Below are 57,671 nucleotides of genomic sequence, written 5' to 3'. Positions count from 1 at the left end.
AGGTGTTTCACCGATAAATACGTTTCTGGCTTCCAGTCTAAGCCGCGAGCCAGAGCAGGTTGAACAATGTTGTTGACTCAAATATTTAGAAAGCTCATCACGTACCGCGTTGGATTCTGTTTCTTTGTAGCGTCGTTCCATATTCGGGATAATCCCTTCAAATGGATGTTTGCGTTCCATAATGTCGCCACGGTCATTAATGTATTTAAACTTTAACGATGTGCCTTTACTGCCGTTTAACACAATGTCTTGGGCTTTTTCATCGAGCTCTGCAAAGGGCACCGTCAAATCAAACTTGTAGTGATCAGCCACAGCTTGCAACATCTGATAATAATAATAGCTGCGTTTGTCCCAGCCTCTGATCGCCCCACCCGATAAACTAATTTCGTCATTGGCGATAATACGATGCGGGTCAAAAAACTGCCTTGTTCCTAAACCATCACAGCTTTGACAGGCTCCAGCAGGATTATTAAAGGAAAACAAACGCGGCTCTAACTCAGCCATACTATATCCACAGTGTGGACAAGCAAAGTTAGAAGAAAAAACTACCTCTAACCTTTCAGGTTCGTCCATAAAAGCAACTTTTGCAGTGCCGCCAGACAAGTTTAAGGCAGTTTCGAAAGACTCTGCTAGACGAAGTGTTAAATCTTCGCGCACTTTAAAACGGTCAACGACCACTTCAATGGTATGTTTTTTGTGTAAGTCGAGTTCGGGAGGATCCGACAAATCACACACTTCACCGTCTATTCTTGCGCGAATAAACCCTTGAGCAGCGAGGTTTTCAAGGGTTTTAAGGTGCTCACCTTTACGGGCTTGAACCACAGGAGCCAGTAACATCAACTTTAAATCAGCGGGCATGTCCAACACACGGTCGACCATCTGACTGACTGTTTGTGCATCTAATGGCACATGATGCTCAGGACAACGAGGTTCTCCTACCCGTGCATACAACAAACGTAAGTAGTCATAAATTTCTGTAATGGTTCCCACAGTAGAACGAGGATTATGCGAAGTAGATTTTTGCTCAATGGAAATAGCTGGTGATAAACCCTCGATATGATCCACATCAGGTTTTTCCATCATCGATAAAAATTGTCTGGCATATGCTGACAAGGACTCGACGTATCGCCTTTGACCTTCTGCGTAGAGCGTATCAAAAGCCAAAGAAGACTTACCCGATCCAGACAACCCTGTAATCACGGTTAGTTTGTCTCTGGGTATATCCAGATCGATGTTTTTGAGATTGTGGGTGCGAGCACCGCGTACTTCAATTCTATCCATTTTTGACTTTTATCGGATCCAAAAGAAGAAGTATTACACACTCTTTAAACTAGCTCTATGGTCACACAGATTATCTTTTTGTAAGTACAACGTAATCAATCAAAAATATTGTTTAAATTGTTTGTCAAAAAATAATCTATGCTAGAATAAGTCTTTATTTTTGTTTTATATTTTCATTATTCATTATTAGATTAAACCTTGAATTCTACTGAACTTCGCAGCACCTTTTCTCTTGCCTTTGTGTATGTGCTTCGCATGCTTGGCTTGTTTATGGTGATGCCAGTCATAGCCATTAGCGCCAATAACTATCCAGATTATTCAGCCTTTCTTGTTGGGCTAGCAATAGGCGGTTACGGTTTGACTCAAGCATTACTGCAAATACCCATGGGGGTTCTATCAGATAAAATTGGCCGAAAGCCAGTTATTGCAGGGGGCTTAGTGATATTTGCTATTGGCAGTATTGTGGCAGCCACTGCTGATACTCTGGTTTGGGTTGTAGTGGGTCGCTTTCTTCAAGGTGCCGGCGCAATAGCTGGAGCCATCATGGCATTGGCTGGAGATTTAAGCCGTGAAAGCCAACGGTCAAAAGTGATGGCTATTATAGGTATTTCTATTGGTTTCTCTTTTTACTTAGCCTTGCTGTTGGGCCCTATTATTGCAAGTAAGTTTGGTCTTAGTGGTATTTTTCTGCTAACGGGTGTCTTGGCTTCATTGTGCATTTTTCTGGTAATATTTGTGGTGCCCAATGCAAAAAACATTGCGCCTAAAGGCGATACTCTTCCAATTGTTAACGATATAAAAAACCTATTTTTACACCCTCAATTAATACGTCTCAATATCAGCGTATTGCTATTACATATATTGATTACCCTACTTTTTGTGCAAATACCGGTATTTCTAGTCGAGCTAAATTGGCCACTTGTCATACATTGGCAAGCATACTCAATAATTTTAGTCAGTTCTGTTGTCGGTCTTATTGGCCTGATGGCTCTAGCAGCAAAACGGCAACAAGCGGTCATGCAATTCAGTGTTGCTGGATTGGCAATAGTTTTTGCACTACTCATATTTGGGCAAAATTCGATTATTTATTTGATGTTATTGGTAAGTTTGTTTTTTACCTGCTTTAACTATCTCGAGGCAAATTTCCCCGCGATGGTTTCAAATATCGCACCAGCCGGCAAAAAAGGCTCAGCCATGGGGGTGTATGCCAGTTTCCAGTTTTTTGGCGCTTTTATAGGTGGCGTGTTATCCGGCAGTATCGGCGAACTGTTGGGCATTCAGTGGGTATTTGGTTTAGCCTGTGTTTTATGTTGCATTTGGTTGTTGTTGATTAGAGGTTTAAAGGCGACGAATCGACTGAAACGTTATACACTTAAAACAAATAAACAAACAACAAGTCTGGCTTTACAGCAGCTTTTTGAATTAGAAGGCGTAATGGATATAACAGTTGTTCCAAATGAACAAGTTATGTACCTAAAGGCAGAGCAACATTTTGATATTCAACAAGCCCGACTTGTGCTGAATTTAAAAGAGTAATTAGGAGGAAAAATGGCGAGCAAAGGCGTAAACAAAGTAATCTTAGTGGGTAATTTAGGTAAAGATCCCGAAGTAAGATATACCCCAAATGGCAAAGCTGTTGCCAATTTAACTTTAGCTACATCAGAAAGTTGGAAGGATCAAAGTGGCCAAATTCAGGAGAAGACTGAATGGCACCGCGTATCCATATTTGGCAAGTTAGCTGAAATTGCTGGCGAATATTTGCGTAAAGGTAGTCAGGTGTATATTGAAGGTAAACTTCAAACCCGAAAATGGCAGAACAAAGAAGGTCAAGATCAATACACCACAGAAATTGTATTAGACCCATTTAATGGTGTAATGCAAATGTTAGGCAGTAAAGGTGGTGGTCAAACTGAAGGTGGCTTCCAAGGACAGCAACGTCCTGCAGGTGCTCAACAGCAACCCAATCAAGGTTATCAACAGGCACCTCAGCAAGGGCAACAATATCAAAAACCGCCAGCTCAAGGTGCGGCCCAACAACCCAATCAAAGCTTCAACCAAGCACCCGCACAAGGGCAACCTGCGCCTATGGCTGAACCAGATTTTGACTTTGATGACGATATTCCGTTCTAATGGTTACATAAATAGTTTTTGTAGATAAAAAACGACAAAGCCCTGTTTTAACAGGGCTTTTTAAATTTTCTTGAAAACATCAGGATGCAAAACTGTATTGCTAATTTTGGAGTGCAAACGACTTTTATTCAGCATCTAATGCAACGGTTCTTAGATTACTTTAAATAGATGGTTTTTTTATTCGTCATCACACCAATAACCTTATCAATGTTCTGCTCTGCGAAATGCTTAAAAAGGTGGCAGGCTTGTCTGGCAACATTATAACTGCAAAACATATACAGCCAGGATCGGTGGCTAAAAGTTTGACTATAATAATTCTCGACTTCGCCCAATAGCTAATTCAATGACTAAGCCTAATATTGATATTGAACCGTGGCATAAACTGTCCTAGGCTCACCTACGAAGTATCGGTAGCTGCCAAACCCAAAATCATCTCTTTCGGCATAATCCTCATCCGTCAGGTTGCTGACTCTGATACCTATATCTAGTCTTTCACTTAATCTTATGCCAGTGCGAAGATTAAGTAAGTTATGACCACTATACTCCGAGCTATTTTCTGGGTTAATATAACAGTTACCTTGATGCACCCACTCCAGCTCCACAAACTCACCTAGATCAGAGCGCAAACCTAGTTGTACACTGCCTATATGTTCTGGTGCTGTATCTATTTCATTGTCTTGGATATTGATCCGACTTAACGTCAAGTTTGTGTCATAACGATGTTTAGCGAAGGTGCCGTTGGCAGCCACATAAAAATACTGCCACTGATAGTTTATCGCCAGCTCTATTCCCCGATGTGACGTTTCACCATTGCTAATATTTTGCCTATTAGTGTCTTGAAAAATAAAATTATCTTTGTGCATAGAGAATAAGGTCACATCATAAAATAACGACTCAACCTGTCCTCTTAAACCTAGTTCAATTGAATTGATATTTTCAGCATCAAGTTCTGCGATTGTTTGGCCGGCTTGGAGTCTAAATAACTCTGTGGTTTGAGGTGCACGATACCCTGTAGAAAATTGCGCATAGAGTCGATTATTTTTAATTAAGGCATAGTTTGCCTTTATTTGATAAGACCATTCATCATAATCGACTATTTGGTCTGCAGGGCGAGTAAGCCGGCATTTTCAATACCTTGTTCGCATGCACTACCTGTACTTAAACGATTATCATAATCATATTGGGTATGTTCATAACGCACTCCAGCACTCAGCATCAATTGCTGTGTGGCTGCCCATTGAAGTTGAGCAAAAGGCGATTATACACTTGCATTCACCTTGTAAACATAATGAATACCCGCGGGTAAAGTAGGCGAAAATGTATCAGCTTGCATCTCTCTCAATTGCCCTTGAGTAAAGTCGACGTCAAAGCCGCTTAACCAAGTTAGGTCGCCATAATCTTTTTGGAATTGTGCTTGCACACCAACACTGTTATGGCTGTTTTCATCAAGGGGTTGCCATGGAAGAAAATGCTGTAAAAATTGCATGTCGGTCGACCTGATATAAGGTGTAATGCTAAAGCTTGTGGTGTCGTTTTCAACATAACTGATTTGACTATAAACGCGCATCGACTGACTATCACGAAATGCTTCAGGGTTAGGATTTTGCCTCTTTAATGCCGCGTCTTTATACACTTCGAACCCACTAATAAAACCAGCAGTTTCTTGATTCAGATTAGTGACCACCAGTACATTCTTAATCTGCCATTTTCCACCTTGGTATTGATGTATCACATTAAATTTTTGCTGATCAAAACCACTGTCTTGCAAATACCCGCCATCCTTTGTGACGTTACCGTAGAATAAAAAACCATATTGTTCGGTTTTTGTAGACACGCTAAACATGCCGCGGGAGTAATCATGAGGCCCGATACTCATGGAAAAATTTGATTGCTGGGTATCAAAAGGATTAGGGGTTAGCACATTAATCACTCCATGCACTGCATTAGAGCCATACATAGTGCTAGTAAGACCACGTAACAACTCAAGGGACGATACCTGTTCGGTATTCGCGTCAAACAATTGATTAACATTACAAAATCCTGGTGCACGTAACGACAGTCCATCTTGAGCGATAAAAAATGCACCGCATCCACCCGCACCGGTCAGAACCGGTGAACGAATGGCAGTAAGGTGTTCTTGGCCATTACCTCGACTTATCCAACCACGCGGTATGCGAACCAAAGCTTGATTTATATGCTGTTGCTCAATTAATCTTAAACTTTTATCGTCTATCCAACTAATATTGCCAGCTACATCTAAAATATTTTGACCAGTGCGTATGGCTATCACAGTGATCCGCTCTATTTTTGTTTTTCATTTTGGCCCAAAGCCGGTGTACTCAATAGGATTAATGCGAGATAAGTCATAGTTAGGTTCAAAGAAACCCCTAAGGTAACAATTTAAGATAAAATTTCATTGGATTTTAGATCATGGTTCACTGCATTCCAATACACTAAATGTAATATTTTTAGTTAAGACGCATCATATTATTCATTTAAGTCTATGATAAATATAGTAAATTCACATTCAAACAAGTTGATTGTCAATTGTGTTTTGCTGCATATTTTCTCTTAATTGGGACGGTAAAATTCCAAACATTAAACGAAACTGACGACTAAAATAGCTGTGTTCAGAAAAACCGCATCGATAGGCTACATCGGCAATGGGTAAACGCGTTTCAATTAACATTCTACGAGCATTTTCTAAACGAATTTCGTTGATAAACTGTTTGGGGGTCTTAGACAAATACTTTTTAAAACGCCTTTCCAATGCACTCACTGATATAAAGGCAAGTTTTGCTAATTCTTCAATTTTCAAGTCTCGATGAAAATTTTCACGCACATATTCTACGGGTGCCTTTATGGCATCGATGCTTGATAACACCTGTGATGCCTTAGATAACAAACGTGTAAAACCATAAGAACCGATGATGTTATTTTGACGATCCAATAAAGGCCTCTTCGAGGTTGAAAACCAAGCAAATTCGCCAAACTTAAGGATGTTCAATTCTAAACGGTCAGTGATCACATTGCCGCTCATGACACTTTTATCATCAGTAATAAATTGTTTAGCTATATGAGGCGGAAAAAATGCGTAATCTGACTTACCCAAGACTTGATTAAGTGAATGCATACCAATGTGCTCAACAAACCTCTTATTGGCGAAGACTACTTGACTTTCGGTGTCTTTAATCCAAAAAATCACATCCGTTAGCAGATCAAACATGCTAAGGATTTGCTCAATACCAATCACATCTTGAAGAAATGGGTATTGTTGATGACTTGTATTTTCCAACATATGACTGCAACCATAAAAAGAACGACGCCGAAATTATTGCATACATAGGAGGATTTGTTCTATTCAAGTTCACCGCACAAATGGCATATTGATGTTAATTTATTGTTGGTAAATGGCTCATTAGCCGTAAATCACGACTCAGCAACACAAAGGTTAGGTATAAGATATGGTTACAATGATTAGAAAAACTTCACTATTAAGCAGCTTACGAGCAGCTTTGGTTGTGCCTATTGCATTGAGTTTGTCTACTGTAACGTTTGCCCATGAATTAGGTTTACAGTTGTATAGCGTAAGAAAGCAAATGGAGCAAAATTTACCCGAGGCCTTTAGCCAAATTAATCAGTGGGGGATAAAGGTAGTTGAAGGTGGAGGGGCATTATATGGACATCCCGTTGAAGAGTATAAAAACCAATTATTAAAAAATGATCTTCAAATTGTCAGCGTAGATGCTTCATTTGAAGAACTGCGCGACAACCCCATGGCAGTCGTTTACAAAGCTAGATACTTTGACAGTCGCTTTGCAACATTTTATTGGATACCACACGATGCTAAAAAAGGTTTTGGTATCATGGATGCCAAAGGAGCTATTGAGGTCATGAATAAAGCTGGCAAGTTGTTAAAAGAAAATGGTATCACCCTGCAATATCATGCACATGGATACGAATTTATGCCACATGGAAAAGGAACCTTGTTAGATTATATACTTGAAAATGTTGAACACGCAGCGTTTCAGATGGATGTCTTTTGGATGAAACAAGGTGGAATGGATCCCACTAAAATTTTACAAAAGTACCCAGGTCGTTTTTTGTCTCTACATTTAAAAGATCGTAAAAAAGGAACACAAAATACATCCAATGGTAAAGCAGATGTTGAATCAAATGTTATATTAGGTACAGGAGATGTGGGTATAGCGTCTGTGATTGCAGAAGCCAAAAAACAAGGGATCCGCTATTTCTTTATTGAGGATGAATCATCTAGGGTAATGTATCAAGTTCCTGAAAGTATGAATTATTTCAATAGTATATATAAATGATGCCACAATTGGTGTGCACTAACAGATATCAAGCTCAGTCTATTTGAGCTTGATTGTTTCACATTTAATACACTATTTTATTGAATACTTGAAACATAAAAACTTAACTAATTTGACTTGATTTTTATACTATACACCCTTAATTTAAGGAAAAGAATCGTGTTAAAAATCATATATTATTAATATTTTAGGCGTTTCTTTATTGCAATATAAAAGTAAAATTCTTGTGGCATGTAAATTTGTTTGCGCGCATCTGTTAAAGGACTCTTGATATAGCGTGCAACCTATGGGAGCAGAACACCAGCAATAAAGCAGTCCGCAAGTAGTAATTAAATAAACTAGTAACAGTAAAGAACCTTATTCTTGGTTTCATTTGCTAGCAGCTGCTTAAACTAATTTTATAGATATCTCTATCGCTTCTTGACCTTTATATTTATACTCATCTTTACACACTTTCTCACCCACATAAAAACACTTTAAACAACCACTTATTAGACCAACAGCTAAATTTTCAAATGTCGAGAAGACAGATAATACATCGTTAATTCATTGTCGGATTTTTACTCATGGTAAAAGAGCGGTAGCTGAGCGTCGGGATAAAGTTTCCTTGCCTCACCATGAATATAGCAATCAATCTTTTAAAAATTCAAATGGCTTAGACATACCCTTGAAAAGTGTAGGGTAGCGTTCGGAAAATCGATTAAAAAGGTATTGACCAAAGACTTCCAATAAGGTCACAACCAGAATATTGACAACTTGACTTAGGTTTACTGTCATTCTGAAAATTTCTTCGTGGTTATAAGTACCTATAGCAATATAGGCACCGTTATTCGGCAATTCAATTTTTTCAATAATATCTTCAAGAACATCTATAGAAAATACATCTTCCACCATGTCCATAAATTTTGTAAATACGATACCTTTGATAATTATTGCATGCTCTTAATATAATGTTGTAATGAGTCTAAAATACGTTCAGATTTAGAAACTTAACAATACAACTCTTCGCGGCAGTTATGATTGTAGCAGTAAAGAATGCGCAGCTAAATTGGTCAAATTATCATAGTTGAGATTATGGATGTTTTAAGTTATTTCTGTATGTTATCTAGCTAACTCCTTATAAAATAGCCAGCTCAACTTAGCACTCGGGATGAATAATTGTGTACCTTGTGGCTTATTGACGTCTGTGTCGTAACAAACGGATAAATGTTTGCTAAGAACTGAGTATAAGTTTACTTAAGGCCCCCATAAAACCTAGCGCAGCATATGATTGTATATCTGAGGGCATAATATTAGCAGTTAATGCATAATTAGGCGTACTTACACCAAGTTGCAGAAGTGATTTTATTGCCTCTTTACCATCCATGACTGGCATCTGAATATCCATCAAGATTACATCATATTGAACTGCCAGTGCCTTTTGTAATCCTTCAAGTCCATTTACTGCAAAATCCACCTGCGCAACTGTTTGCTGAAGATTAAAGGTGATCGACTGTTGATTCACTTTCGTGTCTTCGACCAATAAAATATTGCCGACTAATGAAGGGATCACTAAAGGTTTAGGGGCAATATTGCCTCGGTTAAGGATAGACTCGCATTCACCATCATATTTTTGGCAAACTATAGTCACACAGAATCTTGAGCCTTTGCCAAGGGTAGACTCCAATTCAACCGCACCTCCCATTAATTCAACCATACTTTTAGTGATAAATAATCCCAATCCACTGCCACCAAAATTCCGGGTGATACTAGAATCAGCTTGGCGGAAATATTCAAATATTAACGTTTGTTTATCTCTCGCAATACCCTCGCCGGTATCAATCACTTCTAACTGTAAGGTGCTGGTACTCACTAAAAATTTCACATGCAAACTGACACTGCCAGTTTCAGTGAACTTACTCGAATTACTAAATAAATTATGTATCATTTGTTGAATCGTGTATGGTCTGCCATTACCAATTCAGTTATAACAGAGTCCATTATCAGAACAAAATCAAGCTGTTTCTTTCTGCACTTAAAAAGGTAAATTTGTTCAATATTTTGTAGCAAGTTAGGAAGGTTAAAGCGTATGGCTTCAAGTTCTATTTTTGATTTTAATCTTAATTATATCTAGTACTAAACTTAACAAACTGGTTAAGTGGCCAGCACCGTTAATAATATTAGTCAGATTTTGTACTTGTTTTGCGATTTAGTTGGTGTTGCAATAATACCTCCTCAAAACCAACAATCGCGGTCAAAGGTGTCCTGATTGCATGATTCATCTTGGTTAAAAATTCTGATTTAGATTAGTTTGCTGCGTAAGCTTCTGTTTTCGCTTTTTCTGCTTCTCTGGTGCGCTCTAAGATCTGTTTTTCTAAGTTCTCTTTGAAGTCTTCTAATTCTTGATTACGCTAAATAATTCTAAAGATTGTTGTTCTAAAATAACTTTCACAGGTAGCCAAGCCTGCCGCTTTCTTTGATAACGCCTTTTTAGTATGTCTTCATTCATAAGATTGTTGGTGTTTGTATATCAATATCTCTGATTACTATATTCCTTAATATAATTTTATAATTTCATTTTACCGAAAAATTCATTAAACATGTTGAAACTGTTATTTTTATGGTCTGTACTTGCCCAAATCCATGGGCATTGGTACAGTTAGCACAATATTAATATTATCAATCAAAGTGCGGTTTTTACATGTTCAAAAAGTTACGGGGAATGTTTTCCAACGATTTGTCAATTGACCTCGGCACAGCAAATACCCTTATTTACATCAAAGATCAGGGTATTGTGCTCAATGAACCATCTGTTGTAGCTATTCGTCAAGAACGTGCCGGTGGGCCTAAAAGTGTTGCGGCCGTTGGGCGTGAAGCCAAACAAATGTTAGGTAGAACGCCAGGTAACATAAAGGCTATTCGTCCCATGAAAGATGGGGTGATTGCAGACTTTTATGTGACAGAAAAAATGCTTCAACATTTTATCAATCAAGTACATGATAATAACTTTTTACGTCCCAGCCCAAGAGTGCTGGTGTGTGTGCCTTGTGGCTCAACTCAAGTTGAACGACGAGCTATTCGTGAGTCCGCTTTAGGTGCAGGTGCCCGAGAAGTCTACCTGATTGATGAACCCATGGCGGCAGCTATTGGGGCTTGCTTACCGGTTTCAGAAGCGACAGGCTCTATGGTGGTGGATATTGGTGGCGGTACGACAGAAGTAGCCATTATTTCACTCAACGGTATCGTTTATTCGTCTTCAGTGAGAATTGGTGGCGACAAATTTGATGAATCGATTATTTCTTATGTTCGTCGTAACTTTGGTTCACTTATAGGCGAGGCAACAGCTGAACGTATTAAGCATGAGATTGGTGCTGCCTACCCAGGTGAAGAATTAGAAGAGATTGAAGTGAGTGGCCGTAACTTAGCAGAAGGCGTACCACGTAGATTCACACTTAACAGTAATGAAATTCTTGAAGCTTTACAAGAGCCTTTAACCGGTATTGTGTCTGCAGTTATGGTGGCACTTGAACAATCACCACCAGAATTGGCCTCAGATATCTCTGAGCGTGGCATGGTGCTGACCGGTGGTGGGGCTTTACTTAAAGATCTAGACCGTCTTCTTATGGAAGAAACCGGTATACCAGTGGTGATTGCAGATGATCCACTGACTTGTGTCGCTAAGGGCGGTGGTAAAGCATTTGAAATGATTGATATCCATGGAGGAGATCTCTTTAGCTACGAATAGTCGCAATTGAAATTTCATAGTAAACAAGGCGACATATTGTCGCCTTTGGGCAGACAATAATGAATTTAATGTTTTCAAGTGGACCCTTTCTGCCCAACCGACTTGTGCTGAGTCTTTTGCTGTCTGTGGCACTTATTCTGTTCGACCATAAGTTAGATGGATTTGGCACCACGAGAGTATATCTCAATTCATTGGTCAGCCCACTGCAATACTTAGCCAACCTACCTGGCCAAATGCTCAATGCCAGCGCAAGTCGTTTTGTTTCTCACGAACGCTTATTTAATGACAATGCTAAGTTGACCCATGATGCAATAGTGATGAACGGCCAACTGCAGCGCTTAATTTTTTTACAACAAGAAAATGACCGTTTACGCAGCCTATTAAATTCCCCAGTACAAGACAATACTCGCAAAATTGTCGCTGAGCTCATGGCAGTGGATAACAACCCTTATAGTCATCAAATAGTCATTAACAAAGGCGCTATTAATAGTGTGTTTGAAGGGCAACCCGTTTTAGATGATAAAGGCATTGTTGGACAAATTATGCAAGTGAGTTCAACTAATAGCCGCGTGTTACTCATAGCAGATGTTACCCATGCCATACCAGTTAGAGTAGCGCGGAATAACGTACGTTTAATTGCTTCTGGTTCTGGCAGCTTGGATGAGCTATTAATACAACATGTGGCACATAGTAGTGATCTAAAAATTGGTGATATATTGTTATCCTCAGGCTTAGGTAATATATTTCCAGAAGGTTACCCAGTAGCAACTATCATATCCATTATTCGAGATGAAAGTAGGCCATTTTCCCAAGTCAGAGCAAAACCTATTGCTCAACTTGACCGGTTAAAATACTTATTATTACTCTGGTCAGAGCGCTCATCTGAAGAAAAACAAGCAAAAGAAGAGATGGTGCCAAAATGAGCTTACGCAATTATTCTATCGCGCTGAGCATTGTGATTGCATTGGTACTTCAGATTATGCCCATGCCCGCTATGGCCGATTTGTACCGTCCAGATTGGGTCTTGTTGGTACTGAGTTATTGGGCACTGGCGTTACCCAACAGGGTCAATATAGGCGTGGCGTTTTTTACTGGCCTAATACTAGATATATTACTTGGCACTAGCATGGGTGTGCATAGCTTCGCTATGTGTTTATGTATTTATGTATTAGCTGTAAACCATAAACGTCTTCGCAATTATTCTGTTTGGCATCAATCTATTATTATTGGCATTATAGCGGCCTTATACAACTTGGTGATTTTTTGGGTTCAACATTTAATCACCGATATATATTTTTTGTTAAATTACCTCTGGCCCGTCTTAAGTTCAATGGTGATATGGCCTTGGTTATTCTGGTTACTGCGTAAAATTCGTCGCCAGCTGCGACTGAACTAATGATGTTACTTCTAGCCTCACAGTCTCCTCGCAGAGCTGAATTACTGAAACAAACAGGCATACCGTTTCGTCAATATCCAGTGGATATTGACGAAACAGTGCTAACCCATGAAACCCCTGACAAGTACGTTCGAAGAATGGCTCAAGAAAAGTCTAGTTTAGGTTACAAAAGGGCAGGGGCCAAAAAGCTAGTGTTGGGTTTGGACACAATAGTCGTCACTGAAGGCAATATTTTGGGTAAACCCAAAGACAAAGCTGACGCGGTGCGTATGTTGAATTTATTGTCCGATAGTACCCACCAAGTATTAACGGCCGTTACTATCACTAACTGTAAACAACAAAAAACCATTGTGGTTGAAACTCAGGTCTGTTTTGGGGCTCTTAGTAACGAGCAAATAGCATGGTATTGGACAACTGGTGAGCCACAAGATAAAGCTGGAAGCTATGGCATACAAGGACTAGGCGGTCAATTTGTGAAACATATTCACGGTAGTTATAGCGCTGTTGTAGGATTGCCTTTATACCAAACAAAAATGTTATTAACCGAATTTGGGATTATTAATGAGTGCTGAACTATTAATCAATGTTACCCCTTCTGAATCACGCGTGGCCTTGATTGAAAACGGTATCTTGCAAGAAATCCATATAGAAAGGCACACAAAACTTGGTTTGGTGGGTAATATTTATCGTGGAAAAGTGAGTCGAGTATTACCCGGCATGCAAGCGGCATTTGTAGACATAGGCTTAGATAAGGCGGCATTTTTACATGCCTCTGACATTGCGGTTCATAGCGAAGTAGAAGAAGATGTTTTAGCTAACCATATCGTAAAGCGTGATATCCGAGAGCTCGTAAGAGACGGACAAAATATTGTTGTTCAAGTGGTTAAAGACCAAATTGGTACTAAAGGCGCAAGACTTACCACCGATATTACTATCCCGTCTCGTTATCTAGTATTTATGCCAAGTGTTGAACACGTAGGTGTGTCACAACGCATTGAAGATGAGGTAGAAAGAGAGCGCCTCAAATCTTTAGTTCAAGGTTTTTGCAGCGAAGAGGGAGGTTTTATTTTACGTACTGCAGCCGAAGGAGTAAAAGAGCAGGAGCTGACCCAGGATGCTGATTTTCTAAAACGTCTGTGGCAAAACATTCGTTCTAAAATGAAAAACAAATCTCACATTTTGTATGAAGACTTACCTTTAGCTCGTCGCGTTTTAAGAGACTTTGTGGGCACTACGTTAGATAGAATTAGAGTCGATTCGAAGCTTTCTTTACAAGAATTGCAGCAATTTACTAACGAATATGTACCAGAGCTGCATAAGCTTTTAGAGTATTACCCTGGCGAAAGGCCTATTTTTGACCTATACGATGTAGAAAATGAATGTCAGCGCTCCTTAGAAAGGCGAGTAGATTTAAAATCTGGGGGTTATCTGATCATTGACCAAACTGAAGCCATGACTACCATCGATATCAATACTGGCGCTTTTGTGGGCCATCGTAATTTAGAAGAAACCATTTTCAATACCAATATTGAGGCCACTCAGGCTATTGCTCGGCAACTCAGGTTACGCAACTTGGGAGGCATGATCTTAATCGACTTTATCGATATGACAGTAGAAGACCACAAAAGAAGAGTGATGCATAGCCTTGAAATCGCCACCAGTAAAGATAGGGCCAAAATCAATATTCATGGCTTTACTGTGCTTGGCCTAATTGAAATGACACGCAAAAGAACCCGAGAAAGTCTGGAGCATGTTTTATGTGGTGAATGTCCAGTATGTAAAGGTCGCGGCTCGGTAAAAACGGTAGAAACTGTATGTTTTGAGATCATGCGCGAAATTGTTCGAGTCAATCGTGCCTATGACGCAGATAAATTTGTAGTCTATGCATCACCAGCCGTTGCCGACGCATTGCTTGGTGAAGAGTCACATATGCTAGCTGAACTCGAGATATTCGTAACTAAGCAGATTAAGGTCCATACTGAGCTTCTATACAACCAAGACAAGTTCGATGTCGTCATGATGTAAGTAGATGAAAAACCTCTATTCCAAACCTAAAAGTGTGTCATTTTATGCCGCTTATCTGATCAAAAAACTATGGGCATTGGTTGCTTTGAGTTTGGTTGTGGTTGCTGTGATCATTAGTGTGGTGCGTTATTCACTGCCTTATATGAACCTTCAAAAACATCATCTAGAACAATGGTTATCAGGACAAGTAGGAGCAGAGCTTACCATTGGCGAAATTAGTGCGAAATGGCAAAGAGTAGGTCCGGCAATAATACTCCGCGACATACAATTAGTTCAAAACACACCTTTAATACAAAACATACCATCACCCATTAGCCTAACGATTGCCGAAACAGCCATCGAAGTGGATTTTTGGCAATCTTTACGAGCCGGACAAATTCAATCAAATAAGTTTGATCTGCGCGAAATGGAATTGAATATTGATCTTGCCTCTTTAGAGCAAGAAGAGACCCAGTATCCAATAGTGGAGGCGCTAGAAAAGTTATTTTTGCAACAACTGCAGCTGTTTTCTATTAGTCAAAGCAAAATAATAATCAATACCAGAAATAATCAACAACAAGTAGTGCTTATTGACCAGGTATCTTGGATTAATCAGGAAGACCACCACCAAGGTGTGGGTCAGCTTCAAATAGAAGAAATCGCAAAAAACTCTACCTCTTTTATTCTTGATTTATATGGCAATCAAGAAAAACTCTACGGCACTTTTTTTGCTAAAGGAGAAGAAGTTGACTTATCTCCTTGGGTTGAACAATGGCTACCCAACAAAAACAAGTTAGTTGAGAGTCGTAGTAGTTTTGTTATGTGGGCGACGATTAAGGATAAATCGCTACAGTCTGTGCAACTTGACTTGTCCAATAGTCGCTTTGAGTGGCAAAGTTCAGAAAATGGTAGTCCAGAAAACAACCTCAAGGCTGCAGTGCTAGGTGGCCAAATTAATGCCAGTCCAGTGAATAATGAATGGTTATTTAATCTCAATAATTTGACCATGCAAATAAATAACAATGTGCTGGTATCAAACTGGTTGGGTAAAATTGACCAAACTGGCGCATTTACGTTGCAACATAGCCAACTGATAAAATTGGAGGCGGTATTACCCATGTTAGCCTTGGTAATCGAGCCCAACCAACTACAGTCACTTGAATCATTGCAACCACAAGCAACATTAAATTCGTTAAATATTCATCGTACGCTAAGCGGCGATATGGCGGTTAAAGCTTCAATTAGCGATATACAGTGGCAACAAACAAAATTTATTCCTGGTATGGCTGGTTTGGCAACCGAACTAAATTGGTTTAACGGTGATGGGCAATTAAGTCTAAAAAGTCAATCAGGGCAACTATCGATCAATAAGTTGTTACCAGACAATATTGAGTATCAGCAATTTTACGCTGATGTGTATATTCAGACCTCTGAGCAAAACGTCACCATTTTAGCTGAAAACACGTTGTTTAAAAGTGACCTTATTAGCCTTCGCCCTAACATCTTTTATCGCAGCATCGATAATTACTTAGGTTTTTCAACAACGATTGAAGCGATTGATGTAGTACAACTACCCAAACTTTATCCCACAGAGTTTATGGGGCTTAAGACTAAAAGTTATTTCATTAACTCTTTACAGCAAGGGGAAATAGAAAGCGCTCAAGTCATATGGCATGGCGCAGTCAACGCCTTTCCCTTTGAACAAAACCAAGGCGTTTTCCAAGCTCAACTCAAAGTGGCGGATGGAAAATTGAAATTTGCATCACCATGGCCTGCACTGAGCAATTTTGATATCAATTTATTGTTCGAAAATAAAAGCTTGACCATGACCAGCCAAAAAGCGCAATTACTGGATGTAACGCTAACTGACTTATCTGCACATATTCCTGAATTGGCTGCCAATGCTGTTTTAAATATAGATGCAAATGCCCAAGCCGATGGGCAACAGGTGGCTGATTTAATGCTGCAAAGCAGCCTTGGGGACACATTAGGTAAAACCTTACAACAAGTAAAAGTGAGTGGACCTGTAAAAACCCAGTTACATCTTTATATCCCTCTGACTGGTGAGAAGATGAGCGTCAAAGGCAAGGTGTTGTTGGTCAAAAACCAAGTTGAGTTACCTAGCTTAGATATTCTATTAGAGCAAGCCGATGGCACAGTCAGTTTTATTAACCATAAAATAACCACAAACGGTCTTGAGGCTCAGTTGTTAAAACAACCTATAAAACTCTCGTTTACAGGTGCGCAGGAGGACAAAGGTTATCAAGCAAACATTAATATTAACGGGGATTGGCAGGTTACGCCTTTACTTGAATCATTTTCTGATGGCTTAACAAAATACCTATCTGGAAGCAGTAACTGGACAGCAGACATTGCCCTGACGCTACCCACCCAAGGCTACGAATACACCGCACAAATATTCAGTGAACTCACCCAACTGAACTCAGACTTACCGGCCCCCTTTTCCAAGGCCTTAGCACAATCATTACCTCTAGTAGTCACCAGTCAAGGTAATGAACGAGCCTCATCAATCAAAGTCACGTTGGGACAGGACGTTGAATTTAATGGCAACTTACCTCATCAAGATATGCAATTTTCTCGCGCACACTTAGCCATTGGCCAATCAGATATGATGGGCATGGGCTTAGGTTTTAGCGTATCTGCCAATTTACTAGAGCTAGATGTTAGCGCTTGGTATGAGACTATTAATACACTTCTCAATGACCTCCCCGATAACAACGACAAAACATTACTAGAGGCACCAAAGCGTATTTTCATCAAAGCAGACAATACTTTGTTCGCATCACAAACGCTGACAGGATTAGAAGTGGTCGCCAAAAATACCAGTGATAGTTGGCTTTTTGATATCAATGCCAAAGAAACACGGATGGAAGTGGCTCTATACAAAGATTGGTTAAACAAAGGTGTTGATATTAAGGCTGATTTTATTGAATTCACAGAGTGGCAAGACTCTCGAACGGGTAAAGTCGAGGCACTATCAACCGCGCCGATTAAATTTGCTGCCAACATTGATACTTTACCGCCTGTGAGCTTTTCTTGTATCCGCTGTCGATTTCTGGATAACGACTTAGGCAAAATTGATTTTGACCTGTCTCGGTCCGCCACAGGTATGAAGATAGACCAAGTACGCTTAAAAAATGCGCATGGTCTATTTTATGGCTCTGGAGACTGGTTTTTAACCAACGGCCAAAGTAGTACACGTTTAAAGGGTGAATTTAGCAGCTCGGATTTTGGCGCATTTCTCAAAGATCTTAAATTGGACTCAGGTATCAAAGATTCAAAAGCCAGTTCCAAATTCGATTTAAGTTGGAGGCGCGCGCCTTACGAATTTAACTTTGAAACACTGAATGGCCAAATAGATTGGCGTTTAACAGATGGCTATTTGACAGAAGTAAGTGACCAAGGCTCACGAATATTCAGCTTACTTAGCCTCGACTCGTTGGTCCGTAAGCTAAAGCTTGATTTTAGAGACATATTTTCCAAAGGATTTTTCTACGACAAAATTAATGGCAGTGTTCAGCTAGAAAATGGCACCGCTTATACCCAAGACACCTTAGTCGATGGAGGAGCTGGCGAAATCACTATGGAAGGTTACACCGACTTAAACGCCCAGCAGCTCAATTACCAAATTGAGTTCGCCCCAAATGTGACATCCAGCTTGCCTGTGATAGTGGCATGGATGGTCAATCCAGCTACAGCATTGGCCGCCCTTGCGCTGGATCAAATGCTGACTTCAGCCAAGGTAATTTCTAATATCAAGTTTTCACTCACTGGCACCTTGGACGATCCACAACTCACAGAATTAGGTCGCGATAGCAAAGAAGTATCCTTGCCAGCACGGGTAAATCCAGTGCCTAAAACAGAAATCCCCTCCCTGTTTATAGATCGAAAATTTGATGACCCGGTCGATATAAAACTCCCTGATGAATTACCAGTAAGTGGCTAATGCCTGCCCAAATGTTGTAGCCATTCAAATGACATCTTCTCCCTTAGTTAAAGATAATCTTTTATTTGTAGAGCAGCAACTTAAGTTATTGCCCACACACAGACCCTGTTTGGTGGTATTGCCAGAATGTTTTGCGTGTTTTGGTGGTGATGACAAATTAATGATGGATATCGTAGAAGACCTGCATCTAGGTCCCATTCAACATAAGCTTAAGCAATTGGCTAAACAATATAACGTCTGGTTAGTGGCGGGCAGTTTGCCCATTTCATGCCCATCAACTGGCAAATACACAGCTTCTTGTTTATTAATCAATGATCATGGAGAGACGGTCGAAGAGTATCAAAAAATACACCTTTTTGATGTTCAAGTGGCAGATAATACTCGGGCATATATGGAGTCTTGCCACACTCAGGCAGGCAATACGTTAATAGTCACTCATACCCCCTTTGGTAACCTTGGCCTAGCCGTTTGTTACGATATTCGTTTTGCTGGCATGTTCACTGCCATGAATCAGATTGCACCGCTAGACGTATTAGCGCTACCCGCTGCGTTTACACATCAAACGGGGAAGGCTCACTGGCATCCATTGCTGAAAGCCCGTGCAATTGAAAATCAATGTTATATCGTTGCCGCGAATCAAACAGGTCAACATCGGAATAAGCGACAAACTTACGGTCACTCCTGTATCATCTCACCGTGGGGTGAAACGTTGATTGAATTACCCCATGATACCGGCATGATATATGCCCAACTTAATCATCAATTACTCGCTGATATCCGCACTAAAATGCCCGTTTATCAGCACAACAAATTCAGGAGTCACCTTGTCTAATTTGGTAGAAGAAAACTTACTAGATGCATCGGATCTAACCCGCTCCACATTAGAGTCAGCGCTAGATACCATATATCAACATGACAACGATTTTGCTGATTTGTATTTTCAGTCAAGCCAACACGAAACCTGGGTACTTGAAGACGGTATCATCAAAGAAGGTAGCTACAATATTGAACGCGGTGTGGGCGTTCGAGCCGTTAGTGGAGAAAAAACCGGCTTTGCTTATTCGGATGAAATATCCCCAGAAGCATTAATGAAAGCCGCAAAAGCTTCACGCAGTATTTCCAAGTCAGGTGGCAAACATAAAGTCGCGTCACTCAACCCAAGTCACCCCGCCAGTCGATACCATGCCCAAAATCCACTTTTGGGTATGCAAGAACAAGAAAAAATAGCGCTATTGCGAGCTGCAAATGAATACATCCGTAAGCAGGAAAGCGCCCTTACCCAAGTGGTAATTAGTATTAGCGGAGTATATGAAGAAATTTTAATTGCAGCGACAGACGGCACTTTTTGTAGCGATATTCGCCCGCTTATACGTTTCAACTGTTCGGTATTGATGGAAAAAGACGGACGCCGAGAAAGAGGCAGTTCAGGTGCCGGTGGACGATATGCTTATGATTATTTTGTCGCACAAGACGATGGCCGCCCCCGCTATCAACAAGTAGCTGATGAAGCCATTCATATGGCAAGAGTCAATATGCAAGCTGTGCCAGCCCCCGCAGGGAAAATGCCGGTTGTGTTAGGAAATGGTTGGCCAGGCGTATTGTTACATGAAGCAGTAGGCCATGGTTTAGAAGGTGACTTTAATCGTAAAGGCGCGTCTACTTTCAGTGGTCGTATCGGTGAACAAGTTGCATCCAAAGGCTGTACGGTTGTTGATGATGGTACATTAGCCAACAGACGTGGCTCTCTCAGCGTTGATGACGAAGGCACACCGACTCAACACAATGTGTTAATTGAAGACGGTATTCTTAAAGGTTACATGCAAGACAAACTCAACGCGCGCTTGATGGGTGTTGCTCCCACCGGTAATGGCCGACGTGAATCTTATGCTCATTTGCCTATGCCACGTATGACCAATACCTATATGTTAGGCGGTGAATTTCCACCAGAAGAAATCATTGCATCCATAGAAAAGGGCATTTATGCCCCTAACTTTGGCGGTGGTCAGGTTGATATCACCTCAGGAAAATTTGTATTTTCTACCTCCGAAGCTTACTTAATCGAAAAAGGTATCATCACCACTCCTATCAAAGGCGCAACCTTAATTGGCAATGGCCCAGAAGCCATGCAAAAAATTTCTATGATAGGTAATGATTTAGCCTTAGATAAAGGGGTTGGTGTGTGCGGTAAGGATGGGCAAAGTTTGCCCGTTGGTGTAGGTCAACCCACCCTTAAAGTAGATGGGTTAACCGTTGGTGGTACAGCTTAACCTTACGCAACCCCAAGCTTAGATAGGATACGAGCTACGCTTGTCGAAAGGTGAATCAGTGCAGCCAACAACACTGCAGCATTAAGGAATAAGGGTACAAGCTACTTACATTTAATGCGTACTTACATGTAAGATAAAGTTATAACATAGCGGCATTAACGAGTATTAACGAGCATTAAATGAAGCAAGACACAAACGCTAGTTTTTGGGGTTTAAGCCCTATTTTGATATTTGTATTGATGGTTTTGTTGTCTGGGGTAGTTGGCCAAGACTTTACACTTATGCCCATTCTCGTAGCTTTTATGCTTGCTGCAGCTTATGCCTTGGCTATTAATCCTGGCAACACGCGCTTAAGTTTACATCAAAAGGTCGACATTTTTTGCCATGGCGCCGGCGACAAAACCATCGTGCTGTTGGTTTTTATTTTTCTTATGGCGGGTGCCTTATATGCCTTAACCATCGATATTGGTGCACGGGACGCCACAGTGAATTGGGCCTTAGATATTATTCCCGCGCAATTTTTGCTACCTGGCTTATTTGTGGTTTGCTGCGGAATTTCTTTTGCCATGGGCACCTCAATGGGCACCATTACCGCTCTTGCACCCATTGGCATCGGTTTAGCCGAAAATCTTGGCATACCCCCCGCATTGGCGTTAGGTGTGGTCATTGGCGGTGGTATGTTTGGAGATAATTTATCTTTTATATCAGATACCACCATCGCGGCTACACGCACCCAGGGCGTGAAATTAAAGGATAAATTTAAAGCTAATCTGATTATTGCTTTACCCGCTGCTCTTATTACTATTGCGGCTTTATTTTTTATTGAGGTAAAGGTCGAAACAGCCATGACAGGGCAAGACTATAATCCCTGGCTGATGCTGCCCTACTTAATGATCATCGTAACGGCGCTGCTAGGGATAAACGTAATTGTGGTATTGGGTTTTGGGATCTTAACGGCGGCAATTATCGGTTTAAGTAACGGCACGTTTACCGGCTGGGAAGCCTTGCAGAGTATTCAAAAAGGTATTGATTGGATGCAAAATCTCGCCATTATCGCCCTAACCATTGGCGGCATTGTCAGTTTGATGAAGGCTTATGGTGGCTTAACATGGTTAATGAATGTGATTTGCGCCAGAATAAAAACGAAAAAGGAGGCTGAGTTTGGTATTGCTTCATTGGCCTGTTTGTTAGACCTATCCATCGCTAATAACACTATCAGTATTGTTACGGCTGGCCCTATTGCCAAAGACTTAAGCCAGACCTATCAAATTGACCCAAGGCGAACCGCCAGCCTCTTAGATATTTTTTCTTGCGGCTGTCAGGGTCTGGTGCCCTACGGCAGCCAAATGCTCACAGTTTCTGCCTTGGCGGGTCTTTCACCCTTAGCGATCACACCTTACACCTGGTACCCCATGTTGTTATTGATGTTCGCCTCACTTGCCATTATCTTTGGTCTTCCCCACTTTAAACAATCTGCACAAGACGAGTTTGTGACTAAACAAGATTGAGTCGTTACGGTCAGAACTCCTTTTTTTTAATTTAAGTGACGAAGGGTCTTTTAGAACAACAATGGATATGCATTAGACATATCCTTTTGTCTTCCCTTTCAGAATAGCAGCATGCGCAGTTCAAATTGACGTTCTTAATAATATGTCGATGCATGCTGTTGTGGTTGAATTAACCGGACACTTCAATAAAGGATTATAATCCTGTTAATTGAGGTGAATATGACTAGACGAACAAATAAACATTATCCCGCAGAATTTAAACAAGAAGCGGTCGCTCTGGTAATAGAGCAAGACTATCCAATCGTACAAGCTGCTGCATCTTTAGGTGTGACAGACAAACTACTTTACAACTGGGTAGCTAAGCATAAGAAACAGGCACTAGGTGACGTGTTGTCTGGCGATGAACGAGCAGAGTTAATTCAACTCAGGAAGGATAATAAACGTCTACAAATGGAGCGTGAAATCCTAAAAAAGGCCAGTGCCTTCTTCGCGAAAGAAATGAAGTAAGATATTCTTTTATAAGTGAGCTTGATGCGAAGTATCCGGTGTCAGTTGCTTGTAAAGTGATGGAAGTGAGTTCGTCAGCATACTACGCATGGCTAAAAAAACCTGGTGAACTCATTAGCGCTCAAACGCTGAGATTGTATCGACGAGCCAAAGCATTATTCAAGGCAAGTCGAAACAGTTTAGGCAGCAGAGAGCTTGCTAAAGCACTACGCAAAGAAGGCTTTGAAATAACGCGGTATCGCGCCATTAAGTTAATGGAACGGCTTAAATTAGTTGTGACTCAGCGAATAGCTTATAAAGTGACAACCAAGCGCAAACACAGTGATGCTGTGTGTTCTGGTCAAGTCCAACCGGACACTTTTCTAAAGGAGTTTTCAAATTCAATTGGCGATTGATCCAAATTAGCTGAATGTAGTCGCTCAACATTATAATATTTCATGTACCTAGCAACATCTTCTCGCATATGTGTTCGAGTGGGCTGCGGTACTTTAAACAACCAATCATGCTTTAAACTTCCAAAGAAGCGCTCCACAACAGCATTATCCCAGCAAGCTCCAACATCTCCCATACTAGCTCGACACTCTAATCGCGACAGTAGATTTCTAAAGCCTTTACTCGTGTACTGAGAGCCTCTGTCACTGTGAAACACCAAACCTTTTGGTGGTTTGCGTAAATTATGAGCCTTTGTCAGTGCTTGCTCGACCAAATCACGCGTCATGCGTTTTGATATATGCCAACCTACAATCCGGCGTGAATACAAATCCATGACAATGGCTAAGTACAACCAGCCCTCACCAGTCTTTAAATAGGACACATCACCCGCCCAAATTTGATTGGGTCCAACAGGATTGAAATTCATATTTAGCAAGTTGTCAGCCACAGCATCACTGTGTTTGCGCTTGGTTGTCACTTTATAAGCTATTCGCTGAGTCACAACTAATTTAAGCCGTTCCATTAACTTAATGGCGCGATACCGCGTTATTTCAAAGCCTTCTTTGCGTAGTGCTTTAGCAAGCTCTCTGCTGCCTAAACTGTTTCGACTTGCCTTGAATAATGCTTTGGCTCGTCGATACAGTCTTAGCATTTGAGCGCTAATGAGTTCACCAGGTTTTTTTAGCCATGCGTAGTATGCTGACGAACTCACTTCCATCACTTTACAAGCAACTGACACCGGATACTTCGCATCAAGCTCACTTATAAAAGAATATCTTACTTCATTTCTTTCGCGAAGAAGGCACTGGCCTTTTTTAGGATTTCACGCTCCATTTGTAGACGTTTACTATCTTTCCTGAGCTGAATTAACTCTGCCCGTTCATCACCAGATAATGCATCACCTAGTGCCTGTTTCTTATGCTTAGCTACCCAGTTGTAAAGTAGTTTGTCTGTCACACCTAAAGATGCAGCAGCTTGTACGATTGGATAGTCTTGCTCTATTACCAGAGCGACCGCTTCTTGTTTAAATTCTGCGGGATAATGTTTATTTGTTCGTTTAGTCATATTCACCTCAATTAACAGGATTATAATCCTTTATTGAAGTGTCCGGTTAATTCAACCACAACAGTGGCTGACAACTTGCTAAATATGAATTTCAATCCTGTTGGACCCAATCAAATTTGGGCGGGTGATGTGTCCTATTTAAAGACTGGTGAGGGCTGGTTGTACTTAGCCATTGTCATGGATTTGTACTCACGCCGTATTGTGGGCTGGCATATATCAAAACGCATGACGCGTGATTTGGTCGAGCAAGCACTGACAAAGGCGCATAATTTACGCAAGCCAGTCAAAGGTTTGGTGTTTCACAGTGACAGAGGCTCTCAGTACACGAGTAAAGGCTTTAGAAATCTACTGTCGCGATTAGAGTGTCGAGCTAGTATGGGAGATGTTGGAGCTTGCTGGGATAATGCTGTTGTGGAGCGCTTCTTTGGAAGTTTAAAGCATGATTGGTTGTTTAAAGTACCGCAGCCCACTCGAACACATATGCGAGAAGATGTTGCTAGGTACATGAAATATTATAATGTTGAGCGACTGCATTCAGCCAATTTGGATCAATCGCCAATTGAATTTGAAAACTCCTTTAGGAAAGTGTCCGGTTGGAGTTGACCAGAACATGCCCACTAAATTATTCACAGGTTTGCAGAAGGCTAAGAAACAAGGAAGTTCCTCATCTAAAGGCGTCATATTAACTCCAGGTTTTGACACCAGCGCGGCTACGTTGGCAATAAAATCCAACGGTTCAAAGAACACATAACTTCGCAAATCACCTTTGGTGCCGTCACGGTAGAGTGTATTCAGTGGATATAGAAACTTTTCATAAGTATTATTGACAACCTTTTTTGACCTCTAGAGCGGGTTATGTAACAGCACAGTCTTTCGAGTTTACGCCTGTCCCAAGAGTTGATCATGACACCTGCATGGAGCCTGAACCTTTCCACATGTGAAGCACATCCTGTCGCTAACTATTGCTCTGCCATAGTTGCATTGATTTGAAAATAAAGACGTTCGTCCTTACTGTTTGCCCGGCTTCATTTATAAACTATTTTCTCTGTACAATTTAATTTTTTCAAGATGCAATCCCACTTTTGATCTTTACGCAGCCAAACCTTGATTGTAATAGACTTTAATCGATAACTTTTCATAGAAAGCTAACTTTCATTTAAACCAAAGTCGTCAATAACCACTCTTGTTTTAGGAAAACCATTATTCACATCAATATTTTGTAATTCATTTTCACTGGTTTCTAATACATAACATATTGCAGGAAAGGGAATGAGCTTAGCGGATGTTCCCTTTTTAATTGATAATGCGAACTGCTTAGTGTGATTACCACAAATTTCATGCACGTATGATACGGAGGTTACTTCCATCAATATTTGCTGAGAACTTAAACTATCAACTGCTTGATTATAGTTGCCCAACGAAAGTAAAAAATCAGTTTGATAGATGAAACTACTGCCACAATGCCGCGATATACCACAGCGTGTCATAAAGGTTTTTTTTGCTTAAAGTTTACAATATAGGCCTCATTTACATTCCAAATAGGGTAATCCGCTTGCTCTTCTAAATACTGCACAATATTGATGTTAATCCAGACATCAGCATCAACAATATACACATATTTTGGATTAAATTATTTGGCATATAAAAGAGCCGAAAACATTCCTGTATCTTGTCACTTCTATAGAAAAGTATTTCTTGGGGTAACAAGAAATATCTTGGTCAGAGTTAGAGAAGGCTTTTAAGTATTCATCAAGTATCGGGGGTACTGGAAAATCAATAATTTTATAATGAATATGTTCATTGAGAAATTCAATAACGGGTTTATCATTACAAACAACCACGAATATAAAAATTAGCATTACCTTGGGAGCATATTTAACGAGCCGTCATTTCAAATAAAGCCACGGCTTTTTTATAACTATTTGTGTTGTGAGGATGCCTAATCAAAGTAATAAATACTAGCAAGTTGGGCTCCCAAAATGTTTAAACTAGGAGACTTCAATGTGGTGAGTAAGACCACATCTCAGACATATAAATACTTTTCTTTCAGCAGGCAATCAAAATACTCGATGGTTTTTTTAACCCCGTCTTGTAATTGAACATTAGTTTGCCAATTCAATAATTCTTTGGCAAGGGTGTTATCAGGTCTCCTTTGTTTGGGGTCATCTTGTGGAAGAGGTTTAAAAACCAACTTGGATGAACTGCCAATTAAATCAATCACCATATTTGCTAATTGCAACATACTAAATTCATTAGAATTACCCAAATTGATAGGGCCGGACACGCCATCAGCACTATTCATTAGTTTAATAAAGCCTTCAATCAAATCATCCACATAACAAAACGAACGCGTTTGACTACCATCACCATATATTGTTATCGGCTCTCCTTTTAGAGCTTGGACAATAAAGTTAGACACCACCCTGCCATCATTAGGGTGCATATTAGGCCCATAGGTGTTGAATATCCTAGCGACTTTTATGTTTATATTATGTTGCTGGTGGTAACTAAAAAATAAGGTTTCTGCACATCTCTTTCCTTCGTCATAACACGCTCTTGGGCCTATAGGGTTAACATGACCCCAGTAGTCTTCAGTTTGAGGATGTATAAGTGGGTCACCATACACTTCACTCGTAGAGGCTTGGAATATCTTTGAATTACCGCGGTTAGCTAAATCGAGCATATTAATTGCACCTAACACGCTAGTTTTAATAGTTTGCGTAGGGTCGTGCTGGTAATGTATAGGGGACGCTGGACAGGCTAGATTATAAATTTCATCCACGTCTACATGTAAGGGTAAAGTTATATCGTGTCGCATTAACTCAAAATGCCGAGAAGACAATAAATCAAGTATATTATCTTTAGTTCCAGTAAAAAAGTTATCTACACAAAGTACATCATTTCCATCTTTTAATAACCGTTTACATAAATGAGAACCCAAAAAGCCAGCACCGCCTGTTACTAATACTCGTTTTCTTAAATGCATAATCGAGACTATTCCTCTTTATTGTGACTTCTAATAGGTTAACAATAATTATTTATGCATGCACCGATGCTTTAGCTAAATAACTTAAAAGTAATTACCCAAACACTCGCTTTAAATAATCAAACATTTACTATTATTTGAAAATATTTGCTATGGATAGCTTTGTAAATGTGTCCTATGCAAACTTAGGCAGCCATCAGGCAAACCAAAACCAGATTATATAACTGCTGTCAGACTCAGCAAAAACTGCCTGTTTTTCGAAGGGGTGTTTGACATGTTTAAGTTGCCTCAGTAAAGGGTAAAGGTATTAAAATTTTGATCATTACATAGACCATCCAGTTAAAACAACTCTGTAATTAGACAGTATCTTTCATATTCCCAACTATTTCTTAAAAAATAGTGATGTTTAACTTTATTTATATGTATATCAAAATAACATCTTATAGTTTATATAACATAAACCTTTACAGGGAATCAGCGGTGTCAAACAATAATGTATCCACTTCAAAAGTTATAATTGATGTAGAAATATATGATGGAAAAGATTCCATTTATTAGGCAAGGCGCGGGTATAAGGTTTTTCTATTGAAGCTAACCCAGCCCTTTGTGATGCCGTAAAAGAAAAAATAAGTTCTGACCCCGATATTTCTATCGAAAATTTTGCTGTAACGAATAGAAAAGAGATCGTGGACTTTTATATTAATAATTTTAATACAGCTTGGAGTTCTGTTTTCAACGATATCGGAAGCAGAAGATAATGGTTCAAAAATTCAAGTTCAGAGAAAGAAGCTTGATGAAATTATTCGCTCATTTGGTGATATTCAACCTGAATATATTAAGATTGATATTGAGGGTATGGGCACTGTTACGCTGAACCACTTGGCTGAAGCTGAAATTTACCCAGCATATATCTCAATCGAAAACGGTATGCCTAAAGATTTATCTACGCTGCATAATATGGGATATAAGCATTTCAAATTTTCAAATCAAAGATATAACCATCTCTAGACAATCTCACAGAATTCGGCACATGGAGAAATCATCAACCACAAATTTTTATCTGGTAGTTCCGGGTTGTTCGGCGAAGATATCAGAGGCGGATGGTTTGACTTCGAAAAGGCCTCAAAGATACCCACTGTTTTGCGTGAGGGCAGAAAAAACGGCTCCCAATAACTTGTTCGCTGATGCAATTGGATGGTTGGATTTACATGCAAAACATAAATAGAAAGAACTATTTTAAGGTTAAAATTTAATCAACATATCACATGGATTTTCTGATTATTTTAATGTGCTAGCTCTTCGAATAATTTACCTAGTCATATATGTTTCTGCGAGATAAAAAACTGAGTAATCGTCTCGTAATCAAAATTTAAAGCTAGTATTAAAACAGTTTTTACAGCCGTATATTCTCAATACTAAGTAAATCGTAAGCTAACTTTTAAGCAAGGAACTTCATGCATAATATTAAGCACATTGTTATTATACGGTTAAGCAAGTAATTTGTGATTGCATAAGCTGTGTAATGTTCATATACGTAGGGAGTTAAATTGTGGGATGTATTATTTTTTGCCCGTTCTTTTAGTCAAAAGAAGCTTGTAATGGAACCACTAGAAATTTAATTTTTAGAAAATATTTTTTACACTTACAAAACTCACTTTAGAACCAAGCGGGCGTGGTTTTCATGTTTGCAAGTAAAAGTGAGACTCGCCCTCAATCTCAGCTTTAATTAAAATAACAAATGCAGGGCGAATATAAATAAATATTAACCGTTTATCATTTCTTTTAAATATTTAAAAAGTTCACGAGAAGCTTTGGGTGGTTTATTATCCACTAGCTCTTTATTAGCCTGTCGCACGTATTGTCGCAATTTTTGCCGATCGAGCAGGGGATAATCAACAATAGTCGATTCAATTTTGCTATCACCTTGCAGTAAAATGTCATCTCTGAGCATTTCAGTTCCATGAAAAGCATCATTTAATTTTTTATGCGCAGATTTAATATTATTCAAGGCATGTTCAATAGCGGCGATGTCTGTATTACGCATGATTTTGCCAATCAACTGCAATTGACGACGATAACCTTCTTTTTTGCGTAAAATTTTACGGGCAAGCATCACTGCATCGAGCAACTCTTCCTGCATAGGAATCTTAGCCAAAGAAGATTGACCAAGATGAACCAAAGACTCGCCTAACTTTTGCATTGCAACCATTTGGGCTTTAATTTGAGTTTTACTGAGTGGTTCGTCTTCTGCACTTACGTCGAATTCAACTTCAACATCTTTGTTTTTTTTCGGGGCAACCATGACTTTATCTTTAGTGATACACTAGTGAAGATTGTAACCCCCATCGCGATAATAAACTACAGTGTAGCCAAATAATGAAGGCCTTATGCAACAACAATTAGCTGAAATACAAAGCATAGTAGAAGACGTTTTAAAATTAGCCAAGGAAAAAGGCGCAACTCAGGCCGAAGCAAGCATGTCTAAAGTAGAAGGCATTGCAGTGTCTTCTCGACTCAAAGATGTGGAAACCGTTGAATTTACGAATGATGGTGGCTTGGGTATCACTGTATACCATGGTAAGAAAAAAGGTAGCGCCTCAACAGCTGATCTATCCCCAAATGCGTTAAAACTTACAGTAGAAAAAGCCATAGAAATAGCTAAACATACCGGTGATGATGATTGCTCTGGTTTAGCTGAAAAAGAGCTAATGGCGTTTGAATTCCCTGATTTAGATTTATTCCACCCTATAGAACTAGACACTGAATATGCCATTCAACAGGTAATTGCTGCTGAAACTAGTGCATTAAACGTAGATCCCCGTATTACAAACTCGGATGGTGCCTCTTATAACGCTAACTTAGGCACCAAAGTATATGGTAACAGCCATGGTTTACTCGCAGGCTATAACAGCAGTCGTTACAGCATGAGTTGCGTGGTAATTGGTGAGCAAGACGGCGAAATGCAGCGAGATTATAGTTATTCAGTAGGCCGTGAAGCAGACATGCTGACTAGCCCAGAACAATTAGGTCTTGAGGCGGCACAATTTACCTTGGGCAGACTAGGTGCTAGAAAAGTCAAGACCTGTAAGGTACCAGTGTTGTTCGATCGCGAAATTGCGGCAGGTCTATTTGGTCATTTTATCAGTGCCATTAGTGGCGGTAGTTTGTATCGAAAATCATCATTCTTATTAGATAAGTTAGGCCAGCAAGTACTACCAAATTGGCTCAATATTACTGAACGCCCCCATATATTGCGGGGATTAGCCAGTTCCCCCTTTGACCATGAAGGTGTTAAAACTCAAGACATGGATGTTATTAGCAATGGGTTACTCAATCACTATCTATTAACCAGTTACTCAGCGCGAAAGCTCAACATGCAAACCACAGGTCATGCTGGTGGTATTCATAATTGGTTTATTCAACATAGCGGTGACTCAGATAAAGAAATGTTAGCAAAACTAGGCACAGGTTTGTTGGTCACTGAACTAATGGGTCAAGGTGTTAATATTGTTACCGGAGACTACTCTAGAGGCGCAGCAGGCTTTTGGGTGGAAAATGGCGTGATCCAATACCCTGTGCACGAAATTACCATCGCTGGTAATTTAGCCGATATGTTAATGAATATAGTGGCGATAGGCGCATTACAAGAAAACCGCGGCAGCATACAAACAGGTTCAGTATTAATTGAGAGTATGCAGATTGCCGGCGAATAATTGCCTCAATAATAGACGCAAGTTTAAGCTCAACCTGGTATCACCAAAAACGGCTCACTATATACCCAATAGTGTGCCGTTTTCTAGTCTTATAAAAAACAGATAAACATTTTTAAGCGCTTAAATCCCAGCATTATCAGCTTGTTTTACCGTGAAATATCTTCCGGTACTGAGATGTAACCTTGTTTATTTCAGTTATAGCGACTGACACCTTGTCATAGATATGATTAACAGCTCCTCCATCAGTTTCATTAGCACGACTAATAGCATACCAAGCGTGATCATAAATAGAATAATCACCTAATGGGGTATAATAACCCAATTCAATAATATTCACGGCCGTCTAGCTGAGAATTGCGAAGTAGTAAGACAAATACATCAGCAGCGCTCCAATAACCTTCACGTAAAATGACAATCCTATATTAATAGTAATGTCCTCCATTTTTTCTTATTCACATATATGGATTCAAAAGCGGCGCGTTTAACAACTATAAAAAACAGCTGTCAGACTAGCAAAATCAAACACCTCATCAGGTAAAATCACACCATATCTATCAATAAAAAACAGGGTGGGCTCTAATTCAACGCTCTTACCTGACACCAACACTTTGCATTCCTACTAATTATCACCTTTGTTACGGTTTTTAATCCCATAAGACAAGTTATATGGCCGGCACATACCTCAATCTTTATCTACTTTATGAAGAAAATCTTAGTGAGAACGTTTAATACAGAAAGCCTCCTGAACCTCATTTGTGGTAGTAAGGAGCGAAACCTAAAAGCACTATTATTAAGGCCATGTTCCTGTTAAATTTTTTGTAATACTCACAACGGTTATTAAGCCCGATACTTTGGGCATAAGCGTATCGTAATCTCGGGTATGTTTGAAAATAGAGTTGTGCTTAACCATAAACATTCTATTCGCCTTATTGAACATTATTGGCTGCTAATTTTTTATATTAGAATGCACAAAAAATCACAACGAATAGCTTTTTAGGAAATAAAAAAGGTCGGGGCCAACCCGACTTACACAATAGACACTAACGATGTAAAAGTTAGCTAGCTTTTATGTGGAAGACGCCAACATCAGCTTGTGTGACCTCTACTTGAGTGCCAGCTACCAAATGTTCGTTGGCCTTTAACTTCCAGTTAATCCCTGAATAATGATATTCAGGGGTTAACTCAGGCGCAACATCCTCCACTAATATAAAACTGTGACCGACTAAGTCACCTTTTACCTTTGTAGTTTCCACCTGAGTTTGCATATTTTTTAAAGACTTCCATAACAAAATAGCTAATATTCCAGTTAGTATGCCTGTGCTAAACATGGCCGACAACCAAGTATCTGGAATAATGCCTATATACAATAAACCTGCGGTGACCACCGCGGCGCAGCCTACAAAAAACAGTACAAAGGTTGAAAAGCCCAACACCGCCACTTCAATGACTAATAAAAGTATGCCAAGAATGAGCAAACTTTCAGCTAAGTTGTTGAATGCCCAATCCATACGTTACCCCTTATTCAACTGATTAATAATGGTCATCGCTTGGGCAACAACACTCGCGGCTTCAGTTGATCCATCGGGTAACAATACAACTGATGATTCTTTGGCAATAGCTTGTTTGGCTTCGATGGCTTTGGTGGCCAAATCCAATTGAATGGCTTTTTGCCCTTCGTCCGTAGCAGCGGCTTCACCCACTTGTCTAAGGGCTTCTGCCTGCGCGGTAGCAACTGCGACTATCGCTTTCGCTTCACCTTCTGCGCGTAATACTTGTTCTTCTTTATCAGCTTCTGCGGCTAAGACTACCGAGGCTTTTTGACCTTCGGCGCGATTAATAGCCGCCTGTCTGTCACCTTCCGATTCTAAAATTTGTGCCCGTTTGACTCGTTCGGCTTTCATTTGCGCTTCCATCGCTTGCATCACAGATTGAGGCGGCACAATATCTTTGATCTCATAACGAAGTACTTGAATACCCCAAGGGCCCGCAGCATCATTGATTGCAGCAACGATATTAATGTTTAGCACGTCTCTTTCTTCAAAAGTCTTATCGAGTTCCATTTTCCCTAATTCAGAACGCATAGTGGTCTGTGCTAGTTGAGTGACAGCAAACTCGTAATCGTCTATTCCATAGGTAGCCTTATAAGGGTCAAGCACTCGAAAATATAAAACCCCGTCTACTGACAGCGAAATATTATCTTTGGTAATAGCACTTTGTTCAGGCACATCGACAGCCTTTTCTTTCAACGAACGATCCGCAGATATATGGTCAATAAAGGGTACAATAAAATTTAACCCAGCTTCTTTTGTTGACTGATATTTACCAAATCGTTCTATCACATAGGCGCGGTTTTGTGGGACAAATTTAATTGAGGTTTTAAGTAACACCACCACAAACACTAAAACAAGAGTTTGTGCGGTCAAAATATAATCAAATAGTACTTCCATCACTGCCTTCCTTATTCGACACGGCTCGACTGCCGTAACTTAATATATATGGCCAAAATAGACAGTTATCAAGCTTTATTAATCCGTTAATTTAACCATGCATAACTGAATTTCATAAACACCGAACGCCCACTTTTGGTCAATGAAGTGAGAACATCATCTTGATAGGCAGAGTCTGAATAACCTACAAAAAATTTGGTGAGTGGGTTGAGTTTATACAAATATAAAAGTTGTGTGCTTAATCCTGCACTGTTGACTTCCACATTAAAGGTATAATTTTTTTGGTTACGTTCAATGTCAGAATACACCAGAATCAGACGTAAAAATTGGCGTTGGTTGAACTGATAAGTAGCACGAAAATCAGATAGGTTTGCAGTAAACAGTGGTAGATTATCCACATCAAGGTTTTGGTAAGTGTGACGGAGTTTAAACTGCAAACTTTTGCCTAAATTCCAATTTATAGAAGGGCGCACTAATCGTTGTTTACCTAAGCGGTTGTTGTCGTAGTCAATATGATCACCAAAACGTATAAATGTACTGAAATACCAGGATGGACTGGGACGTACTTTAAAATAAAAACTGCCCTGCTGCTCGGTGAATAATGTGCTGTTGTTAGTGATACTCAGAATACTTGGATCATCACGAAGTCCCACCTTATCTTGGGTCAGTACGCTTATTTCAAAGAAGGACTGGAATCGACCATTCATGCTCAGATTCACTTCGGACTCTTTTTCTATCAGTTCGTTATTATCGTTATGGCTGATATCCCAGTCACCGGATAATCTGACTTTATTCCACCAAGTGTTTTCACTGAACCAATTGTAACCACCGCCCACTACCAACTGATAACGGTCAGCCAAAGAGCCAAAACCTAAATCGGTACGAATACCTGATCCACTACTATTATGATTTACAAAAACATTCCAATTTCGCTCCTCGTGGGTATAACTGACTCGGTGAGCTCTGCCACTAAAAGCATCGGCTTTTTTTAGGCGTAGGGCAGTCTCTGAATAGTCGGTGTCCTGCTCACAGTTATTGTCACAAAAGTCTGAGTATAGGTCTATTGGATATTGCGTATCTGAACGTATTATTTGTGCTCGAAAGGTATCGTTAACTGTTAATTGATATTTAGCATCAATAGCATTGACGTAATTGTAATACCCCTCTGCATCACGCAAAGTGCCGGTCCAGCCAATTGATAATTGTTCAGATAAATCATAACGATAACGTAATGCGAGATTAAGTGATTCCTGTTCAAAATTAGCAATGCTAGAGCCCAAATTACCCGGTACTAGAAAGGTTGTGGACTCATCATTGGCAACAAAAAAACCAAAGGTATGTTGATCAATTCGTCCAGTCACTTTAGCCCCATAATCAGGTGCACCCACATTACGGGTATAAACAAGATTGTAGTTACTCGAAAAGTAGCCGGCTTTCTAAAAAGAAGATCCGTTTTTCATCAAAGAAAAGCGCAAAGGTGTCGTTAATACTCAACTGAGCTACATCGGCTTCCACCTGAGAAAAATCTGGATTGAAAGTGGCTTGTAAGGATATTTCAGGGGTAATGCCCCACTTCACATCCAAGCCTATTTCTGTATTTTCAGAGTCTTGCCATATTAAGCTTTCTTCTAAGTCACGACTCTGACCTTTGCCCAATACTAATGTGGGTACTAAGGCTAAATTTTTACCTTGTTTGGCTTGTTTGAAACCACCAATAGAGCCCATTTGACACAAATTACACAAATTATTTCGGTCTAGTGGCATATTCGAAATACGTAGACGATCAGCTCTTGGATAAAAGCGCACCAACTCAGCGCCCCAATTCTTATTGTCGCTACCTTCTTCAAAGTTTAAAATACGCAATGGAATAGCCATTTCTACCTAACCATCAGCAACAATTTTACCTGCTGATTGCCAGATACCATCCCAACTGTCACTCTCTCTACCGGTCATTTCATTTTGAATCGAATCAGCCTGAATACCATGAGGATTTACAAAGAACTGGTAAGCTAAACGACCATCATTAAAGGTATCAATCTTAATCCCAACTAGATCATCACTCCATATGCCATCTCTGTCTCTATAAAAAGCACTGATGTTCTCTATCTTGGGATCTTGGGCGATAAATGCCACATATAAGGTATCGCCATTTTCAAATATTTTGACTTGAGTAGATACTGGTGGACGTGTATTTTTAAATGGTTGAGTGACGTAATTGAGTTCCAGCTGTTTCGCTTGCTGCCATTGGGTATCGTCTAGCTCGCCATCGATTTTCATCTTTCCAGCAATATTAGGAATAGTTAATCTAGCAAAATCATTTGCAAGATTGGCTTTAGAAGTAGTTTGTTGTGCATATGTGATATTAGCATAGGCGATAAAAAGTAATAAACAGATGAAGATTCGAGACATTTATATTGCTTCCGATTAACAAACTATGTATGCAAAATAAGATTTATGACTATCATAGCAAGGTAAACTAAATGTGCAGTAAGAACATATTTATGCGTTAAATCAACCTGTTAGCCCGACAGGTTACATATGCCGCCGTTGCGGGCACTATGTTTGCCTGCACTCAACACTTTGACCACAAAATGGAAGGTAATACTAACAGACGTGACACCTTGACAATGTGCCATACACATATTGAACATCACTGAACCAACAGAAACATGTCATCCATTTTGTGGCTACTGAACGCCAGATTTTTACAATTTTGACAAACAAGCGCTTACCTTTGTAGCCAGCCTAGGTTATCTATTGATGTGTCAAAAGCCCTTAATTTAAATGCAAATCACGGGTCATGTTTTCGTTTTTAGCGCGGTGCACAATGATGTTATCTTCGATGCGAATACCCCCAAAAGGTCGTAAACTATCAACCACGTTCCAATTAATATATTTGCTTTGCTCACTGCTTTTTAGCTCCGCCAATAAACTATGAATAAAATATAAACCTGGTTCAATAGTAAAGACTTGTCGTGCTTCAATAGTGCGGGTATTACGCAAAAATGGATGGGCCTCAGGAGGGGGGTTTGGCGTGCCTCTATCATCAGAAACATGCCCCGCCACATCATGTACTTGCAAGCCAAGGAAATGCCCAATACCGTGGGGATAGAAGGTATTAACAATGCCTGTTTCAAGCATATCGTTAGCGTCCAAATACACTAGACCAGTTTCACATAAAAGGGCTGCGACTTGATGATAAGCACTGGTATGAATTTGAACATAAGACACACCTGGTTTTAACTCATTCACACATTGTTGCGTAATGTGATGCATGGATGCGATTAAGTCTGCAAACACCCCTTTTTCTCGAGAATAAGTGCGGGTAATATCAGCAGCATAACCATTAAAATTTGCCCCCGCATCAATTAAAAAAGAACGAGCTTGAGTCGGTGCTTCTGTTTCTAAATGGGTGTAATGCAATATGGATGCGTTTTCATTTAGTGCAACAATATTATGATAGGGGACTTGGTTGTCACCTTGCCTAACTGCTCCAAGATAAGCCAAATTAATATCAAACTCACTTAGCCCCTGTTCAAAAGCAATTTTAGCAGCACGATGACCATCAATCGCGATACGGTTTGCCTCACGCATGCACGCTAACTCATAATCTGTTTTATAGGCACGTTGATAATGGAAGTAATGCATCACCCTATCTGGATTCACTAATTCAAAACCCAAGGCCTTAGCGACTTCAATATATTCGCCAATATAAGCATATTTGCTTTTATCAAAAGGCAGATGTTTTTCTACCGCATTAGCATGAGTCAGTAATACTATATCGAACTGCTCAGCCCAAAAATCATTTGGCTCATCAGATACTTTATGCCAAAAATCCTTAGGGCGGTAAAATACTAACTTTGGCTTATCAACACCATTTACAATCAGCCAACAATTTGGATTATCGATCACGGGTAACCAAGCCTTGAACTGAGGGTTCACTATGAAAGGATAGTGGTTATCGTCCAAAAATAAGCGCTTACCTTGCCCTGAATGGATGATCAAACCTTCAATACTCTCCCGCTGAATAGCTTCACGGGTGCGGCTTTGTAACTCTGAAATATGTTGTGGATAGGTTTGTGCTATTTGCACTAATCGTGTTGATTGTGTTGATTCTGCTAGAACTGACATGCCTGACTCTCATCAAAGAATATAATAGTAGATTAACATAAGCTTAAGGCTGTTGGCCTTGTATATGTTACAAAGACCTATCTAACTTTTTGGTTGTATTTCCATGGTGGCTAATTTCTTAAACAGGTTCTCATTGCCACCTAAATGTTGACTGTATATCTGTTGATAAGCCAACACTGCTTTCACATAATTGCGGGTTTCTTTATAGGGAATGGTCTCTATCCATAAGTCTAAGGGCATATTACCTTTTTCAGGTAGCCACTGTTGTACCCTACGCCAACCAGCATTATAAGATGCGGTGGCCAATATGGCATTGTTATCCATTTTATCCATCAGATAACGCATATATTGGGTACCCAGCTCAACATTTCGGTTGGCATTAAATAAACTATTTTTTTTGATTTTTTTCTTGGCGAGATAACGTGCCGTTCTCGGCATTACTTGCATTAAGCCCAAAGCACCGGCGTGCGAAGCTGCGTCTGGCATAAAAGAGCTCTCACGTCTGACGATGGCATATACCCAAGCGACATCAATATTGTTTTTCTTAGCATTACTTTGCATTTGACTATCAAACGGCATCGGGAAACGTCGACTCAAATCATCCAGATAGCCTGATTTGGAAAAACCAAAAATAGCTTGATCATGCCAGTTCTGCTGGCTGGCAAGCACAGCTGCGGTTATCTTCTGTTGATGGGTCAATTGGCCCTGCAAAGAAATCCACTCTCGTCTTGCACTAAGATTACGGCTTAACTTTCTAAACTCAAAAGCCCTCTGGGCAGAGGGCAATGCAGCCACCTCGTCTATTTCCTCTTGGGAAATGAGTAATGGATTGTCATTTAAGCTAGCCATTTCAGACAATTTCCCACTTGCTAAAAATCCATAATAATGACGCTGTTTAGCTAATTTATGTAAACCTTCGTCAGCTAATGCTTTAGCACCCACCTGCTCATAAGCTTGCGCTTTCCAATATTGAAACACATTATTATCGGCTGAGTTGCCAGGTACAAGGTTTATGACATCTAACGCATTTTGCCAATTTTTTTGCCTTAAGACATGGGCTAAATGCCAACGTAATAATTCTGCATCAGGTTCCAAACTTGTGGCTTTTTCTAGCCAAAATTCTGCTTGCTCATGATCTACTAGTGCTAAAAAAGTGGCAAACTGGTGTGAAATTTGTTTTTGTTGGGATCTCGAAAAAGTGAAATTACGCGACAGTTTTTTCCAGCTACGTAACGCTAAATCCCTGTTACTGCTGATAAGGCGTTTTAAACCATAAACCAGTATTTCAGTTTCCTTTTCTGGGAATTGACCCGGAAAATTAGACAGACGAGAAACTTGGCTAGGTGAACGGCGCACCTTTAACCAAAGATCGGCTAAATATTGCTGTTTCTTTGGCATCAAGGTTTTTAAATAGGGGAGCAAAGTATGATTACCACCGTCAGCCGCCAAGGACACTCTTTTCCATACTAATGCTGATGTCCGCTTGCCAGCCTTGTGCCAGGCCTTGAATAATTCATTACAGTCATTAGGCTGTGATTTGCCCACTACCCACAGATTTTCTGCCAACTCAAATGCTTCAGTATTAGATGGGTCTTTTTGCAACAACATTTGTGCGTACTTGCAGTTTAAAGCGACATTACCCATATCTCGATAAGCATGCATAAACATTTCAGGTTGATTTTTTTTGGCTAGATAGAACAACCACTTTTTACGTAAATGTCTGTCTAGAGGAGATGATTCATATTGGGCTAAAAAACGTTCTATTTGTTTTTTATTCGCCATAAAAGGAAACTTACTTAAGGTTTTCAATTCAACGTAAGGCTTTAATGGATAACCCTCAAGTTGTTTCATAACCTTTTTAAAGGCATTGCTATTGGGATTATACGCAAGCCCCTCTGCTTTAATAAAAAGGTTTCGTTGTTGCTCACGATCGAGCTTAGGCGCTGCCACTGCGGTCTGGGTAAACAAAGCAGTCATAATTACGAAGCAGAGTAAATAGCAAGTAGTCACACGTTCCAAAACATCAATAGATGGCCAGCTTAAGGATAAGGCATGATATTAACAAACTTGCTTAATGATGAATGCGAGTATTTTGAATAATTCACACATTAACTGGCATGACCAGTTGAATTGACTGTATTCACCCACATGTAACAAACCATAGATTTTTTGTTAAAGTTAGGTTGCCCTTTCCATTTTTTTTTACAACAATTCATATATTCTGTACTCGGAGGGCCATTGGCTTCTTCCAAACCCACGCTTTGGCGATAGCCACAGGAGATGATCATGATATACGAAGGTAAGAGCCTCACGGTTAACTTACTGCAAGATGGTATTGCAGAATTAGTATTTGATGCGCAAGGTTCAGTGAATAAGTTTGATCAACAAACTGTTGCTGACTTAGATGCAGCGACGCAGGCACTTGTAGTCCATCAGGATATAAAAGGTGTATTCGTTCGCTCAGCAAAATCCACTTTCATTGTAGGTGCTGATATCACTGAATTTACTGCGTTGTTTGATATGCCAGATGCAGAAGTATTGACTTGGGTAGGCAAAGCCTCTCAAGTATTTGACCGCTTTGAAGACTTACCTTTCCCCACTATTGCAGCGATAAACGGTTTTGCACTCGGAGGCGGTTGTGAAATGACTTTGGCCTGTGATTTTCGTGTAGCAGATACTACCGCCAGCATAGGCTTACCGGAAGTGAAACTAGGCTTAATGCCAGGCTTTGGTGGTACTGTACGTCTTCCTCGTCTAATTGGTGCAGATAACGCACTAGAATGGATGACCACAGGGCGTGATCGCAAGGCTGCAAAAGCCATGGCTGAAGGCGCTATAGATGCGGTTGTTGCACCACAGAAATTAACTGAAGCAGCACTTAGCATGCTTAAAGACGCTATAGCTGGCGACTTTGATTGGCAGGCACGCCGTGCTGAGAAAAAGGCACCCCTGACACTCAATCAAAACGAAGCCATGATGAGCTTCTCCACTGCAAAAGCGATGATTTTCGCACAAGCTGGTAAACATTACCCCGCACCTCATATGATGGTAGAGACCGTATCAAAAGCCGCTGGTCTTGACAGGAGTGGAGCCCTTAGATTAGAAAATCAAGGGTTTGCTAAATTAGCTAAAACCGATGCAGCAAAAGCCCAGGTAGGTATATTTTTAGCTGATCAGTTGGTTAAAGGTAAAGGTAAAAAACAAGCCAAAGCCGCTAAAAAGATAATCAAACAAACAGCCGTCTTAGGTGCAGGGATCATGGGTGGCGGTATCGCTTACCAGTCTGCGGTGAAAGGCACGCCTGTTATCATGAAAGACATTAACCAAGCTGCATTAGACTTAGGTTTAAAAGAAGCCGCCACTATTTTAGGCAAGGGCATGAAGCGCGGCAAAGTCGACGCCGCCACCATGGCATCGACGCTGAATAGCATCGTGCCTACATTAGAATACTCGGCCATTAAAGACGTTGATTTGGTGATTGAAGCGGTCGTCGAAAATCCTAAAGTGAAAGGCATAGTATTGGCGGAAACAGAACAGCATGTATCTGATGATGCGATTATTTGTTCTAACACTTCGACTATCTCTATTAATCATTTAGCTAAAAGCCTGAAAAAACCAGAACGCTTTTGTGGTATGCACTTTTTTAACCCCGTACACAAAATGCACCTTGTTGAAATTATTCGTGGTGAGAACACCTCTGAAGATACCATTTCAGCTGTTGTTGCAGCCACGTTAAAAATGGGTAAGACCCCTATCGTGGTCAACGATTGTCCAGGCTTTTTAGTTAACCGTGTATTATTTCCTTACTTTGCTGGTTTCAGTAGGTTAATTATGGATGGCGCAGATTTTGTTGCCGTTGATAAAGTCATGGAGAAAATCTTTGGCTGGCCTATGGGCCCTGCTTATCTTCTTGATGTGGTAGGCATGGATACGTCTGACCATGCATCTAGCGTCATGGCTGATGGTATTCCAGAGCGTATGCAGAAAATTGCTAACGACCCAGTGACCTTGTTATATAAAGCCAATCGCTTAGGACAGAAAAATGGCGCTGGTTTCTATAATTTTAGCTTAGACAAACGTGGTCGCCCAGCTAAGGTAGCAGCGCCAGAAGCTTACGAATTGTTCGCTCCACATTGCGCCACCAAACGTGATTTCAACAAAGATGAAATCATTGCACGGGTAATGATCCCTATGGCCAATGAAGCCATTCGTTGTCTTGAAGAGGGTATCGTTGCCAGTGCAGCTGAAGCTGATATGGCATTGCTTTATGGCTTAGGCTTTCCTCCCTTTAAAGGGGGAATATTCCGCTTTATCGAAACGATGGGCTTAGCCAACTTTGTAGCATTAGCCGATAAATACGCTGATTTAGGCCCGGTTTATCAGATTTCTGATGGTGTCCGAGAAATGGCTGCCTCCAACAAATCATATTTTGCGTAGTCTTTGTTACATTTATTCAGGAGAAGATCATGAAAGAAGTCGTAGTAGTTGATTGTATACGCACACCTATGGGTCGCTCTAAAGGCGGTATTTTTCGCAACGTGCGCGCAGAAACCTTATCTGCACATTTAATGTCAAAATTGGTTGAACGTAATCCGAACCTTGATCCTAATGATATAGAAGACATCATTTGGGGGTGTGTGCAGCAAACCAAAGAGCAAGGTTTCAACATTGCCCGTAACGCACAATTATTAACGAATATCCCTCGCTCAACAGGTGCAGTAACAGTCAATCGTTTATGTGGTTCATCTATGCAAGCTTTACATGACGCCACTAGCGGCATTATGTCTGGGCGTGGTGACGTGTATATGATTGGTGGTGTTGAACATATGGGCCATGTACCTATGGATTTCAATTTAGACTTTCACCCAGGTATTGCTAAGCATACCGCCAAAGCATCCGGCAGCATGGGCATGACGGCAGAGTTGTTAGGCCGTCAAAACGGTATCACCCGTGAAATGCAAGATGCCTTTGGTGCGCGCTCACACCAACGAGCCCATCAAGCTTCACTCGAGGGGCGCTGGGCCAATGAAATAGTCGCCACACAAGGCCATGACGTAGACGGTATTTTAAAGTCTATAAGTGTAGATGAAACGATCCGTCCTGACTCTACGGCTGAATCTATGGCAGCCCTAAGACCGGTATTTGATCCGGTTAACGGAACTGTCACAGCAGGTACTTCGTCTGCCTTGTCTGACGGTGCATCCGCTATGTTAATTATGTCAGCAGATAAAGCTAAAGCTCTCGGGTTAACCCCACGCGCTAAAATTCGCGCTATGGCAGTAGCAGGTTGTGACGCAGCGATTATGGGATTTGGTCCCGTACCTGCCACCCAAAAAGCGCTGAAACGTGCTGGTATGACAATGGCTGATATAGAACTAGCTGAATTTAACGAAGCGTTTGCAGCACAAGCGCTATCTTGTATTAAACAACTAGGTTGGATTGATAGTTATGACGACAAAGTCAACTTGAACGGCGGTGCAATTGCACTAGGCCACCCTTTAGGGTGTTCTGGTTCTCGTATATCCACCACCTTAATCAACCTAATGGAAGACAACGATAAGACTGTTGGTTTGGCCACTATGTGTATTGGTTTAGGTCAGGGTATTGCAACGGTATTTGAGCGTGTTTAACTAACTCAAAATCCTATTCAAAAAAAGCACTACCTCTGATGGTGGTAGTGCTTTTTTTTGGATTAATTAATGTTTTGGATGTGTGAATTGCCTTCACGAGTGATGTGAATAGCATGCTCTACTTGTAAGATGCTGCTTTTTGTTTCATCACCTGCACTAAGCGCTGCTTAACCTGAGGTGTTAAACCTAAACTCACTAAAAACGAGGAAAACGCTGAGATAAGCACTATGCTTTTTAGAATTTTTACGCCTGTGAATAGCATCACTATCGCTAAAATCGCGACATAAGCTAAACCAATCATCCCCAAAAACAAGCACAAGCCTTGTATATCTTTATTCATGTCACTCTCCAAAACAATATAACTCGATTTTGATTGAAAATTTGATAGATGTCATCAAACAATATGTAACGGGATTTATCCTATCATCCTCGATACATGTTGCCATCAAACTAAATATTGTTTAAAAAACTCTACCGTGCGCGACCATGCAAGCTCAGCCGCTTTAGGATCATAGCGACTGGTAGAATCATTATGGAAACCATGCTGAGTATTCGGATAAAAATATGCAGAGTAGTCTACATTGTTAGCTTTTAAAGCGACTTCATAATCAGACCAAGTGGCGTTAACTCTTTTATCGTTTTCAGCGAATTGCAGCATCATTGGTGCTCTAACATGTGTAACTAAGTCACCTTTAGCGGGTGTGCCATAAAAAGGCACAGCAGCATTGATAAGCTCAGGCGCCGAAGCTGCCAGCATGTTACTGACATACCCTCCAAAACAAAAACCAACCACACCTAATTTACCTGTGCTAGACGTATGTCTTTTCAGGTAGCTGGCAGCTGCTATAAAGTCTTGGTCTATTTTTTCTCTGTCCATACTTCGCTGCATAGCACGACCATCGTCGTCATTACCTGGATATCCCCCCATAGAGAATAATGCGTCAGGTGCAAATGCGATAAACCCTTGCTTAGCTAAGCGTCTTGCAACATCTCGAACGTAAGGGTTGAGCCCTCGGTTTTCATGCACCACTAACACAGCCGGAGCTTTGTCGTCCAAGTTGCTCGGCACAACTAAATAGCCACGGCCTTTGCCATGTCCATTCGTTGATTCAAATTCTTGATAGGTCGCTGTAATGTCTTTATCGTTAAACGACACTTGCCCAGCAAGAGCATAATTTGGCGTGAGGGCACTCGTTACCGCACCCAGGGTTAACCCCGCCAGTGATAATGAACCTAAACGACTTAAAAAAGTCCGCCTGTCGATATCACCATGGGCATAGTCATCGTACCAATCAAAGGCTTGCTGCGGGATCTTTTCAGGTGATATATGTGACATAATTTTCTCCTATTGGCATGAAAAATCTATACCAGCATAGTCTAAATAACGACGATCCAGCACACTTTGTTTTTGATGAAAACTGGGAAATCCTTGAGTTGTGGCAAACTCATTTGGCTAACCAACACTTACCAGATTGCATGGCAGCAACAGACGGCGCAGTGACATAATGCATTTGATTAAAGTCAATCATATCTTGGTTTCATATCTGTCCAGCCCACAACAAACAACTCACCTACAGACTGTTTACATAAAAAACCAAAGTCGTAAAGTTTAAGGTACTTAAGCACCTAAACAGCCCACAAAACAATCAGCCTACTAACCTAACAATATAGATGTAAATCAGTAGTATCCGCGACTCGGCGAATTAGACATTTTTAGCGATACAGAGGTATGGAAGTGAATTTCCCAACACATAGGTTTTATGAAGACGTACTGGCACTTTTTTGTGCAGGTGTATTGGTATCTTTTGGCGTGGTGTTGTTTGGTACGCATAATTTACTGACTGGCGGCACTGCTGGCATTGCCATTATTGGTACACACCTTTTTGATATGAGCTTTGGGTTATTATTTTTTTTGGTCAACATACCCTTTTACTATATTGCCTGGACGCAATTAAGTAAGCGTTTCACTATCAATACGTTTATCTCAGTGTCTATGGTGTCAGTTATGACAGAACACATGCAACATGTGATCAAAATTGAAAGTATTCATCCAATATTTGCTGCGTTGGCTGGCGGTATGTTGATTGGTGTAGGTTTGTTAATTATGTTTAGACATAAATCTAGCCTAGGGGGGTTAGGGGGTTAGGGGGTTAGGGGGTTAGGGGGTTAGGCATTTTAGCCCTTTATCTACAGAACAAGTTTAATATTCGAGCGGGCAATTTTAGATTGTTGGCAGACGCAGTGATCCTGACAGCTTCGATCTTTATCTTTAGCATTGATTTAGTGATTTTATCTGTGGTGGGAGCCATCACCCTCAACATATTCATTGCAGTTAACCATAAGCCTGGTCGTTATCAGGCTGTTATTAAAACTAAGAAGACTAATAATATTCACAAAGATGCCACTCTAAAAAAAGAATTATTAGGTGTTATCGAAAAGGCTAACAACCACTTACTGGTAAATCTTAATTGCGATTATATTGGCCGAGACAGACAGCAGACTGCAAAAAAAAGCCAAAGTGTAGGTATTCACTTTGGCCAATCTACTCTATATGCATATCGATACGTGTTATTGATAAGCAATGTTGATGTCACTGATGACTTTAGCTCAAAGCTCTGAGCATCCATGCCGTTTTTTCATGTAAACGCATTCTATCTGACACTAATGCTGCAGAGGATTCATCGTCTGCTTGTTGCGCTGATACCAATACTTTGCGACACGTTTTTACCACTGCCTCGTGCCCATTTAATAGGATCTTAACCATTTCGGTTGCAATGGGTACGCCGTCTACTTCTTGAATGGAACTGAGCTTAGCAAACTCTTTATACGTGCCTGGTGCAGCCACGTCTAACGTACGAATGCGCTCAGCAATATCATCAACCGCTGTCGCTAACTCAGTATAATGCTCCTCAAACATCAGGTGTAATTCTCTGAATTGTGGACCAGTTACATTCCAATGAAAATTATGGGTTTGTAAATACAGCGTATAGGAGTCTGCTAACAAGCATTTTAAACCTTGTGCAATGACTTCTCGGTCTTTTTCATTGATACCAATATTAATATGACTCATTATTTGTTCCCTTGAGGGTTGAGAGTGTAAACAAACAGTAGACCTTATTACGCTTAATGACTAATGAAGATTACTCAACAGCTCAATCTATTTATTCTATCAATATAAGGACATTCAATAGGTTATTAATATTAATTCGCAAACAACTGCTCAATGTCTTGAAATGCCTTAAATTCTAATGCATTACCAAAAGGGTCGAGAAAAAACATAGTCGCCTGCTCACCAGTTTGTCCTTCAAATCGTATATGAGGCTTAATAATAAAATCAACATTGGCAGCACTAAGCTTACTTGCCAGGACTTGCCAATCCATCCAGTTTAGAACCACACCGAAGTGTGGAACAGGCACGGCATGGTTATCCACTTGATTATGTTTGGGTAGACTTGGCATTTGTGTCACGAGATGCGTCACTAATTGGTGTCCAAAGAAGTTCCAATCGATCCATTGTTCAGACCAGCGGCCTTTATCACAACCCAACAAGTCACCATAAAAGGCTTTAGCTTGCTTTAAATCTGCAACAGGAATAGCTAAATGAAAGGGAGTAAGAGTCATGTATCACCTATATAAGTTTTTTCAAAAGTTTAAATTTCTTATCAGTGAAAGGAGGATAACGTAACGGCACATCAAACCAAAAACTGCGTTTCATCACTGTTTTTAAGTGACTAAAATTATCAAAACCTATTTTCCCATGATAGGCACCTGTACCACTGCTACCTACACCTCCGAAAGGTAAATTAGGATTGGCAGCAAACATAAAGCCGTCATTGATACACACCATTCCAGCGCTGGTTGCAGTGAGAACTTGTTGTTCAAAATCTTTATTTTTGCTGAAAATATAGAGTGCTAACGGTTTTGCTCGCTTATTCACAAATGGGATCGATTCGGAAATGTTTTTTACTGTCACTATGGGCAATATGGGCCCAAAAATTTCTTGCTGCATTAAGAGACTGTCATGAGCAGGGTTAAGCACAATAGTCGGCTCAATATACTTATTTGCAACATCGTGTTTGCCTCCATGCACAACCTCTTGGCCATCTAAATAACTGACAATACGTGTCAGGTGCCGCTCACTCACAATACGCCCATAATCTTTGCTACTAGACGCGTCAGCACTATAAAACTCAGTAAGTTTATGTTTAATTGCATCGATGAGTGGCGCAGCAAAAGACTCCTCAACGAGCACGTAATCAGGTGCCACACAGGTTTGCCCGGCGTTCATCCATTTGCTCCAGACAATTCTCGCAGCAGTGACATCAAGATCAGTAGAACTATCAACAATACAAGGGCTTTTGCCACCCAATTCCAAGGTCACAGGTGTTAAAAATTCGGCTGCAGCACGCATCACTATTTTGCCCACCACTTCGCCACCTGTATAAATAATGTGGTCGAATTGATGTTTTAGTAGTTCAGTGGTTTCATCTACTGCCCCTTCTACTACAGCAAAAGCATCATTATCTAAATATTGTGCAACCAACTCAACCAACAACTTCGATACATTCGCTGATAACTCTGAAGGCTTAATAATTGCATTGTTGCCAGCAGATATCGCAGAAATTAAAGGTGACAACACCAGTAACAGTGGATAGTTCCAAGCACCAATAATTAAAATTGTGCCTAAGGGCTCTGGCAACATATAACTCTTGCCAGGCTGGGCGATAATGGGTGTGGGCACTTTTCGCGGTTTTACCCACTTTTTTAAGTGTTTAAGCGAATGATCCACTTCGCTGATCACACCGCCTAACTCAGCAGTCCATGATTCCATATTACAACGACCAAGATCCTGTTGCATTGCCACAAAAATTTTATCTTGCTGCTCAACCACCATTTTTCTGATTTGAGTGAGCTGTTCGATACGCCAAGGCAGTGGTTTGGTTTTCCCCGAAGCAAACTTGTTTTTTATAAGTTGTATTTTGGGTGCAATATCCGCGACTGATGGGGTATTAATCTTATTTGAGAGCGTTTCTGCCTGCATGGGATACCTTTAACAAATTTATGTTCGATATATCCATGTTATACCAATTTTTCAAAAAGCTAAATTTATTCAAATCTTAAGCGATGTACTCATAAGACTAAGCGGGCAGGTGTGGAAAATTTGACTAAAAGCATTCTATTCAATCCGCTCAAAAAAAAAGGCCGCAAATTGCAGCCTTAATCTACTGATTGCATCAAGGGCTTTAAATCTCGAAGGGGTGTCTTAACACTATCGTTTCTTTTCTATCAGGGCCAGTTGAAATAATGTCTATTGGCACACCTGTTAATTCTTCAATGCGCTTAATATAATTTTTAGCAGCTTGGGGTAAATCTGCATATTCAGTCACACCAAAAGAGTTTTCATTCCAACCAGACATGCTTTCATATACAGGTGTGATCAACTCATAGCCGTCAGCTGCCATAGGTGGCACGTCTTGGATATTTCCTTGGGCGTCTTTATATCCTATACAGATACTCAAACTTTCTAAGCCATCAAGCACATCTAACTTAGTTAAACAAAAACCAGTAATAGAATTAATTTGTACTGCACGTTTTATAGCTACAGCGTCAAACCAACCGGTACGTCGCTTACGGCCTGTCGTAGCTCCAAATTCATGACCTTTCACGCCAAGGTGCTGGCCTACTTCACATTCTAATTCTGTAGGAAAAGGACCTGAGCCAACACGAGTGGTATAGGCTTTAACGATACCTAATACATAATCCAGATTAAGTGGCCCAAACCCCGCCCCTGTGGCAACACCGCCTACTGTAGTATTAGATGACGTCACATAAGGATAAGTGCCGTGGTCAATATCCAGCAAAGTGCCTTGTGCACCTTCAAACATAATGGCATCGCCACGTAAGCGTGCTTTATCTAAAACGTCGGTCACATCAACAACCATAGCTTTTAATATATCGGCTACCGCTAGCGCATCAGCTAATACTTTTTCATAGCTAACTGGCTCAACTTTATAGTAGTTGGTTAACATAAAGTTATGATATTCAAGGACTTCTTTTAACTTAACCGCAAAGTCTTTAGGATTAAATAAGTCACCTACACGCAAACCACGTCGAGATACTTTATCTTCATAAGCGGGACCAATACCACGTCCTGTTGTGCCAATGGCTTTTTTACCTCGGGCTTTTTCACGAGCCACATCTAGTTCTACGTGATATGGCAGAATAAGAGGACAAGCTTCGCTGATAACCAAGCGTTCTTTAACCGGTATACCACGTGCTTCTAGCATCGCAGTTTCTTCGAGTAGCGCTTCAGGGCTCAGCACAACACCATTGCCGATAACACAGGTCACGTTTTCACGTAAAATTCCCGAAGGAATAAGATGTAATACGGTTTTTTCACCGTCTATGACAAGTGTATGACCGGCGTTGTGGCCGCCTTGATAACGCACTACATAAGCTGCTTGATCTGTGAGTAAATCAACCACTTTACCTTTACCCTCGTCACCCCATTGGGTGCCAAGTACAACAACATTTTTAGCCATGAATAAGAAGGGAGTCGTAAAATTAGGCGAGGATATTAACAAAAAACAATCTGCATCTAAATAGCAAAATCGCGCAGCTTATAATCAATTGTATAATGGCGCACAAATATAAACATGAAATTAAAGTAGATACATCAAACTGACCACGCCTATAGTGACCAAAACCCCTCCCATAGTGCGTAATTGATTAATCGGCTGTTGTGATATTTGTTGCAGAAAACGTTGCCATTTATGTGCAAACAACATCGGACCAATCCCCTCAACTATAAGAATCATGGCTAATGCCACCAAAATCACTTCAGCAAATGAAAACATTTTAAACCCACACAGTCATATTTTTAACGCTAGGATAATACTATTTTTGGTTAACACAAGTTGTGGAGTGAACAGATTTTAAATTTCACCAAATCTAAGCCTTGAAGATTAAATTTATAACTCACCCTAAGGTTCTACAGTATTTGTGGTAGGCATCATAATCCCTAGAAGTGATATTTGCTTAGGCACTTAACAACGTATGTCTAAACCACTTTTTACCAGTAAAATCACATCAGAAATGAGTAACGGTTCATCATTACCCAAGCCTACCTGCAATAATCGGTCATTCTATTTTCACACCATATTTAGAACACTTAATTCTTGAAAATTAACAAAATAAGCTTGGCTATATCAAAGTTATGTTCAACCAAAAAAACGCTTATAGATGCTATTTATTCCTGTGAGCAATAAAAAAAAAGCGTACAAAAAAGTGCACAAAAAATAATTAATGCAGTCTTTTAAAGTTCAACCGTCCAAAAGTTAGTTAGCATAACGGCTACCTAAAGCACGAAAAGGTAGCTCTAAACCAAGCTCAGGTATTTGAAGTCCAACCCATTGAGGAAAAGTATTGCTGTTGGGGCCAGGAAACAGGGTGTATTCATTAGCCCAAGGGTAACGGGCAATCGCATCAAAAATTTGTGGGATCAGCCGGTTGGCTTTATCACCTTGCACTGATAAGAGTTTTTCTGGTTTTGCACCGTACCAATAGCGGTCTGGTGTCGCTGTTTTATACTCACGCAATGCAGGCAGGCCGCTTTTTACTCGCCAACCCACCACTTCAAAAACAGTATACTCAGCCGCATTTTGAGGTTTAACCGCTATCCAAGTGTGCACTGCAAACCAACCTCGCCAACTAAAGGCATCGGCTGCATAAACCTCAATAACCGCTTCTTTGTATTTTGTTGGATCAACGGCAATACCAGCAGGTTTGCGACTAGCCGTGCGCCAATTTGAATTTGAACAAGCCGCCAATAGACTAACTAAAAGAAGAAGAAGAATACTTTTTTTCAATTTTAAACCTCAGATATAAATTCAGATTACTCATTAATGCAAAGATCTATTTTCCGCATTTTCCAATTTCACAAGACAAATTAAAGCGGCTTAACATTGCATCATACGTTAGTAATTTACCAAACTGATTGGCTTTCGCTTGAATAAATCCTGCCAAGTTGGTCCCTACATTTCCAATGATTGGCCAGCTAGGAGGAGGAGAAAGCCAACCCCCTGGGGTTTTCATGTGGCTTCTATCTGAAGAAAATAACGTGACAAATTCATTCGAAGGTACTACGCGAAACAAAGGAATTTCTTTGTGTGAAAGTAAGCGTTCATCGACGAAGGACTCTCTAAAATATGATCCCATATCAGTGTTAAAAGGCAGTATTGTATCAAAGTCGAATATTTGATTGTTTCCATTCATAACTAATAAAACTACATGATAGTCCCAAAAAATGGGAAATTCAGTATGTTCAGAAGCTCTTTGATTCAGCATGGGGAAGGCTTCACCCTTGCTAAAAATAAAAACAACATAACTATTTTGAAAATTATTTTGTTGACATAAATGCCAAATATTTTCCTCGCAATAGGCAGATTGGTAAGCAAAATCTTCTCGCTTAAAATGATGATAGTCCATTGCCATACTTTATCCCAATTTCAGGTTTCTAATGCTGACATAACGCACATCAACTAAAGCTATATTTCTGGGTGCTCGCTAGATCCTAATTGAGCAGTTCATGTTATAAAAACCACCTTAGCATCCAGATCAGCAACCTCTTATGAGCCCACATTCTTATAGTAACCAAATGTATGAGGTTTTGGTTATCTCTTCATCATCGCCATCAGCCATTATTTATTTTTCCTGCATCAACCAGTCGCAACACGTATAATGTTGCCATCGCATTGCCCAAGGACTATACCGTAGCGATACATTTCAAGTTAACGTTCTTTGATAACCAACATCAAAATATCCACCCCACAAATCGACTACGTCTTGATGTTCACTAAAATCATTCACAAAACCTACTTTACTGAGGTAAAACGGAGAAAATAGTCACCACTGACTTTCATCTCAGGCATAGAGCAGATGCTTGGCTGCGGTTTTTATTCGCTGACAAACTCCATTGTCCAGGGGCTGTATTGCCCACAACCAAGCTCTAGATATTCCTGTTCGTTCCAAAAGTCATCTCCGGAGTTAGCTTTAAGAAACAGCTCTGCGTGTGTGCTACAGCGTGTTTTAGTATCGGCAATGTCAGAGTCTTCAACCAGACGTTGTTTGAGCATCGCAATGGTCATTGGTTCTCGGCTCATTTTAGAACCGCCGCTACTGATAGAGTCTAAAATCATAATATTGGGGCCATTGTTACTCCAAGCGTCCCACTGGGATAAATCGCCTTTTCGACCGCTAGCAGGATCACCCGTCTTGGCAAATTGAGACCAATAGCTTCGCATTTCTCTAGCTAACTCATCGCGACCTGGAGAATTCTGTTCGTTATAGAAACCGGGAACCAGAATACCACCATCAAAGTCATCAAACACAAAAGTCACTTCCATGCCGTGACCCGCACCAATCAGAGTTGAATAATCTACCAGCCAGGTTGTCGCACCCTCATCCCAATCCCAGCGATAGGCATAAACCTTTTGTTCTGAATTAGCAGAAATAACAGCGGCCACCTCATCCACAGCTGTTGCCTTCCAAGCGTCAGAAATGTAAGCCGATGTGCTGTTGTATACGTCTATATCTTTGATATGTGGTAGAAAACCAAAGCGGCGTCTAACAAACTCAGGATCTTGCGCCAAAAACAATTTAGCCTCATCTCGGTTGGTTCCTGTCATGAGTGGAACATCGTTGTAGCGTTGTGGTGACTGGAATAAGGTAAGCAGGGACTCTTTAGGTAATACCATGCCGTCACGCAGACTTTGCGGAGCACGATACATACCCGCTCCACCGCTGATCCCCTTGAGCATTTGTTTTGGGCTGCGGGAGTACATAAATGTCAAAATTTCTTCATCAGACAGAAGAAGTTGCGCGACCTTCGCAGCCTCACTATCTTCTGCCTTCCCAGCTTGTTGCAATTGTAGTGACAGCCATTCACGTGAACTAAGGCTTTCTCCAGGCAGCTCGTCATCAGCGAAATTCTCAGCTCGCCACAATGGTGTAGTGCCCGTTGAACCACTTTGAGCAATAGCTTTATGGAAAAGCCCCTTGGCAGGCAAAGAAGCCATCAGCAAATATACATTTCGCCCACCCGCTGATTCACCAAAAATAGTCACATTGTCTGGGTCTCCACCAAAACTTGCTATATTTTTTTGCACCCATTCAAGGGCGGCGATCATATCAAGATTACCGTAGTTGCCAGATGCATCACTGGCGCTTCGACCTTCACCACGCAGCGCTGGATGACTCATCCAACCCAGCAATCCCAAACGATAGTTGATGGTAACAAGCACCACGTTTTCGCCACCGGCAAGACTATGGCCAGAATAGGTGTTCGCTGTACCAATCGAGTTACCGCCACCATGGATCCAGAACATCACGGGCAGGCCAGTAGAATCAATATCACTGTTATTTTGCGGAGCCCAGATATTTAGATAAAGGCAGTCCTCATTGCCAACTACCTCACCTACCTCACCAGTTGTCCCTGCTAAAGGCCCCCAGAGCTGAACACATGCATCTTTAAAGGAAACCATCTCACGGTTTTTTTGCCAAAAGTCGTGGGGCTGCCCAGCGCAATTCATCTACCGGAGGAGCCGCAAAAGGAATACCGAGCCAACCGAATGTATTTTTTCCATCGGCAAAGCCAACCACTGGACCGGCTTCGGTGTCACGAAATGCCTCAGGTAAAGCAACGCGCACTAATGGTTCCGGTGCAGGTTGTTGCCACAGATAAATGGCGATAATACCGACGATGGTAACAAGTATAAGCAACTTACTTTTCATAGGGCTTTTCTCTTTAAAATTTTACTAAGAGTAATGCATTTTGGTATGTGATTCATCCCGCAGCAAATTTTCGGACTTCTAACAAGCAACGTTGAGAAAAATCATATCCCAATCGATGGTATCAGTGTGATCGTTTTCACTAAGCAAAAATAAACTTTCTGACTTTGAGGTTTACAGGACAATGGGTATCGATGAGGCTGACTTGAGAAGCTCAGGATTGGGGCATGATTGCTCTCTTTGAACTTACCTACCCAAGGCTTACTCAGTTCGAATAACAGTCAAATCATCTTGGGGGTCACTGTGATTTTTTGGCCATCTTGGCTATGCTTGTAATTTGCATAGCCAATAAAAAAAGGCTTCTTCCTGTCTTCAATTACACTTCTGGCACCCTGTATCTCGTACCTAAATCCTCTAGCAACTAATACAACAACCCATACACCTTTCGTCGAAACGTCGACTTTAAAGGATCCCCATCGGGCAAGGCATTGATCATATCCAAGGTTAATTTCTTCGCGTCACCGAAATGAAGATCTTTGTATAGAACAGACAAAATAAGCTCTAACGCTTCTTCGATTTGATTCGCTTGTTGCAACTGCACAGCCAGTTTAACTTTTATTGCTAAGTCGTCAGGGTTGTGCACCAGCTGCTGTTGCAAGGCTTTGATTTCTGGTGAATCCGCTGCTTGTTCGGCCAGCTCAATTTTACCCAAAATACTGTTGTATAGAGCGTCTTGGTCAACTAAGCCAATGGTGTCTAACAAAGCTTTAGCTTGTTTTATTTGACCTAACTCTACTTGGCAATCTGCTAGTAACAACCTGATATCAGCTCGTCCTGCATCCATGTCATGAGCTTGTTTAAGTAAAGTATAAGCTTGCTGATAATCGCCGGAGCTGACTAACTCGACCGCTTGTTCATATAAAGCATCTTCTGGTTTGGGCAAGTGTTTTTCAAAAGTAGTTATAATTTCTGCTTCAGTTTGCACACCAGCAAAGCCGTCAATGGGTTGACCTTCTTTTACTAAAATCACTGTAGGGAGGTTTTGCACACCAAATTGTCCAGCGATTTCTTGCTGCTTCTGGCAATCAACCCGCGCGTGGATCAAGTTACCACTGAATTTGGCGGCTACGTTGACTAAAACTGGAGCCAATTGCTGGCTGGGTTCATAACCTTCAGCCCAAAACTCTACCATCACCACTTGTGTTTGCGAGTCTTGTAATATGACTTGCTGGAAATTTTCTGGGGTAATATCAATCACGTTATTCATAAAAGAGTCCGTATACATTTGCTTGATGTGGGGATGGGGTCAAATCATTGAAAATCAAGCTAATTATTAATCTTGACATAAATATAAACTGTCGCCTAGTAGACATTTAATACACATTCGATATGTTAGATTTATTTTTAAAATCAAGCTAAAAGCTCATTGCTATGACCCAAAAAGCGCCCTCTAGATTTAACAGTTTTGCCCAGTTTTATCCTTATTATCTGTCTGAACATCAAAATATGACCTGTCGGCGTTTACATTTTGTTGGCTCTACTTTGATTTTAGCTCTGCTGACATACGCTCTTATGACTGAGCAGTGGATGTTATTATGGTTTGTACCTGTTTTAGGTTATGGCTTCGCTTGGGTAGGGCATTTCTTTTTTGAGCACAATAAACCTGCGACCTTTAAGTATCCTTTTTACAGCTTATTAGGTGATTGGGTCATGTTTAAAGATATGTTACTTGGCAACATAAAACGCTAATCGTTTAGTGTAGGCTATTGATTATCTCATAAATACTGGTTAACCAGTTGAAATAGCCTACTTTTGATAATGTCAACATGGTTTGATTAAAAAAAGTACAAAATTGTTTGTTTACTAGCCTTTCCAAGACAACAAAAAACCCTTAAACTTGCGCCCCTTTTTAGAGTACGGTCGATTTTTGCACAATTAAATGTGAAGGATAATCATTCTATATTATGCAGATTGGTCCATATGCGTTAGAAAACAATTTGATACTGGCTCCTATGGCGGGAGTGACAGACAGGCCATTTAGACAATTATGTAAACGTCTTGGGGCAGGTTTGGTTGTATCAGAGATGCTCTCGTCTAATCCTAGGGTTTGGGATTCGGATAAATCCAGACAAAGGATGGATCATCAGGGTGAAGAGGGTGTGCGGTCAGTGCAAATTGCGGGGGCAGATCCTGAATTAATGGCACAGGCAGCACAGTTTAATGTGGGCAATGGCGCGCAGATTGTTGATATCAACATGGGTTGCCCAGCTAAAAAAGTGAATAAGAAGTTAGCAGGATCGGCATTGTTGCAAGACCCATCCTTGGTTGAAAAGATCATTCAAGCGGTAGTAAAAGCAGTAGATGTACCTGTTACCTTAAAAATACGTACAGGTTGGAATGTTGAAAATCGCAATGGATTATTGATAGCTCAAATTGCACAGGACAACGGCATTCAATCATTAGCGGTGCATGGCCGCACCAAAGCCTGTATGTACAAAGGCGACGCAGAATACGACACCATTAAGGCTATTAAACAAGCTGTGTCGATACCTGTTGTTGCCAACGGTGATATAACAAGCGCGCAAAAAGCTAAGCACGTTTTGGAATACACCGGCGCAGATGCGCTGATGATCGGTCGGGGAGCTCAAGGTCACCCTTGGATATTCCGCGAGATCTTGCACTATCTGCAAACTGGCCAAATACTGGCTGCACCTAACATTGACGAGGTGAGTAGCGTTTTGCTTGAACACGTCGCCAATGTCCATCAGTTTTACGGTGGTATAAAGGGGTGCAGGATTGCCCGCAAGCATGTGGGCTGGTATTTGGCCGAACATGACCAGCAAAAGCTGTTCCGTGCAAAGTTCAACGCTATCGAAGATGCAGGACAGCAAATTGATGCGTTAACTATGTACTTTGATAAATTGGCAGGCGAGTCAGCACTCAACTTTGTGTCTGAGCAAGTTTCACCTGCTGCTTAATATGTCTAACTTAAAGAGCAAGATTGTATATGTTCGAACAAAATGTAACTTCTCCATTTACCACTACGGTAACAACTCCTTCGCAAACTCAGGCTCAAAAGCCTCTTCGCGATTCAGTTAAACAAGCGGTAAACAAGTATCTAAAACAACTTGATAACACCAATATCGAAAATTTATACGAGTTAGTCATGGCCGAAGTTGAAGCGCCAATGTTAGAAGAAATAATGACTTTCACACGTGGCAACCAGACTAAAGCCTCAACTATGTTAGGTATCAACCGTGGCACCTTGCGTAAGAAGCTAAAACAATACGGCATGAACTAAGGGTTTTTGTCTAAAAAAAGAGCACCTTGTGGTGCTCTTTTTGTTTGTGTTTACCATGACCAA

53 protein-coding genes and 3 pseudogenes (1 of these 56 running past the window's edge) are annotated in these 57,671 nt (G+C 40.6%); 25 read left to right on the top strand and 31 right to left on the bottom strand.

Annotation, left to right across the window (positions count from 1 at the left end):
• Nucleotides 1–1,281 carry the start of an excinuclease ABC subunit UvrA gene (gene uvrA / locus Q0Y52_RS04995; RefSeq protein WP_297818813.1) on the bottom strand. The gene continues 1,554 nt to the left of window position 1, outside the view, so 1,281 of the gene's 2,835 nt are visible here — the first part of the coding sequence; it begins with the start codon at nucleotides 1,279–1,281; its stop codon lies off the left edge, out of view.
• 198 nt (nucleotides 1,282–1,479) lie between these two features.
• On the opposite strand from uvrA, the gene Q0Y52_RS04990 reads away from it, so the two are divergent.
• Nucleotides 1,480–2,817, top strand: a complete 1,338-nt coding sequence (locus Q0Y52_RS04990) for an MFS transporter (protein WP_297818810.1) — start codon at nucleotides 1,480–1,482, stop codon at nucleotides 2,815–2,817.
• Nucleotides 2,818–2,829: 12 nt separating this feature from the next.
• Nucleotides 2,830–3,411: a single-stranded DNA-binding protein gene (gene ssb / locus Q0Y52_RS04985; protein WP_297818808.1), complete on the top strand. Its 582-nt coding sequence runs from the start codon at nucleotides 2,830–2,832 to the stop codon at nucleotides 3,409–3,411.
• A gap of 353 nt (nucleotides 3,412–3,764) precedes the next feature.
• On the opposite strand, the gene Q0Y52_RS04980 is transcribed toward ssb, so the two are convergent.
• From Q0Y52_RS04980 to Q0Y52_RS04965, 4 genes are all read right to left on the bottom strand, one after another.
• A complete protein-coding gene (locus Q0Y52_RS04980; RefSeq protein WP_297819322.1) occupies nucleotides 3,765–4,457 on the bottom strand; it encodes a TonB-dependent receptor in 693 nt (230 codons plus the stop codon).
• 47 nt (nucleotides 4,458–4,504) lie between these two features.
• Nucleotides 4,505–4,630 (bottom strand): hypothetical protein, encoded by a 126-nt coding sequence (locus tag Q0Y52_RS04975; protein ID WP_366939247.1) that lies wholly within the window; start codon nucleotides 4,628–4,630, stop codon nucleotides 4,505–4,507.
• 39 nt (nucleotides 4,631–4,669) lie between these two features.
• Complete coding sequence (locus Q0Y52_RS04970; RefSeq protein WP_297818805.1) at nucleotides 4,670–5,701, bottom strand: TonB-dependent receptor plug domain-containing protein; 1,032 nt, start codon at nucleotides 5,699–5,701, stop codon at nucleotides 4,670–4,672.
• Nucleotides 5,702–5,938: 237 nt separating this feature from the next.
• Nucleotides 5,939–6,709: an AraC family transcriptional regulator gene (locus Q0Y52_RS04965; RefSeq protein ID WP_297818802.1), complete on the bottom strand. Its 771-nt coding sequence runs from the start codon at nucleotides 6,707–6,709 to the stop codon at nucleotides 5,939–5,941.
• Between the two features lie 166 nt (nucleotides 6,710–6,875).
• Between Q0Y52_RS04965 and Q0Y52_RS04960 the strand changes: the two genes are divergently transcribed.
• A complete protein-coding gene (locus Q0Y52_RS04960) occupies nucleotides 6,876–7,742 on the top strand; it encodes a sugar phosphate isomerase/epimerase (protein WP_297818799.1) in 867 nt (288 codons plus the stop codon).
• 630 nt (nucleotides 7,743–8,372) lie between these two features.
• Here the strand turns inward: Q0Y52_RS04960 and Q0Y52_RS04955 are convergent.
• The 3 genes and pseudogenes from Q0Y52_RS04955 to Q0Y52_RS19400 form a co-directional block, all read right to left on the bottom strand.
• Nucleotides 8,373–8,660, bottom strand: coding sequence for a heme NO-binding domain-containing protein (locus Q0Y52_RS04955; RefSeq protein WP_297819315.1), 288 nt, complete (start codon nucleotides 8,658–8,660; stop codon nucleotides 8,373–8,375).
• A 295-nt stretch (nucleotides 8,661–8,955) separates the two neighbouring features.
• Nucleotides 8,956–9,678 (bottom strand): ATP-binding protein, encoded by a 723-nt coding sequence (locus Q0Y52_RS04950; protein ID WP_366939252.1) that lies wholly within the window; start codon nucleotides 9,676–9,678, stop codon nucleotides 8,956–8,958.
• Nucleotides 9,679–9,901: 223 nt separating this feature from the next.
• Nucleotides 9,902–10,015 (bottom strand): annotated as a pseudogene (locus Q0Y52_RS19400) (hypothetical protein); the annotation flags it as partial.
• Between the two features lie 407 nt (nucleotides 10,016–10,422).
• On the opposite strand from Q0Y52_RS19400, the gene Q0Y52_RS04945 reads away from it, so the two are divergent.
• The 11 genes from Q0Y52_RS04945 (at nucleotide 10,423) to Q0Y52_RS04895 (ending at nucleotide 23,510) form a co-directional block, all read left to right on the top strand.
• Complete coding sequence (locus tag Q0Y52_RS04945; RefSeq protein WP_297818792.1) at nucleotides 10,423–11,466, top strand: rod shape-determining protein; 1,044 nt, start codon at nucleotides 10,423–10,425, stop codon at nucleotides 11,464–11,466.
• Between the two features lie 59 nt (nucleotides 11,467–11,525).
• Nucleotides 11,526–12,389, top strand: coding sequence for a rod shape-determining protein MreC (gene mreC / locus Q0Y52_RS04940; protein WP_297818789.1), 864 nt, complete (start codon nucleotides 11,526–11,528; stop codon nucleotides 12,387–12,389).
• Nucleotides 12,386–12,862 (top strand): rod shape-determining protein MreD, encoded by a 477-nt coding sequence (gene mreD, locus Q0Y52_RS04935; protein ID WP_297818786.1) that lies wholly within the window; start codon nucleotides 12,386–12,388, stop codon nucleotides 12,860–12,862. Before mreC ends, mreD begins: the two co-directional genes overlap by 4 nt.
• A gap of 2 nt (nucleotides 12,863–12,864) precedes the next feature.
• Entirely contained in the window at nucleotides 12,865–13,434 is a 570-nt protein-coding gene (locus Q0Y52_RS04930) for a nucleoside triphosphate pyrophosphatase (protein ID WP_297819312.1), read from the top strand.
• Nucleotides 13,424–14,887 (top strand): ribonuclease G, encoded by a 1,464-nt coding sequence (gene rng / locus Q0Y52_RS04925; protein WP_297818783.1) that lies wholly within the window; start codon nucleotides 13,424–13,426, stop codon nucleotides 14,885–14,887. Before Q0Y52_RS04930 ends, rng begins: the two co-directional genes overlap by 11 nt.
• Nucleotides 14,888–14,891: 4 nt before the next feature.
• Nucleotides 14,892–18,833 carry a YhdP family protein gene (locus tag Q0Y52_RS04920; protein WP_297818780.1) on the top strand — a complete coding sequence of 1,314 codons (3,942 nt, stop codon included), beginning with the start codon at nucleotides 14,892–14,894 and terminating at the stop codon, nucleotides 18,831–18,833.
• 28 nt (nucleotides 18,834–18,861) lie between these two features.
• Entirely contained in the window at nucleotides 18,862–19,665 is an 804-nt protein-coding gene (locus Q0Y52_RS04915) for a carbon-nitrogen hydrolase family protein (protein WP_297818777.1), read from the top strand.
• Nucleotides 19,658–21,100, top strand: coding sequence for a metalloprotease TldD (gene tldD / locus Q0Y52_RS04910; protein ID WP_297818774.1), 1,443 nt, complete (start codon nucleotides 19,658–19,660; stop codon nucleotides 21,098–21,100). Before Q0Y52_RS04915 ends, tldD begins: the two co-directional genes overlap by 8 nt.
• A gap of 179 nt (nucleotides 21,101–21,279) precedes the next feature.
• Complete coding sequence (locus Q0Y52_RS04905) at nucleotides 21,280–22,608, top strand: Na+/H+ antiporter NhaC family protein (protein WP_297818771.1); 1,329 nt, start codon at nucleotides 21,280–21,282, stop codon at nucleotides 22,606–22,608.
• 219 nt (nucleotides 22,609–22,827) lie between these two features.
• Nucleotides 22,828–23,115, top strand: coding sequence for a transposase (locus Q0Y52_RS04900; RefSeq protein ID WP_297818768.1), 288 nt, complete (start codon nucleotides 22,828–22,830; stop codon nucleotides 23,113–23,115).
• Between the two features lie 59 nt (nucleotides 23,116–23,174).
• Entirely contained in the window at nucleotides 23,175–23,510 is a 336-nt protein-coding gene (locus tag Q0Y52_RS04895) for an IS3 family transposase (protein ID WP_297818765.1), read from the top strand.
• Here Q0Y52_RS04895 and Q0Y52_RS04890 read toward each other — a convergent pair.
• A protein-coding gene (locus tag Q0Y52_RS04890) for an IS3 family transposase (RefSeq protein ID WP_297816341.1) occupies nucleotides 23,456–24,612 on the bottom strand; the annotation gives its coding sequence in 2 pieces (ribosomal slippage) (nucleotides 23,456–24,366 and nucleotides 24,366–24,612; 1,158 coding nt in all). The two genes, Q0Y52_RS04895 and Q0Y52_RS04890, sit on opposite strands and share 55 nt — an antisense overlap.
• 63 nt (nucleotides 24,613–24,675) lie before the next feature.
• Between Q0Y52_RS04890 and Q0Y52_RS04885 the strand changes: the two are divergent.
• A pseudogene (locus Q0Y52_RS04885) lies at nucleotides 24,676–25,215 on the top strand (IS3 family transposase); the annotation flags it as partial.
• A gap of 7 nt (nucleotides 25,216–25,222) precedes the next feature.
• Nucleotides 25,223–25,363 (top strand): hypothetical protein, encoded by a 141-nt coding sequence (locus tag Q0Y52_RS04880; RefSeq protein WP_297818762.1) that lies wholly within the window; start codon nucleotides 25,223–25,225, stop codon nucleotides 25,361–25,363.
• A 394-nt stretch (nucleotides 25,364–25,757) separates the two neighbouring features.
• Here the strand turns inward: Q0Y52_RS04880 and Q0Y52_RS04875 are convergent, their stop codons facing one another.
• From Q0Y52_RS04875 to yjgA, 3 genes are all read right to left on the bottom strand, one after another.
• Nucleotides 25,758–25,979, bottom strand: a complete 222-nt coding sequence (locus Q0Y52_RS04875; RefSeq protein WP_297818759.1) for a hypothetical protein — start codon at nucleotides 25,977–25,979, stop codon at nucleotides 25,758–25,760.
• 656 nt (nucleotides 25,980–26,635) lie between these two features.
• Entirely contained in the window at nucleotides 26,636–27,598 is a 963-nt protein-coding gene (locus Q0Y52_RS04870) for a UDP-glucuronic acid decarboxylase family protein (RefSeq protein WP_297818756.1), read from the bottom strand.
• A gap of 1,762 nt (nucleotides 27,599–29,360) precedes the next feature.
• On the bottom strand, nucleotides 29,361–29,900 hold the full coding sequence (gene yjgA / locus Q0Y52_RS04865; RefSeq protein WP_297818754.1) for a ribosome biogenesis factor YjgA: 540 nt from the start codon (nucleotides 29,898–29,900) through the stop codon (nucleotides 29,361–29,363).
• 85 nt (nucleotides 29,901–29,985) lie between these two features.
• Between yjgA and pmbA the strand changes: the two genes are divergently transcribed.
• Nucleotides 29,986–31,311, top strand: a complete 1,326-nt coding sequence (gene pmbA, locus Q0Y52_RS04860; RefSeq protein ID WP_297818752.1) for a metalloprotease PmbA — start codon at nucleotides 29,986–29,988, stop codon at nucleotides 31,309–31,311.
• 1,055 nt (nucleotides 31,312–32,366) lie between these two features.
• On the opposite strand, the gene Q0Y52_RS04855 is transcribed toward pmbA, so the two are convergent.
• The 7 genes from Q0Y52_RS04855 to Q0Y52_RS04825 form a co-directional block, all read right to left on the bottom strand.
• Nucleotides 32,367–32,819 carry an NfeD family protein gene (locus tag Q0Y52_RS04855; protein ID WP_297818749.1) on the bottom strand — a complete coding sequence of 151 codons (453 nt, stop codon included), beginning with the start codon at nucleotides 32,817–32,819 and terminating at the stop codon, nucleotides 32,367–32,369.
• Nucleotides 32,820–32,822: 3 nt separating this feature from the next.
• Nucleotides 32,823–33,758 carry a slipin family protein gene (locus Q0Y52_RS04850; RefSeq protein WP_297818746.1) on the bottom strand — a complete coding sequence of 312 codons (936 nt, stop codon included), beginning with the start codon at nucleotides 33,756–33,758 and terminating at the stop codon, nucleotides 32,823–32,825.
• Nucleotides 33,759–33,844: 86 nt separating this feature from the next.
• Nucleotides 33,845–35,119 (bottom strand): hypothetical protein, encoded by a 1,275-nt coding sequence (locus tag Q0Y52_RS04845; RefSeq protein WP_297818743.1) that lies wholly within the window; start codon nucleotides 35,117–35,119, stop codon nucleotides 33,845–33,847.
• A 52-nt stretch (nucleotides 35,120–35,171) separates the two neighbouring features.
• Nucleotides 35,172–35,633, bottom strand: a complete 462-nt coding sequence (locus tag Q0Y52_RS04840; protein WP_297818740.1) for a DUF5916 domain-containing protein — start codon at nucleotides 35,631–35,633, stop codon at nucleotides 35,172–35,174.
• A gap of 6 nt (nucleotides 35,634–35,639) precedes the next feature.
• On the bottom strand, nucleotides 35,640–36,167 hold the full coding sequence (locus tag Q0Y52_RS04835; RefSeq protein WP_297818738.1) for a carbohydrate binding family 9 domain-containing protein: 528 nt from the start codon (nucleotides 36,165–36,167) through the stop codon (nucleotides 35,640–35,642).
• 366 nt (nucleotides 36,168–36,533) lie between these two features.
• Entirely contained in the window at nucleotides 36,534–37,889 is a 1,356-nt protein-coding gene (pepQ, locus tag Q0Y52_RS04830) for a Xaa-Pro dipeptidase (protein ID WP_297818735.1), read from the bottom strand.
• 81 nt (nucleotides 37,890–37,970) lie between these two features.
• On the bottom strand, nucleotides 37,971–39,866 hold the full coding sequence (locus Q0Y52_RS04825; protein WP_297818732.1) for a lytic transglycosylase domain-containing protein: 1,896 nt from the start codon (nucleotides 39,864–39,866) through the stop codon (nucleotides 37,971–37,973).
• 309 nt (nucleotides 39,867–40,175) lie between these two features.
• Here Q0Y52_RS04825 and fadB point away from each other — a divergent pair, with 309 nt between their 5' ends.
• The gene (gene fadB, locus Q0Y52_RS04820) at nucleotides 40,176–42,326 is read left to right on the top strand and encodes a fatty acid oxidation complex subunit alpha FadB (protein ID WP_297818729.1); all 2,151 of its coding nucleotides are present in this window, start codon (nucleotides 40,176–40,178) and stop codon (nucleotides 42,324–42,326) included.
• Between the two features lie 29 nt (nucleotides 42,327–42,355).
• Nucleotides 42,356–43,519, top strand: coding sequence for an acetyl-CoA C-acyltransferase FadA (gene fadA, locus Q0Y52_RS04815; RefSeq protein ID WP_297818726.1), 1,164 nt, complete (start codon nucleotides 42,356–42,358; stop codon nucleotides 43,517–43,519).
• Nucleotides 43,520–43,637: 118 nt separating this feature from the next.
• Here fadA and Q0Y52_RS04810 read toward each other — a convergent pair whose 3' ends face one another.
• Nucleotides 43,638–43,859, bottom strand: coding sequence for a hypothetical protein (locus Q0Y52_RS04810; RefSeq protein WP_297818722.1), 222 nt, complete (start codon nucleotides 43,857–43,859; stop codon nucleotides 43,638–43,640).
• A gap of 105 nt (nucleotides 43,860–43,964) precedes the next feature.
• Nucleotides 43,965–44,855, bottom strand: a complete 891-nt coding sequence (locus Q0Y52_RS04805; RefSeq protein WP_297818719.1) for a dienelactone hydrolase family protein — start codon at nucleotides 44,853–44,855, stop codon at nucleotides 43,965–43,967.
• A gap of 17 nt (nucleotides 44,856–44,872) precedes the next feature.
• Between Q0Y52_RS04805 and Q0Y52_RS04800 the strand changes: the two genes are divergently transcribed.
• The 3 genes from Q0Y52_RS04800 to Q0Y52_RS04790 all read left to right on the top strand — a co-directional run bounded on the left by Q0Y52_RS04800 (nucleotide 44,873) and on the right by Q0Y52_RS04790 (nucleotide 46,138).
• The gene (locus Q0Y52_RS04800; protein WP_297818717.1) at nucleotides 44,873–45,025 is read left to right on the top strand and encodes a hypothetical protein; all 153 of its coding nucleotides are present in this window, start codon (nucleotides 44,873–44,875) and stop codon (nucleotides 45,023–45,025) included.
• Nucleotides 45,026–45,254: 229 nt separating this feature from the next.
• The gene (locus Q0Y52_RS04795; RefSeq protein WP_297818714.1) at nucleotides 45,255–45,665 is read left to right on the top strand and encodes a YitT family protein; all 411 of its coding nucleotides are present in this window, start codon (nucleotides 45,255–45,257) and stop codon (nucleotides 45,663–45,665) included.
• An 80-nt stretch (nucleotides 45,666–45,745) separates the two neighbouring features.
• A complete protein-coding gene (locus tag Q0Y52_RS04790) occupies nucleotides 45,746–46,138 on the top strand; it encodes a hypothetical protein (RefSeq protein ID WP_366939245.1) in 393 nt (130 codons plus the stop codon).
• Here the strand turns inward: Q0Y52_RS04790 and Q0Y52_RS04785 are convergent.
• The 10 genes and pseudogenes from Q0Y52_RS04785 to Q0Y52_RS04740 form a co-directional block, all read right to left on the bottom strand.
• Entirely contained in the window at nucleotides 46,122–46,589 is a 468-nt protein-coding gene (locus tag Q0Y52_RS04785) for a Dps family protein (protein WP_297818711.1), read from the bottom strand. The two genes, Q0Y52_RS04790 and Q0Y52_RS04785, sit on opposite strands and share 17 nt — an antisense overlap.
• 131 nt (nucleotides 46,590–46,720) lie before the next feature.
• Nucleotides 46,721–47,140 carry a VOC family protein gene (locus Q0Y52_RS04780; RefSeq protein WP_297818709.1) on the bottom strand — a complete coding sequence of 140 codons (420 nt, stop codon included), beginning with the start codon at nucleotides 47,138–47,140 and terminating at the stop codon, nucleotides 46,721–46,723.
• Nucleotides 47,141–47,147: 7 nt separating this feature from the next.
• Nucleotides 47,148–48,560, bottom strand: a complete 1,413-nt coding sequence (locus tag Q0Y52_RS04775) for an aldehyde dehydrogenase family protein (RefSeq protein ID WP_297818706.1) — start codon at nucleotides 48,558–48,560, stop codon at nucleotides 47,148–47,150.
• A 202-nt stretch (nucleotides 48,561–48,762) separates the two neighbouring features.
• On the bottom strand, nucleotides 48,763–50,061 hold the full coding sequence (locus tag Q0Y52_RS04770) for an adenylosuccinate synthase (RefSeq protein WP_297819307.1): 1,299 nt from the start codon (nucleotides 50,059–50,061) through the stop codon (nucleotides 48,763–48,765).
• Between the two features lie 120 nt (nucleotides 50,062–50,181).
• A complete protein-coding gene (locus Q0Y52_RS04765) occupies nucleotides 50,182–50,376 on the bottom strand; it encodes a DUF2065 domain-containing protein (RefSeq protein WP_297818703.1) in 195 nt (64 codons plus the stop codon).
• Nucleotides 50,377–50,856: 480 nt separating this feature from the next.
• A complete protein-coding gene (locus Q0Y52_RS04760; protein WP_297818700.1) occupies nucleotides 50,857–51,387 on the bottom strand; it encodes a DUF3750 domain-containing protein in 531 nt (176 codons plus the stop codon).
• Between the two features lie 46 nt (nucleotides 51,388–51,433).
• A complete protein-coding gene (locus Q0Y52_RS04755) occupies nucleotides 51,434–52,012 on the bottom strand; it encodes a hypothetical protein (RefSeq protein WP_297818697.1) in 579 nt (192 codons plus the stop codon).
• A 461-nt stretch (nucleotides 52,013–52,473) separates the two neighbouring features.
• The gene (locus Q0Y52_RS04750) at nucleotides 52,474–53,205 is read right to left on the bottom strand and encodes a carboxylesterase family protein (protein ID WP_297819304.1); all 732 of its coding nucleotides are present in this window, start codon (nucleotides 53,203–53,205) and stop codon (nucleotides 52,474–52,476) included.
• A 6-nt stretch (nucleotides 53,206–53,211) separates the two neighbouring features.
• Nucleotides 53,212–54,310 (bottom strand): annotated as a pseudogene (locus Q0Y52_RS04745) (carboxylesterase family protein); the annotation flags it as partial.
• A gap of 418 nt (nucleotides 54,311–54,728) precedes the next feature.
• Nucleotides 54,729–55,574 carry a tetratricopeptide repeat protein gene (locus tag Q0Y52_RS04740; RefSeq protein ID WP_297818694.1) on the bottom strand — a complete coding sequence of 282 codons (846 nt, stop codon included), beginning with the start codon at nucleotides 55,572–55,574 and terminating at the stop codon, nucleotides 54,729–54,731.
• A gap of 164 nt (nucleotides 55,575–55,738) precedes the next feature.
• Here Q0Y52_RS04740 and Q0Y52_RS04735 point away from each other — a divergent pair, with 164 nt between their 5' ends.
• The 3 genes from Q0Y52_RS04735 (at nucleotide 55,739) to fis (ending at nucleotide 57,608) form a co-directional block, all read left to right on the top strand.
• Nucleotides 55,739–56,056: a DUF962 domain-containing protein gene (locus Q0Y52_RS04735; protein WP_297818690.1), complete on the top strand. Its 318-nt coding sequence runs from the start codon at nucleotides 55,739–55,741 to the stop codon at nucleotides 56,054–56,056.
• Between the two features lie 215 nt (nucleotides 56,057–56,271).
• Entirely contained in the window at nucleotides 56,272–57,285 is a 1,014-nt protein-coding gene (dusB, locus tag Q0Y52_RS04730; protein WP_297818687.1) for a tRNA dihydrouridine synthase DusB, read from the top strand.
• Between the two features lie 29 nt (nucleotides 57,286–57,314).
• Nucleotides 57,315–57,608 carry a DNA-binding transcriptional regulator Fis gene (gene fis, locus Q0Y52_RS04725; RefSeq protein ID WP_007619851.1) on the top strand — a complete coding sequence of 98 codons (294 nt, stop codon included), beginning with the start codon at nucleotides 57,315–57,317 and terminating at the stop codon, nucleotides 57,606–57,608.
• The last annotated feature ends 63 nt before the right edge of the window (nucleotides 57,609–57,671 follow it).

This window comes from uncultured Paraglaciecola sp., assembly GCF_943787955.1.
In the GTDB taxonomy this organism is placed as follows: domain Bacteria; phylum Pseudomonadota; class Gammaproteobacteria; order Enterobacterales; family Alteromonadaceae; genus Paraglaciecola.
This window is presented reverse-complemented; position numbering and strand designations above follow the sequence as displayed.

Bases quoted from the DNA above. Each gene is read 5' to 3' on its own strand.
- ssb (WP_297818808.1), top strand. From the start codon at position 2,830: ATGGCGAGCAAAGGCGTAAACAAAGTAATCTTAGTGGGTAATTTAGGT.
- Q0Y52_RS04965 (WP_297818802.1), bottom strand. From the start codon at position 6,709: ATGTTGGAAAATACAAGTCATCAACAATACCCATTTCTTCAAGATGTG.
- Q0Y52_RS04960 (WP_297818799.1), top strand. From the start codon at position 6,876: ATGGTTACAATGATTAGAAAAACTTCACTATTAAGCAGCTTACGAGCA.
- Q0Y52_RS04945 (WP_297818792.1), top strand. From the start codon at position 10,423: ATGTTCAAAAAGTTACGGGGAATGTTTTCCAACGATTTGTCAATTGAC.
- mreC (WP_297818789.1), top strand. From the start codon at position 11,526: ATGAATTTAATGTTTTCAAGTGGACCCTTTCTGCCCAACCGACTTGTG.
- mreD (WP_297818786.1), top strand. From the start codon at position 12,386: ATGAGCTTACGCAATTATTCTATCGCGCTGAGCATTGTGATTGCATTG.
- Q0Y52_RS04930 (WP_297819312.1), top strand. From the start codon at position 12,865: ATGTTACTTCTAGCCTCACAGTCTCCTCGCAGAGCTGAATTACTGAAA.
- rng (WP_297818783.1), top strand. From the start codon at position 13,424: ATGAGTGCTGAACTATTAATCAATGTTACCCCTTCTGAATCACGCGTG.
- Q0Y52_RS04920 (WP_297818780.1), top strand. From the start codon at position 14,892: ATGAAAAACCTCTATTCCAAACCTAAAAGTGTGTCATTTTATGCCGCT.
- Q0Y52_RS04915 (WP_297818777.1), top strand. From the start codon at position 18,862: ATGACATCTTCTCCCTTAGTTAAAGATAATCTTTTATTTGTAGAGCAG.
- Q0Y52_RS04905 (WP_297818771.1), top strand. From the start codon at position 21,280: ATGAAGCAAGACACAAACGCTAGTTTTTGGGGTTTAAGCCCTATTTTG.
- Q0Y52_RS04900 (WP_297818768.1), top strand. From the start codon at position 22,828: ATGACTAGACGAACAAATAAACATTATCCCGCAGAATTTAAACAAGAA.
- Q0Y52_RS04895 (WP_297818765.1), top strand. From the start codon at position 23,175: ATGGAAGTGAGTTCGTCAGCATACTACGCATGGCTAAAAAAACCTGGT.
- Q0Y52_RS04880 (WP_297818762.1), top strand. From the start codon at position 25,223: ATGCCCACTAAATTATTCACAGGTTTGCAGAAGGCTAAGAAACAAGGA.
- Q0Y52_RS04875 (WP_297818759.1), bottom strand. From the start codon at position 25,979: ATGGAAGTAACCTCCGTATCATACGTGCATGAAATTTGTGGTAATCAC.
- Q0Y52_RS04870 (WP_297818756.1), bottom strand. From the start codon at position 27,598: ATGCATTTAAGAAAACGAGTATTAGTAACAGGCGGTGCTGGCTTTTTG.
- yjgA (WP_297818754.1), bottom strand. From the start codon at position 29,900: ATGGTTGCCCCGAAAAAAAACAAAGATGTTGAAGTTGAATTCGACGTA.
- pmbA (WP_297818752.1), top strand. From the start codon at position 29,986: ATGCAACAACAATTAGCTGAAATACAAAGCATAGTAGAAGACGTTTTA.
- Q0Y52_RS04855 (WP_297818749.1), bottom strand. From the start codon at position 32,819: ATGGATTGGGCATTCAACAACTTAGCTGAAAGTTTGCTCATTCTTGGC.
- Q0Y52_RS04850 (WP_297818746.1), bottom strand. From the start codon at position 33,758: ATGGAAGTACTATTTGATTATATTTTGACCGCACAAACTCTTGTTTTA.
- Q0Y52_RS04840 (WP_297818740.1), bottom strand. From the start codon at position 35,633: ATGGCTATTCCATTGCGTATTTTAAACTTTGAAGAAGGTAGCGACAAT.
- Q0Y52_RS04835 (WP_297818738.1), bottom strand. From the start codon at position 36,167: ATGTCTCGAATCTTCATCTGTTTATTACTTTTTATCGCCTATGCTAAT.
- pepQ (WP_297818735.1), bottom strand. From the start codon at position 37,889: ATGTCAGTTCTAGCAGAATCAACACAATCAACACGATTAGTGCAAATA.
- Q0Y52_RS04825 (WP_297818732.1), bottom strand. From the start codon at position 39,866: ATGACTGCTTTGTTTACCCAGACCGCAGTGGCAGCGCCTAAGCTCGAT.
- fadB (WP_297818729.1), top strand. From the start codon at position 40,176: ATGATATACGAAGGTAAGAGCCTCACGGTTAACTTACTGCAAGATGGT.
- fadA (WP_297818726.1), top strand. From the start codon at position 42,356: ATGAAAGAAGTCGTAGTAGTTGATTGTATACGCACACCTATGGGTCGC.
- Q0Y52_RS04810 (WP_297818722.1), bottom strand. From the start codon at position 43,859: ATGAATAAAGATATACAAGGCTTGTGCTTGTTTTTGGGGATGATTGGT.
- Q0Y52_RS04805 (WP_297818719.1), bottom strand. From the start codon at position 44,855: ATGTCACATATATCACCTGAAAAGATCCCGCAGCAAGCCTTTGATTGG.
- Q0Y52_RS04800 (WP_297818717.1), top strand. From the start codon at position 44,873: ATGAAAAATCTATACCAGCATAGTCTAAATAACGACGATCCAGCACAC.
- Q0Y52_RS04785 (WP_297818711.1), bottom strand. From the start codon at position 46,589: ATGAGTCATATTAATATTGGTATCAATGAAAAAGACCGAGAAGTCATT.
- Q0Y52_RS04780 (WP_297818709.1), bottom strand. From the start codon at position 47,140: ATGACTCTTACTCCCTTTCATTTAGCTATTCCTGTTGCAGATTTAAAG.
- Q0Y52_RS04775 (WP_297818706.1), bottom strand. From the start codon at position 48,560: ATGCAGGCAGAAACGCTCTCAAATAAGATTAATACCCCATCAGTCGCG.
- Q0Y52_RS04770 (WP_297819307.1), bottom strand. From the start codon at position 50,061: ATGGCTAAAAATGTTGTTGTACTTGGCACCCAATGGGGTGACGAGGGT.
- Q0Y52_RS04765 (WP_297818703.1), bottom strand. From the start codon at position 50,376: ATGTTTTCATTTGCTGAAGTGATTTTGGTGGCATTAGCCATGATTCTT.
- Q0Y52_RS04755 (WP_297818697.1), bottom strand. From the start codon at position 52,012: ATGGCAATGGACTATCATCATTTTAAGCGAGAAGATTTTGCTTACCAA.
- Q0Y52_RS04750 (WP_297819304.1), bottom strand. From the start codon at position 53,205: ATGACAGGAACCAACCGAGATGAGGCTAAATTGTTTTTGGCGCAAGAT.
- Q0Y52_RS04740 (WP_297818694.1), bottom strand. From the start codon at position 55,574: ATGAATAACGTGATTGATATTACCCCAGAAAATTTCCAGCAAGTCATA.
- Q0Y52_RS04735 (WP_297818690.1), top strand. From the start codon at position 55,739: ATGACCCAAAAAGCGCCCTCTAGATTTAACAGTTTTGCCCAGTTTTAT.
- dusB (WP_297818687.1), top strand. From the start codon at position 56,272: ATGCAGATTGGTCCATATGCGTTAGAAAACAATTTGATACTGGCTCCT.
- fis (WP_007619851.1), top strand. From the start codon at position 57,315: ATGTTCGAACAAAATGTAACTTCTCCATTTACCACTACGGTAACAACT.